This window comes from Comamonas resistens, assembly GCF_030064165.1.
Lineage (GTDB): Bacteria > Pseudomonadota > Gammaproteobacteria > Burkholderiales > Burkholderiaceae_C > Comamonas > Comamonas resistens.
On record NZ_CP125947.1, the window covers coordinates 5060668 to 5117512 of the forward strand.

The 56845-nt window shown below is 61.2% G+C and carries 53 protein-coding genes and 1 pseudogene; 31 read left to right on the forward strand and 23 right to left on the reverse strand.

Annotated features, from left to right (window positions below):
- Positions 1-225 precede the first annotated feature (225 nt).
- The 5 genes from QMY55_RS23655 to QMY55_RS23675 form a co-directional block, all read right to left on the reverse strand.
- The gene (locus tag QMY55_RS23655; RefSeq protein WP_283486519.1) at positions 226-1005 is read right to left on the reverse strand and encodes an abortive infection protein; all 780 of its coding nucleotides are present in this window, start codon (positions 1003-1005) and stop codon (positions 226-228) included.
- A 20-nt stretch (positions 1006-1025) separates the two neighbouring features.
- Complete coding sequence (locus QMY55_RS23660) at positions 1026-2408, reverse strand: aminopeptidase P N-terminal domain-containing protein (RefSeq protein WP_283486520.1); 1383 nt, start codon at positions 2406-2408, stop codon at positions 1026-1028.
- Between the two features lie 68 nt (positions 2409-2476).
- On the reverse strand, positions 2477-3283 hold the full coding sequence (locus QMY55_RS23665) for a sulfite exporter TauE/SafE family protein (RefSeq protein WP_283486521.1): 807 nt from the start codon (positions 3281-3283) through the stop codon (positions 2477-2479).
- A 159-nt stretch (positions 3284-3442) separates the two neighbouring features.
- A complete protein-coding gene (locus QMY55_RS23670) occupies positions 3443-4483 on the reverse strand; it encodes a hypothetical protein (RefSeq protein ID WP_283486522.1) in 1041 nt (346 codons plus the stop codon).
- On the reverse strand, positions 4480-5208 hold the full coding sequence (locus tag QMY55_RS23675; protein ID WP_283486523.1) for a nucleotidyltransferase family protein: 729 nt from the start codon (positions 5206-5208) through the stop codon (positions 4480-4482). Before QMY55_RS23675 ends, QMY55_RS23670 begins: the two co-directional genes overlap by 4 nt.
- A gap of 311 nt (positions 5209-5519) precedes the next feature.
- Between QMY55_RS23675 and tkt the strand changes: the two genes are divergently transcribed.
- The 3 genes from tkt to QMY55_RS23690 all read left to right on the forward strand — a co-directional run bounded on the left by tkt (position 5520) and on the right by QMY55_RS23690 (position 10486).
- Positions 5520-7565: a transketolase gene (gene tkt, locus QMY55_RS23680; protein ID WP_283486524.1), complete on the forward strand. Its 2046-nt coding sequence runs from the start codon at positions 5520-5522 to the stop codon at positions 7563-7565.
- A 140-nt stretch (positions 7566-7705) separates the two neighbouring features.
- The gene (gene gap / locus QMY55_RS23685) at positions 7706-8704 is read left to right on the forward strand and encodes a type I glyceraldehyde-3-phosphate dehydrogenase (RefSeq protein WP_283486525.1); all 999 of its coding nucleotides are present in this window, start codon (positions 7706-7708) and stop codon (positions 8702-8704) included.
- Between the two features lie 279 nt (positions 8705-8983).
- Complete coding sequence (locus QMY55_RS23690) at positions 8984-10486, forward strand: rhomboid family intramembrane serine protease (protein ID WP_283486526.1); 1503 nt, start codon at positions 8984-8986, stop codon at positions 10484-10486.
- A gap of 2 nt (positions 10487-10488) precedes the next feature.
- Here the strand turns inward: QMY55_RS23690 and QMY55_RS23695 are convergent, their stop codons facing one another.
- Entirely contained in the window at positions 10489-11826 is a 1338-nt protein-coding gene (locus QMY55_RS23695; protein WP_283486527.1) for a hypothetical protein, read from the reverse strand.
- Positions 11827-12111: 285 nt separating this feature from the next.
- Between QMY55_RS23695 and QMY55_RS23700 the strand changes: the two genes are divergently transcribed.
- Positions 12112-12528 (forward strand): OsmC family protein, encoded by a 417-nt coding sequence (locus tag QMY55_RS23700; protein WP_283486528.1) that lies wholly within the window; start codon positions 12112-12114, stop codon positions 12526-12528.
- A 135-nt stretch (positions 12529-12663) separates the two neighbouring features.
- On the opposite strand, the gene QMY55_RS23705 is transcribed toward QMY55_RS23700, so the two are convergent.
- Positions 12664-12945 carry a hypothetical protein gene (locus QMY55_RS23705; RefSeq protein WP_283486529.1) on the reverse strand — a complete coding sequence of 94 codons (282 nt, stop codon included), beginning with the start codon at positions 12943-12945 and terminating at the stop codon, positions 12664-12666.
- Positions 12946-13179: 234 nt separating this feature from the next.
- Here QMY55_RS23705 and QMY55_RS23710 point away from each other — a divergent pair, with 234 nt between their 5' ends.
- A complete protein-coding gene (locus QMY55_RS23710) occupies positions 13180-14112 on the forward strand; it encodes a pirin family protein (protein ID WP_283486530.1) in 933 nt (310 codons plus the stop codon).
- A 319-nt stretch (positions 14113-14431) separates the two neighbouring features.
- Entirely contained in the window at positions 14432-15832 is a 1401-nt protein-coding gene (locus QMY55_RS23715) for an aspartate ammonia-lyase (RefSeq protein WP_283486531.1), read from the forward strand.
- A gap of 139 nt (positions 15833-15971) precedes the next feature.
- Here QMY55_RS23715 and QMY55_RS23720 read toward each other — a convergent pair whose 3' ends face one another.
- On the reverse strand, positions 15972-16547 hold the full coding sequence (locus tag QMY55_RS23720) for a flavin reductase family protein (protein WP_283486532.1): 576 nt from the start codon (positions 16545-16547) through the stop codon (positions 15972-15974).
- Between the two features lie 92 nt (positions 16548-16639).
- On the opposite strand from QMY55_RS23720, the gene QMY55_RS23725 reads away from it, so the two are divergent.
- The 8 genes from QMY55_RS23725 to QMY55_RS23760 all read left to right on the forward strand — a co-directional run bounded on the left by QMY55_RS23725 (position 16640) and on the right by QMY55_RS23760 (position 23700).
- Positions 16640-17023, forward strand: a complete 384-nt coding sequence (locus tag QMY55_RS23725) for a VOC family protein (RefSeq protein ID WP_283486533.1) — start codon at positions 16640-16642, stop codon at positions 17021-17023.
- 214 nt (positions 17024-17237) lie between these two features.
- On the forward strand, positions 17238-17480 hold the full coding sequence (locus QMY55_RS23730) for a hypothetical protein (RefSeq protein ID WP_283486534.1): 243 nt from the start codon (positions 17238-17240) through the stop codon (positions 17478-17480).
- 70 nt (positions 17481-17550) lie between these two features.
- Positions 17551-18162 carry a class I SAM-dependent methyltransferase gene (locus QMY55_RS23735; protein ID WP_283486535.1) on the forward strand — a complete coding sequence of 204 codons (612 nt, stop codon included), beginning with the start codon at positions 17551-17553 and terminating at the stop codon, positions 18160-18162.
- 399 nt (positions 18163-18561) lie between these two features.
- The gene (locus QMY55_RS23740) at positions 18562-19299 is read left to right on the forward strand and encodes a hypothetical protein (RefSeq protein ID WP_283486536.1); all 738 of its coding nucleotides are present in this window, start codon (positions 18562-18564) and stop codon (positions 19297-19299) included.
- Between the two features lie 69 nt (positions 19300-19368).
- Positions 19369-20217, forward strand: a complete 849-nt coding sequence (locus QMY55_RS23745; RefSeq protein ID WP_407650571.1) for a tRNA-uridine aminocarboxypropyltransferase — start codon at positions 19369-19371, stop codon at positions 20215-20217.
- Between the two features lie 170 nt (positions 20218-20387).
- Positions 20388-21353 carry a transporter substrate-binding domain-containing protein gene (locus QMY55_RS23750; protein ID WP_283486537.1) on the forward strand — a complete coding sequence of 322 codons (966 nt, stop codon included), beginning with the start codon at positions 20388-20390 and terminating at the stop codon, positions 21351-21353.
- A 51-nt stretch (positions 21354-21404) separates the two neighbouring features.
- A complete protein-coding gene (locus QMY55_RS23755) occupies positions 21405-22184 on the forward strand; it encodes a sterol desaturase family protein (RefSeq protein ID WP_283486538.1) in 780 nt (259 codons plus the stop codon).
- Between the two features lie 424 nt (positions 22185-22608).
- Complete coding sequence (locus tag QMY55_RS23760; RefSeq protein ID WP_283486539.1) at positions 22609-23700, forward strand: acyltransferase family protein; 1092 nt, start codon at positions 22609-22611, stop codon at positions 23698-23700.
- A gap of 265 nt (positions 23701-23965) precedes the next feature.
- Here QMY55_RS23760 and QMY55_RS23765 read toward each other — a convergent pair whose 3' ends face one another.
- A complete protein-coding gene (locus QMY55_RS23765) occupies positions 23966-24628 on the reverse strand; it encodes a DUF924 family protein (protein ID WP_283486540.1) in 663 nt (220 codons plus the stop codon).
- A 368-nt stretch (positions 24629-24996) separates the two neighbouring features.
- Between QMY55_RS23765 and QMY55_RS23770 the strand changes: the two genes are divergently transcribed.
- Positions 24997-25497 (forward strand): DUF1439 domain-containing protein, encoded by a 501-nt coding sequence (locus tag QMY55_RS23770; RefSeq protein ID WP_283486541.1) that lies wholly within the window; start codon positions 24997-24999, stop codon positions 25495-25497.
- A 66-nt stretch (positions 25498-25563) separates the two neighbouring features.
- On the opposite strand, the gene QMY55_RS23775 is transcribed toward QMY55_RS23770, so the two are convergent.
- Entirely contained in the window at positions 25564-26382 is an 819-nt protein-coding gene (locus QMY55_RS23775) for a substrate-binding domain-containing protein (RefSeq protein WP_283486542.1), read from the reverse strand.
- Between the two features lie 163 nt (positions 26383-26545).
- Between QMY55_RS23775 and QMY55_RS23780 the strand changes: the two genes are divergently transcribed.
- A complete protein-coding gene (locus tag QMY55_RS23780) occupies positions 26546-27427 on the forward strand; it encodes a LysR family transcriptional regulator (RefSeq protein ID WP_283486543.1) in 882 nt (293 codons plus the stop codon).
- 17 nt (positions 27428-27444) lie between these two features.
- Here the strand turns inward: QMY55_RS23780 and QMY55_RS23785 are convergent, their stop codons facing one another.
- The gene (locus tag QMY55_RS23785) at positions 27445-28488 is read right to left on the reverse strand and encodes a Bug family tripartite tricarboxylate transporter substrate binding protein (RefSeq protein ID WP_283486544.1); all 1044 of its coding nucleotides are present in this window, start codon (positions 28486-28488) and stop codon (positions 27445-27447) included.
- A gap of 236 nt (positions 28489-28724) precedes the next feature.
- Between QMY55_RS23785 and QMY55_RS23790 the strand changes: the two genes are divergently transcribed.
- The 3 genes from QMY55_RS23790 to QMY55_RS23800 all read left to right on the forward strand — a co-directional run bounded on the left by QMY55_RS23790 (position 28725) and on the right by QMY55_RS23800 (position 31554).
- Complete coding sequence (locus QMY55_RS23790) at positions 28725-29447, forward strand: glutathione binding-like protein (RefSeq protein WP_283486545.1); 723 nt, start codon at positions 28725-28727, stop codon at positions 29445-29447.
- A 410-nt stretch (positions 29448-29857) separates the two neighbouring features.
- Positions 29858-30910 (forward strand): pirin family protein, encoded by a 1053-nt coding sequence (locus QMY55_RS23795; protein WP_283486546.1) that lies wholly within the window; start codon positions 29858-29860, stop codon positions 30908-30910.
- Between the two features lie 158 nt (positions 30911-31068).
- Positions 31069-31554 carry an FKBP-type peptidyl-prolyl cis-trans isomerase gene (locus tag QMY55_RS23800; protein WP_034350897.1) on the forward strand — a complete coding sequence of 162 codons (486 nt, stop codon included), beginning with the start codon at positions 31069-31071 and terminating at the stop codon, positions 31552-31554.
- A gap of 143 nt (positions 31555-31697) precedes the next feature.
- On the opposite strand, the gene QMY55_RS23805 is transcribed toward QMY55_RS23800, so the two are convergent.
- Positions 31698-32615, reverse strand: a complete 918-nt coding sequence (locus QMY55_RS23805) for a phosphoribosylaminoimidazolesuccinocarboxamide synthase (protein WP_283486547.1) — start codon at positions 32613-32615, stop codon at positions 31698-31700.
- A gap of 443 nt (positions 32616-33058) precedes the next feature.
- Here QMY55_RS23805 and hpf point away from each other — a divergent pair, with 443 nt between their 5' ends.
- From hpf to hprK, 3 genes are all read left to right on the forward strand, one after another.
- Positions 33059-33418, forward strand: coding sequence for a ribosome hibernation-promoting factor, HPF/YfiA family (gene hpf / locus QMY55_RS23810; RefSeq protein WP_283486548.1), 360 nt, complete (start codon positions 33059-33061; stop codon positions 33416-33418).
- Positions 33419-33574: 156 nt separating this feature from the next.
- Positions 33575-34048: a PTS sugar transporter subunit IIA gene (locus QMY55_RS23815; RefSeq protein WP_283486549.1), complete on the forward strand. Its 474-nt coding sequence runs from the start codon at positions 33575-33577 to the stop codon at positions 34046-34048.
- A 119-nt stretch (positions 34049-34167) separates the two neighbouring features.
- Positions 34168-35127: an HPr(Ser) kinase/phosphatase gene (gene hprK / locus QMY55_RS23820; protein WP_283486550.1), complete on the forward strand. Its 960-nt coding sequence runs from the start codon at positions 34168-34170 to the stop codon at positions 35125-35127.
- On the opposite strand, the gene QMY55_RS23825 is transcribed toward hprK, so the two are convergent.
- From QMY55_RS23825 to fur, 3 genes are all read right to left on the reverse strand, one after another.
- The gene (locus QMY55_RS23825) at positions 35124-36344 is read right to left on the reverse strand and encodes a DUF1501 domain-containing protein (protein ID WP_283486551.1); all 1221 of its coding nucleotides are present in this window, start codon (positions 36342-36344) and stop codon (positions 35124-35126) included. The two genes, hprK and QMY55_RS23825, sit on opposite strands and share 4 nt — an antisense overlap.
- Before the next feature lie 10 nt (positions 36345-36354).
- The gene (locus QMY55_RS23830; RefSeq protein ID WP_283486552.1) at positions 36355-37944 is read right to left on the reverse strand and encodes a DUF1800 domain-containing protein; all 1590 of its coding nucleotides are present in this window, start codon (positions 37942-37944) and stop codon (positions 36355-36357) included.
- 147 nt (positions 37945-38091) lie between these two features.
- Positions 38092-38517, reverse strand: a complete 426-nt coding sequence (gene fur, locus QMY55_RS23835; protein WP_283486553.1) for a ferric iron uptake transcriptional regulator — start codon at positions 38515-38517, stop codon at positions 38092-38094.
- Between the two features lie 150 nt (positions 38518-38667).
- Between fur and QMY55_RS23840 the strand changes: the two genes are divergently transcribed.
- From QMY55_RS23840 to QMY55_RS23865, 6 genes are all read left to right on the forward strand, one after another.
- The gene (locus QMY55_RS23840) at positions 38668-39213 is read left to right on the forward strand and encodes an outer membrane protein assembly factor BamE (protein ID WP_283486554.1); all 546 of its coding nucleotides are present in this window, start codon (positions 38668-38670) and stop codon (positions 39211-39213) included.
- A gap of 126 nt (positions 39214-39339) precedes the next feature.
- Positions 39340-40170 (forward strand): 4-hydroxy-tetrahydrodipicolinate reductase, encoded by an 831-nt coding sequence (gene dapB, locus QMY55_RS23845; RefSeq protein WP_283486555.1) that lies wholly within the window; start codon positions 39340-39342, stop codon positions 40168-40170.
- A 57-nt stretch (positions 40171-40227) separates the two neighbouring features.
- Entirely contained in the window at positions 40228-40902 is a 675-nt protein-coding gene (locus QMY55_RS23850; RefSeq protein WP_283486556.1) for a MotA/TolQ/ExbB proton channel family protein, read from the forward strand.
- 12 nt (positions 40903-40914) lie between these two features.
- Positions 40915-41358 (forward strand): ExbD/TolR family protein, encoded by a 444-nt coding sequence (locus QMY55_RS23855; RefSeq protein WP_283486557.1) that lies wholly within the window; start codon positions 40915-40917, stop codon positions 41356-41358.
- 325 nt (positions 41359-41683) lie between these two features.
- Positions 41684-42061, forward strand: a complete 378-nt coding sequence (locus QMY55_RS23860) for an HPF/RaiA family ribosome-associated protein (protein ID WP_283486558.1) — start codon at positions 41684-41686, stop codon at positions 42059-42061.
- A 646-nt stretch (positions 42062-42707) separates the two neighbouring features.
- Positions 42708-44063, forward strand: coding sequence for an IS5 family transposase (locus QMY55_RS23865; RefSeq protein ID WP_283486559.1), 1356 nt, complete (start codon positions 42708-42710; stop codon positions 44061-44063).
- 188 nt (positions 44064-44251) lie between these two features.
- On the opposite strand, the gene QMY55_RS23870 is transcribed toward QMY55_RS23865, so the two are convergent.
- The 4 genes and pseudogenes from QMY55_RS23870 to QMY55_RS23885 form a co-directional block, all read right to left on the reverse strand.
- Complete coding sequence (locus tag QMY55_RS23870; RefSeq protein WP_283486560.1) at positions 44252-44992, reverse strand: DUF4435 domain-containing protein; 741 nt, start codon at positions 44990-44992, stop codon at positions 44252-44254.
- 1 nt (position 44993) lies between these two features.
- Positions 44994-46181 carry an AAA family ATPase gene (locus QMY55_RS23875; protein WP_283486561.1) on the reverse strand — a complete coding sequence of 396 codons (1188 nt, stop codon included), beginning with the start codon at positions 46179-46181 and terminating at the stop codon, positions 44994-44996.
- Positions 46182-46220: 39 nt separating this feature from the next.
- Positions 46221-48024 (reverse strand): annotated as a pseudogene (locus tag QMY55_RS23880) (DEAD/DEAH box helicase).
- A gap of 308 nt (positions 48025-48332) precedes the next feature.
- Positions 48333-49340, reverse strand: a complete 1008-nt coding sequence (locus tag QMY55_RS23885) for a zinc-dependent alcohol dehydrogenase family protein (RefSeq protein ID WP_283486562.1) — start codon at positions 49338-49340, stop codon at positions 48333-48335.
- Positions 49341-49508: 168 nt separating this feature from the next.
- Between QMY55_RS23885 and QMY55_RS23890 the strand changes: the two genes are divergently transcribed.
- Positions 49509-49913, forward strand: a complete 405-nt coding sequence (locus QMY55_RS23890) for a winged helix-turn-helix transcriptional regulator (protein ID WP_283486563.1) — start codon at positions 49509-49511, stop codon at positions 49911-49913.
- A gap of 108 nt (positions 49914-50021) precedes the next feature.
- Here the strand turns inward: QMY55_RS23890 and ycaC are convergent, their stop codons facing one another.
- The 3 genes from ycaC to QMY55_RS23905 all read right to left on the reverse strand — a co-directional run bounded on the left by ycaC (position 50022) and on the right by QMY55_RS23905 (position 52444).
- Positions 50022-50651, reverse strand: a complete 630-nt coding sequence (ycaC, locus tag QMY55_RS23895) for an isochorismate family cysteine hydrolase YcaC (protein WP_283486564.1) — start codon at positions 50649-50651, stop codon at positions 50022-50024.
- A gap of 33 nt (positions 50652-50684) precedes the next feature.
- The gene (locus QMY55_RS23900; protein WP_283486565.1) at positions 50685-51380 is read right to left on the reverse strand and encodes an isochorismatase family protein; all 696 of its coding nucleotides are present in this window, start codon (positions 51378-51380) and stop codon (positions 50685-50687) included.
- A 128-nt stretch (positions 51381-51508) separates the two neighbouring features.
- Positions 51509-52444, reverse strand: coding sequence for a pirin family protein (locus QMY55_RS23905; RefSeq protein WP_283486566.1), 936 nt, complete (start codon positions 52442-52444; stop codon positions 51509-51511).
- Positions 52445-52577: 133 nt separating this feature from the next.
- Here QMY55_RS23905 and QMY55_RS23910 point away from each other — a divergent pair, with 133 nt between their 5' ends.
- A complete protein-coding gene (locus QMY55_RS23910) occupies positions 52578-53489 on the forward strand; it encodes a LysR family transcriptional regulator (RefSeq protein WP_283486567.1) in 912 nt (303 codons plus the stop codon).
- A gap of 68 nt (positions 53490-53557) precedes the next feature.
- On the opposite strand, the gene QMY55_RS23915 is transcribed toward QMY55_RS23910, so the two are convergent.
- Entirely contained in the window at positions 53558-54043 is a 486-nt protein-coding gene (locus QMY55_RS23915) for a glutathione peroxidase (RefSeq protein WP_283486568.1), read from the reverse strand.
- A 212-nt stretch (positions 54044-54255) separates the two neighbouring features.
- Between QMY55_RS23915 and QMY55_RS23920 the strand changes: the two genes are divergently transcribed.
- Positions 54256-56778, forward strand: coding sequence for a penicillin-binding protein 1A (locus tag QMY55_RS23920; RefSeq protein WP_407650574.1), 2523 nt, complete (start codon positions 54256-54258; stop codon positions 56776-56778).
- Positions 56779-56845 lie beyond the last annotated feature (67 nt).

Sequence of the window (56845 nt, forward strand, 5' to 3'; positions counted from 1 at the left end):
AACATCGCGGCCGCCCGCCGCCGTACCCCTCAAACAGTAGCTGCTTACGCAGCCCTGGCTTGATACTTCTAGGAAATACTTATTAAAACCAATGTAGTGCACACGTTATTAGCTACCAATACAGGAGCACCTACAGAGAGAAACAGCGGCTGTCCAGGCCCTCTGGTGCACTGCATCAAGCAAGGCGTTGAAACAGTTTTACCCGGCGGGTTCTAATGCGCGGCGTCACACCAGACCGTGGGACAGCAGATAGGCCACCACATGGGCCAGGATGGCAACCTCCAGCCCATAGCGCCAGAACAGCTGCCCCGCCAGCAGGCCGTAGACGATCTCGCACAGCAGCAGCTGCGCCAGCACGGTGCTGGGCAAGGTCGCCGACAAGGACCAGGCCAGATACACAGGCGCCGTGCCCGCAAGCAGGGCCGTCAGCACCACCGCCGACCAGCCTATCAACCAGCCCGGACGGCTCTGCGCCTGCCCGAACAACCGCCACAGCAGCCACATCACCAGCGACATGACGCCATAGCGCAGCAGCAATTCGCTGGTAATGCCGCCATACAGCAGCTTGGGCAGCAGCGGCAGGCTGTACACAGGGTCCACCACCGAAAGGCTCTCGGGCCAGAACATGACCAGCGTCACCAGCCAGGCCGCGCCGATGATGCCGCCCGCCAGACCCGGCAGGCTCAGAAAGCGGATGCCGCGCCAGGGCGAGCGGCCCTGCAGCGCAATATTGATCAGCGCAGACCCCAGCCCCACACGCCATCCCAGCGTCACGCCAATGGTCACCGCCAGCGCCAGCAGCAGAGCCAGCCCCAGCGCCACCACCCAGCGCACCATGGGAAAAGAAAAGACGGCCGCCAACCGCATCAGCCATTCGGTCTGCACCGAAAACGCCAGCGACATCACACCCGGCATGCCCAGCAACCACAACACCAGACCCAGGCACCAACCCTGACTGGCGCGAACAGGCCTGAGATTTCGCGTCGGGTCGGGTGATGCGTTCATGGGCAGGCTGTCCCCACCGCTCAACCGCGCATCAGCGCTTCGATCTCGTCGGCCTTCACAGGCACGCCACGGGTGATGAGTTCGCAGCCGGTTGCGGTGACGATGGCGTCATCTTCGATACGGATGCCGATGTTGTGGAATTGCTCGGGCACGCCCGCCGCGGGGCGTACATAGATGCCCGGCTCGATGGTCGTGCACATTCCCGGCTGCAGGATGCGGCTGGGACGGTTGGCAATGGTTTCGCCCGAGATCGGATCCTTGCGCTCGCTGACCACACCCAGCTCGCTGGGCTCCACATAGCTGCCGCAGTCATGCACATCCATGCCCAGCCAGTGGCCGGTGCGATGCATATAGAACTGGAAGTAGGCACGCGACTCGATCACATCCTGGGCCGTGCCGTACTTGGTGCGATCCAGCAGTCCCAGGTCCAGCATGCCCTGCGCCAGCACGGCCACGGTGGCGTCATGCGGGTCGTTGAAACGGTTGCCGGCCCTGGTCACGGCAATCGCCGCCTCCTGGCTGGCCAGCACCAGATCGTACAGCGCGCGTTGCGGGCCGGTGAACTTGCCATCGGCCGGGAAGGTGCGCGTGATGTCGCTGGCATAGCCATCGAGTTCGCAGCCCGCGTCGATCAGCACCAGCTCGCCGGGCCGCACCGGAGCCTTGTCGGCCTGATAGTGGAGCACGCAGGCGTTGGCGCCGGCGGCCACGATGGAGCCATAGGCCACATATTGCGAGCCATGCTGGCGAAATTCATGCAGCAACTCGGCGTCCAGATGGTATTCGCGCACCTCTTGGCCATTGCGGATCATGCGGGCCGAGCGCTGCATGGCGCGCACATGGGCCTGGGCGCTGATCTGGGCGGCGCGGCGCATGATGTCCTGCTCATGGGCGTCCTTGACCAGCCGCATCTCGTCGAGCAGCGCGCAGGCGTCGCCCTGCTGCGTGGGGCAGAGCACGCCATAGCGCGAGCGGGCGCGCACCTGGCCCAGCCAGCCTTCGACCTGCTCGGCCAGGCCCTTGTGGGTGGCAAACGGGAACCAGACACGCTCACGGTTTTCCAGCAGGCGCGGCAGGCGGGTGTTGATCTCATCGCTGGAATAGGCCTTGTCCACGCCCAGCTTGCTCAAGGCCGCATCCGGCCCGAGGCGGATACCGGTCCAGACCTCGCGCTCGATATCCTTGGGCTGGCAGAACAGCACGCTGCGGCCATCGCTGGTCAGCACCAGACAGGCGTTGGGCTCGGAAAAGCCCGTGAGGTAGTAGAAATAGCTGTCGTGGCGATACAGATACTCGGTATCGCGGTTGCGGTGCAGCTCGGGAGCCGTGGGGATGATGGCGACACCGCCGTCGCCCAACTGGGCGGCCAAGCGTGCGCGGCGTTGGGCGTAAACAGAAGTCATGCTGCTATCGTACTGCTGGATGCACGGCCTCGCAGGGCTGTGTCATCGCGGCAGTCAGCAATCACAGGCTAAGTACGGATTGCCGAGGAAGCCAGGGCCATGGTGTCGTCCGGCACCACGGGACCGGGCTGGCCGGCCCTGAAGCCCGACCACAGCAGGCTCAACCCCGACAGCACCAGCAAGCCGCAGACCAGCCACTCGACCAGCTTCCTGGGCAGGGCTGGCGGATGCCTGGCACTCCACCAGGTCACACCCGTCACCACCGGGAAGGCCAGGGCCGTCCAGCCAAAGACGGCCCAGTTCAGCTGCCCCTCCGCCGCCACCATCACGGCGCGCAGCACCGAGCAGGTGACGAACATGGCGAACAGGCAGTGACGCACCAGCATGCGGTCCATGGGCTGGCGGTAGAGGTGATAGACCATGGGTGGGCCGGGCGTGGCAAACAACCCGCCCAGCAGGCCCGATGACACGCCGGCAAACCACAGTGCGCCCGGACCCGAGGGCTGCGCCAGTGCCTTCTTCTGCGTCAGCAGCAGAAGAGCGCACAGCACGATCACCACACCCAGCAACATGCGCAGGCCGCTCAGCGCATTGCCGCTGAGCCAGTGCAGCAAAAACACGCCGGCGATCACCCCCAGCACGCTGCTGATAAGCATGGGTTTGAGCAAGCTCCAGTCGGCCTCAAAGCGGTAGGCCCGCATATAGCTGACGCCGTTGACGATGGACAGCAGACAGGCCACGTTGGCTGCATCGGCGATATCCATCAGATGGGTGGCACCGGCCACGCCGACAAAGATCAGACCAAAGGCGAAGCCTGTGAGGTTCTGGCAAAAGCTGGCCAGAGCGACCAGCGCCACAAAGAAAACAAGCTGCATGCTCTCACCCGATGACGGCCACAAGAGAAAGTGTGGATTGGCACCCGGTTGCGCCAGTCAGAAAAACAAAAAGCATAGCAGATGCTTGCCATGGCAAGCATCCAGGCAAGCCACAAACAGCTCCCGAATCAATAGCTGGCAACGCCTGATGAACAAGCGTCAGAACGCATTTTTTGCATCAACTACCTTGATCTGCTGCGCTGACCATTCCAGCAGTTGCTGACGTTGTTCGTGCCAGCCTTGGGGCGCGAAATCAGGCCAGTGGGCCAGCTGCTTGCGCGTGTCTACATTCCACAGCCAGCTCTGACCTTCACCCACCACCATCAGCCGTCCATTCACGCAATGCAGATGCTGAGCGCGAGGCAGGTCAGGCATGGGCCAGACCTGTCCGCTGTGACCTTCATCGGGTCTGGGCACGTGAATATCGAAAATCACCACGCCCGGTGCGTACATGCAGTCGGCAAATCCATCGTCATCCCAGTTGCCCACGTTCCAGATGGCGATGCGGGCATCGTCCAGCCACACACAGGGCTGGTTCCAACCCTCGCCCTGCGCAATGCGGCGGCGCGTGGGGCCATCTTCGGATTCCCAGCGGTTGCCATCGAGCCAGGCCGGCACAGACCACACGGTGGGAATGCCCACGGGCGCCCAGACCCAGCCATCGTCCAGCAGCCATTGCTGCGAAGGGCTGGGCAGCAAACGCCCGTGAAAATAGTCCAGATAGTGCGGCTGCCCGAACTCCAGTCCATCGCGCTCGGTCAGGTTCTCGCCCGTGGCGCAATCCATCGCGTCAAGCCGGTTCCAGTCCGTGCGATGAAGCAACACATCGCGCCCCTGATGCCGGGTGAAGGCGATGGAAAACGGTACTGTTCTGGGGTGATAGTCACCACCAAAAAGCTGTGCGGCAGGCTCGCCCGTACGCAAGTTCACCAGCACGCCAAACATGCCGCCATCATCGGCAATCACCGCATGGTCGCCACTGAGCGCGCAATGCACTTTGAAACCATGAGGCCAGTAAGGCGTGGGAGCCGTGGGCTCGGGCAGCTCCAGCTTTGCCAATTGCCGGCTCCGGCCACTGTCCAGATCCAGACCATGCAAGGCGCCATCTTCTGTCAGCAGCAGCAACTGCCCCCAGCTGGCCTGCGCGGTGCAGGCATGGACGATGGGCGAGTCTGGCCAGTCAATGCTGCGCAGGCTCATGCGGATTCGGTTTGATTGAGCTGGGCCAGCCGCTCGGGCGTGCCCACATCAACCCAGCGGCCGGTGTAAAGCGACGCGCCCACCAGACCATCGGCCATGGCACGGCGCAGCAGCGGGGCCAGCGGCGCGCGCAGGCCTTGGGGGTTTCCGGGCTCGACCTCAAACCAGGGCTGCGCAAACAGCTCTTTTTTCAATAGCGCAATAGTGCTATAGGTGTAGCGTGGTCGCTCATCATCAGCGGGCAGGTCCAGTGCCTTGCCATCGGCAAGGCCGAAGTCGCCACGCGGGTTGTGTGCGGGATTGGGCACCAGCCATAGATGGGCCAGTTCCTTGCTTTGGGCAAAGGCCTGCGCAGCCTCGGCAGGAAAGTGGAAGTCCGGCGCATAGACATCACCTGCGGCCAGCCAGAACACCTGGCCAAGCTGCGGCAATGCACGGCTGATGCCGCCTGCGGTCTCGAAGGCCTGCGCAGGCTCTTGCGAGTATGAAAGCGATAGCTGCTGACGCTTTTGCGCATTGGGCTCTAGCGCAAAAACACTGCCAAAGTACGTGGGAATCTGTTCGCCCAGCCAGCCGGTATTGATGACCGCGTGCTCAACACCTGCCGCTATCAGCGACTGCAGATGGTGCTGCAGCAGCGGCACACCCTGCACCTTGAGCAAGGGCTTGGGCGTGATATCGGTCAGCGGCCGCATGCGCTCGCCACGGCCTGCAGCCAGGAGCATTGCAAAAACTTGCCCCCCCTGAGTGGCTGCGCCGCTTCCCCCCAGGGGGTCGACACCCTCGCTGTGGGACGGCGCGGCCGGCCTAGGCCCTTGCTCGGTGTCCCTGGCTTGGGGCGCGTCCTGAGTTGGAGCCACCAGCGATGACACAGCGGGTTTTGTAGAGTCTTGGGAAGTCATGAAAAATGGAATTGAACGGCCGGTTTCTGGGGTTGCACTGTAGAGCATTGACCCGCACTGCACCTGCGAAAATTTCCCCTCCTTTAAAATGATGGGCTTCCCCCGAATAACACCCTCCTTTACGGAGCGCCCTGATGGCCAACACTCAACAAATGGCGAATGCGATCCGCGCACTCGCAATGGATGCCGTTCAACAAGCCAACTCCGGTCACCCCGGCGCCCCCATGGGCATGGCCGATATGGCCGTGGCACTGTGGAGCCGCCACCTCCAGCACAACCCCGTGAACCCTCACTGGGCCAACCGTGACCGTTTCATCCTGTCGAACGGCCATGGCTCCATGCTGATTTATTCGCTGCTGCATCTCAGCGGCTACAACCTGCCCATCGAAGAGCTGAAGAACTTCCGCCAGCTGCACAGCAAGACTGCCGGCCACCCCGAAGTGGGCGTGACTCCCGGCGTGGAAACCACCACCGGCCCTCTGGGCCAGGGCATCACCAATGCCGTGGGCTTTGCCCTGGCCGAAAAGCTGCTGGCCGCCGAGTTCAACCAGCCCAAGCACGAGATCGTGGATCACCACACCTTCGTGTTCATGGGTGACGGCTGCCTGATGGAAGGCATCTCGCATGAAGCCGCCGCACTGGCTGGCGCCTGGAAGCTGAACAAGCTGATCGCCCTGTGGGACGACAACGGCATCTCCATCGACGGCCAGGTCGCTCCCTGGTTCGGCGACAACACGCCTGCCCGTTTTGAAGCCTATGGCTGGAACGTGATCCGCGATGTGGACGGCCACAACGTGGACGCCGTGGACAAGGCCATCGCTGCCGCCAAGAAGAGCGCCGACAAGCCCACGCTGATCTGCTGCAAGACCCACATCGGCAAGGGCTCGCCCAACCGTCAGGACACTTCCAAGGCCCATGGCGAGCCTCTGGGCGCCGAAGAAATCGCGCTGACCCGCGCGGCTCTGGGCTGGACTTATGGTCCCTTCGAAATCCCCGCCGATGTCTACACCGACTGGGATGCCAAGGACCAGGGCGCCAAGGCCGAAGCCGCATGGAACGACAAGTTCGCAGCCTACGCCAAGGCCTTCCCCGAGCAAGCCGCCGACTTCACACGCCGCATGGCTGGCGAGCTGCCAACCAACTTCGGTGAAATCGCCGCCAAGATCGCTTCCGACGCCCATGACGCAGGCGCCACCGTGGCCAGCCGCAAGGCCAGCCAGCTGGCTCTGGAAGGCCTGACGGCAGCCCTGCCCGAGCTGCTGGGCGGCTCCGCCGACCTGACAGGCTCCAACCTGACCAACACCAAGTCCACTCCCGCTTTCCGCGTGGACGCCAAGGGTGCCGTGGTCAAGACCGAAGACGGCAAGATCGGCCGCCACATCAACTACGGTGTGCGCGAGTTCGGCATGGCCGCCATCATGAACGGCGTGGCGCTGCATGGCGGTTTCATCCCCTACGGCGGCACCTTCCTGACCTTCTCCGACTACAGCCGCAACGCCATCCGCATGGCGGCCCTGATGAAGCAGCGCGTGATCCACGTCTTCACGCACGACTCCATCGGCCTGGGCGAAGACGGCCCCACCCACCAGTCCATCGAGCACGCCGCTTCGCTGCGCCTGATCCCCGGTCTGGACGTGTGGCGCCCCGCCGACACCACGGAAACCGCCGTGGCCTGGACCGTGGCCCTGAGCCAGAAGAACAAGCCCACAGCCATGCTGCTGAGCCGCCAGAACCTGGCTTACTCGCCCAAGTCCGAAGACGCGCTGGACAATATCGCCAACGGCGCCTATGTGCTGAGCGAGCCCAAGGACATCGGTTTCAAGAAGAAGGCCCAGGCCGTCATCATCGCCACCGGCTCCGAAGTGCAACTGGCCATGGCCGCGCAGAAGCTGCTGGCCGAGCGCAAGATCGCCGTGCGCGTGGTCTCCATGCCCAGCACCACGACCTTCGACAAGCAGGATATGAAGTACAAGAAGGCCGTGCTGCCCGCAGGCCTGCCCCGCGTGGCCGTGGAAATGGGTGTGACCGACTTCTGGTGGAAGTACGGTTGCGACGCCGTGGTCGGCATCGACACCTACGGCGAGTCCGCTCCCGCAGGCGTGCTGTTCAAGCACTTCGGCTTCACCGCCGAGAACGTGGCCGACACCGTGCAGGTCGCTCTGCAGAACGCTGCCAAGTAAGCAAAAGGGGCCTAGTGCCCCTTTTTTCCAGCTGAAATGTGCGCTATTGCCGCCATCAGCCATCCGGACGAAGCCTCAGGCTTTGGAGTCCGGGCACAATTTGTACCGGTTTTTCATTACTCACTATTGACGAGGCAACTATGACGATCAAGGTAGGCATCAACGGTTTTGGCCGCATCGGCCGCAACGTGCTGCGCTCCGCAGTGCAAAACTTCTCCGACATCGAAATCGTCGGCATCAACGACCTGCTGGAGCCCGACTACCTGGCTTACATGCTGAAGTACGACAGCGTGCACGGCCGTTTTGACGGCGAAGTTTCCGTCGAAGGCAACACCCTGGTCGTCAACGGCAAGAAGATCCGCCTGACGCAAGAGCGCGACCCCGCCAACCTGAAGTGGAACGAAGTCGGCGCCGACGTGGTGATCGAATCCACCGGTCTGTTCCTGACCAAGGAAACCGCCCAGAAGCACATCGACGCCGGCGCCAAGAAGGTCATCCTGTCCGCTCCTTCCAAGGACGACACCCCCATGTTCGTGTTCGGCGTGAACCATGGCACCTACAAGGGTGAAGCCATCATCTCCAACGCGTCTTGCACCACCAACTGCCTGGCTCCCGTGGCCAAGGTGCTCAACGACAAGTGGGGCATCAAGCGCGGCCTGATGACCACCGTGCACGCAGCGACCGCCACGCAAAAGACCGTGGACGGCCCTTCGAACAAGGACTGGCGCGGCGGCCGCGGCATTCTGGAAAACATCATCCCCTCCAGCACTGGCGCTGCCAAGGCCGTGGGCGTGGTGATCCCCGAGCTGAACAAGAAGCTGACCGGCATGTCCTTCCGCGTGCCCACTTCCGACGTGTCCGTGGTCGACCTGACCGTGGAACTGAACAGCGAAGCCAGCTACGAAGAAATCTGCGCCGAAATGAAGGCCCAGTCCCAAGGCGCCCTGAAGGGCGTGCTGGGCTACACCGAAGACAAGGTGGTGGCCACCGACTTCCGCGGTGAAACCTGCACTTCCGTGTTCGACGCCGAAGCCGGTATCGCCCTGGACAAGACCTTTGTGAAGGTCGTGTCCTGGTACGACAACGAATGGGGCTACTCCAACAAGTGCCTGGAAATGGTGCGCGTGGTGGCCAAGTAATCCTCGCGGATTACAAGCCAAAACCGGCTCTGGCGCTTATCTGATAAGCGCCAATAGCTATCAAAAAGCCAGCATCGGCAACGATGCTGGCTTTTTTGTTGCGCGTCCCTCAGTACGCGTCAAAGGCAGAAAACGGAGGCTGCGCTACAGTCGGCAACAATTTCATGGCTTACACCAATCAGGTTCAGGCAAGAGCTTCGCCTCAGGGCTGCAGTCCTTGGTGCATCCCTGTTTGCCTAGGTCCTCAACTTCTCGTGCGTCGATTTTTGCCGCCCATTCATGTTTCTTGCCATTCCTCTTGAGAACAAGCCTTCATGGCGCAGCCCGCCCTGGATGACGGTGCTGCTCATCGTCATCAACTGCCTGATCTTCTGGGGCTGGCAAGCACCCGAGGAAAAAGTGGTGGAGCGCGCGGCGCAGGTCTATGCCAAGACGGATCTGCCAGCCATCGAGCTGCCGCCGTTTCTGGCTCACCTCAAGGAGCAGTCCGCACAGGACAACGCCCGTTATGAGCGCAGCGTGCTACAGGCTGCAGCAGCGCTGTACAAGCAAAAGGCTTATGGGCAGCTCTATGCGCTGATGTGGCAGGAAAAGAGGTTTCGCCAGCGCCTGCTGACTGGTCAGATCATCACGACCAGCCACCCCCGACATGCCGAGTGGCAGACCGCACGCAAGCAGTTTGCGCCACTGGAGCCACGCAGCAGTTTTACCGAACGCTGGTCCATGAGCTATGAGCCGGGCGCGGGCTGGCAGCCGTTGCAGGCCTTCACCTCCATCTTTCTGCACGGCAGCACCAGCCATCTGCTGGGCAATATGGTGTTTCTGTTCCTGTTCGGCTTCACGCTGGAACTCGCCCTGGGCTCCTTCACCTATCTGGCTTTTTACGTGGTCGGCGGTGTGGGGGCGTCGCTGTTTGCGCTGATGTTCTATGCCGGCATGGGCGGCTACGGCCTGGGGGCCTCGGGCGCGATTTCAGCGCTGATGGCCATGTATGCGGTGATGTACCGCATGCGGCGCATACGCTTTTTCTACATGCTGCTGTTCTACTTCAACTACGCCACCTGGCCGGCCCTGGTCATGCTGCCGGTGTGGATGGGGGTGGAGCTGCTCCAGCACCTGTGGGGCGGCAAGCAGGTGGCCTATATGGCTCACTTTGGTGGCCTGCTGACGGGGGCCGTGCTGATGTGGGTCTATATGCGCTTGCAGACGGTGGAGGCTCCCGTCAACGAAGAGGAACTGGCCAGGGCCGCCGCAAAGCCGCTGACCGATGCCGTGGCCCGTGCGCAGCGCCTTACTGACGCCCTGGATTTCGGCCGTGCGGCGCCAGCCTGGCGGGAGGCCGCGCGGCTGGCCCCCAGGGACCCTGCCATTCTGAAGGCCTGGTTCGAAAGCGCCCGTCATCACCCTGGCGGTGAGGACTTTCATGGCGCGGCGCGACTGATCTTCAAGCTGCCCGCCACCACCGATGCCGAGCGGCAGCTGCAGCTCTCCAGCTACCGCAGCTACCGCCAGCGCGCCAAGCCCGGCATGCGCATCAGCGCAGACACCATGCATGGCCTGGTGCGCAGCTTTGTGCGCATAGGCGCCCTGCCAGAAGCCGAGAAGCTGTGCCAGTCTCTGCAGCAGGCTTCGGACCATCCGCACTGGCCCGCGACCTTGTTGCTGCTGGTCAATGGCATGGCCCAGTCCGGTCAGACACAGCAGGCCCGGGCCTGGCTGCCGGCATTGCAGCAAATAGCACCGCAGGACCCGGTGACCCGCTGGCTGGCCCTGCAAAGTTGAAATTACGCGCCTGCCCCGCCGCCAGGCTTTGCACCCAGCTGTTCCAGCTCGTCACGCAACACCCATTCCACCTCCCGGGTAGAGGCATGCTCGGGAAAGAGCTGCTTCATGCGCATATAGACATGGACGCCTTGCATGGGCTGGTCCAGGCCTTGCTTGTAGGCTCGCACCACCAGCTCCAGCATGGACGGAACCAGTGCACTGCCTGCAAAGCGCTTTTCAAAGTTCTTGCCCAGAATCAGCACATATTTGGGCTTGCCTGCCTGCCATGCCTGCTGCGCCAGCTCGTGGCTGGCCTGGGCCGAGGCCAGCTGAAAATCCGGCTTGCGCTTGACGCAGCTGACCCAGGCCTCCAGTGCCTCGCTGGCTCGCTGCTGGGCCATCAGCATCGGAATGAAGCTCTGTCCAAGATCGGCCAGCGCATCGCCCTTCTCGGTAAGCTTGAGCACGCGGAAATAGCGGCGCTGATCGGGCAGGCTCTCCTGGTCCTCACGCCACCATTCACGCGCCTGATTCACGGCCTCGTCCATCCTGTTGTCCTGCACCAGCCGGGCGATTGCGGTGTCCCGGCGCTTGGACTCCTGCTCCCTGGGGTCCATCTGAATCGTGGCCACACCCTCGGGGGCCTGCACAGGGTCGATATCCAATGCCGCATGGTGCTGGTACATGACATAGCCAATCATGGCTGCCATGACCCAGGTGAAGTAAATCAACGCAAAACACACCAGGGGCAAAACCACTGCAGGCTTGCCGACCTTGAGCAGCATTTCCACCACCATGGGTGAGCCCTGCTGCAGCAGAAACAGGAAAAAGCACAGCAGCAAATAGGATTTGCCGATACCGAAAATCGTGGCCAGCAGCTCAAAGGGATTGATGGCCGAACTCAGACTATGGGTATTGATCAATACCATCCAGGTCGCCGGAATCAGGAATGCCACGATCAGATTGGCAATCACGCCCAGCGTCAAACTGCTGCTCGCCAGAAAACCGATCAACAGGCCAAAGACAAACAGCACGCCAAAGAATTTCCACGGCAGCCATTTCCAGCCGGGGTCCTCCTGGTCGCGGCGGAAATCAGAGCTGTGGGTAATGCCGCGCGAAGCGAATGCAGACACCTTGAATGCATAGCGGCTGACGGCCAGCATCAAACCCAGCCCCACCGCAATCGCGCCGAGCAGGCCAAATGTCAGGCCATAGCTGCATACAGACAGCACCAGAGCAAAAATCAGCGGCTCGGTCTGCAGCGGAAAGAGAAAGAAACTGTTGATCTTCTGCCAGAAAGGTGGGATTTTCCATTCAGAGGAATCTTGCGCCTGTCTGGCTCCGCGTATGGAATTCAATGCTTTCTCCCCGCTCTTTTTTCTCAAAGGTTGCGCCATACGCCTGCCGGCCCAGTCCCTCAATACCGCAGACATGGCTTTGCCCGAATTCTGAATCACGGGCCTGCCGGAATTTTCGGCAATCACCGTGAATCATCACGGTTTATGGATTTTCACGGCCATGGCCCCGGCAGATATTTCGATATTGCGCCAGAGCAACCCAAAGCCATCTGCCGCATTACCTTGGCAGACTGCGGACAAGCATGCAGCACGTAAAGTGTTCGCTGTTTGATGGAGATAAAACCAATGATTCATAACGCGCACGCAAAAAGCGGCGACCAGCCCTACCGCGTCACCCTGACCGATGAGCAAGGCCATACCTGGCATGCCGATGAACCCGTGGCCGACGGCGGTGCCGATACCGCACCAACACCCATGCAGCTCGTGCTCTCGGGCCTGGGAGCCTGCACAGCCATCACATTGCAGATGTATGCAGCTCGCAAGCAATGGCCGCTGAGCTACGTGGAGGTAGATCTCAGGCTCAACGCCGAAGGCAAGCCAGCCGACGGCAACCAGATCACGCGCAGCATTACGCTGCATGGCGCTCTGGATGAGGAACAGCGCCAGCGCCTGCTGCAGATTGCCAATGCCTGCCCCGTGCACAAGCTGCTGGAGGGCAAGGTTTCCATTCCCACTGCCTTGGCTGAAACCGAGCAGGCATGAAAATGGCCCCCACGCTTCCTCGCTTCGCGTAGTGCGCAGCCCCCCGAGGGGGGGTTTTCACCTTGGGGCGGCCCGGCGATGAAAAAAGCCCTGCAATCACTTGCAGGGCTTTGCTCATCGGCGCATGTAATCCGATTACACAGAGACTTCCAGCGCCCCTACTTCCACATAGTGCTCAAACTCGCGTTTGGCCAGATAGGCGGTCTCTGGCTGCTGGTCTTTGGGGTCCAGCCAGGACAGCACATAGCTGGCGATGGCGGTATCCACCTTCATCGCCGTGCCGACCGGAATTTCCTCGGAAGGGCCGTCGCCCACACGGTGCTCCACCTTGCCGGTCACGCGAGCTTCAAAGTGCTCAGGGTATTGCTGGACTTCGACGGCAGAGATCTGGTTGCCTTGGGTAGTTTGTTCGCTCATCTCTATTCCTCCTGCCAATATTGGGTTCACGGCGCACGACTGGCGCCTGTCGAAGAGCCCCTGGGCGGGCTCGTGCTTTCAAAGTAACCGACTCTGTGCCGAGCCGCTGTCAGCCAGGCGGCTGAATCGCCCTGCGTATGTAACTGCGTGCAAAGCGCTGGCTGATTCTGCCGCCTGATTGCACAAAAACTGCATTTCCCTGCACACTCAAAGCCCTTGCCGTCAGGATTTGTCATGAGTGAATCAAAGAACTTACAACGTCTTCCGACCCGCATTGCCGATGTCGGGGGCATCCCCATTCACCGCGCCATTCCCCAGCGCGCCCTGCGCAAAGTCGGTGCCTGGTGCTTTCTCGACCATGCCGGTCCTGCCGAACCGCCGCCGCCCGGCATGCAGGTAGGCCCTCACCCCCATATCGGGCTGCAGACCTTCACCTGGATGATCCGCGGCGAAGTCCTGCACCGCGACAGCCTGGGCAGCGAACAGATCATTCGCCCCGGCCAGGTCAATCTGATGACCGCCGGTCGCGGCATTGCGCATTCGGAAGAAAGCCAGACCACCCATGTACATGCAGCCCAGCTGTGGATTGCCCTGCCCGACAGTCACCGCCATATCCCGCCACGCTTTCAGCACTACCCCGACCTGCCTGGTGCGCAGATCGGCGACTATCGGGCCACCGTGCTGGCCGGCGAGTCGCTGGGTCTGACCGCACCCGCCGAGGTGCACTCGCCGCTCATGGCAGTGGATCTGCATGCCTCTTCCAATACCGGTACTGCACGCGCCAGCTTTCCCTTGCGGACGGACTTTGAGCACGCCGTCATGAGTCTGTCCGGTCATGTCACGGTAGAGGGCCAGCCCCTGCCCGAGCAGGAGCTGTTTTACCTGCCCGCCGGCATCGAATCCGTGGCGCTGGAGTGCGCGCCGGACAGCCGCTTGCTCATCATTGGCGGGGAACCCATGGACGAGGCCATCCTGCTGTGGTGGAACTTCGTGGCCCGCACCACGGAGGACATGCAACAGGCACGCGCACAGTGGGAGGCGGAAGCTGCCACCGACGCGCCCATGATCGACGGTGCCCCACGTCGTTTTGGCCCGCCCGTGGCATCGCCCCTCAAGCCTTTGCATGCACCTTCGCTGGAAGGCATGGCGCTGCGCGCATCCAAATAAGCGCTCAGCCGAATGAAGACCTCGTTTCTTTTCGCACCAAAATAGTGCGAAAAGAAACAACGCATCAAACCCAGGATGGCGTTTTACGGATTTTTAGAAAGATTTAAACACTTTTAAGAGCATATCCGGCAGACGCAAGCAGCCCACCCAACGTTATGCATGAAACGTTTGGACCCATGCATATCTTGCTTTCATAATTCGGCCCAACGCCCTGGCCACGAGAACGCGACCGCCGCCTTCTCTGTCCGGGGCGTTGCCACGTTTGAGCCATATCAGACCAGACGCGGCCAACCCTTACCGACCTCAAGAAAGCAGATCCATGCGTCAAGAACACGATTTCATCGGCATCAAAACCATTCCTCCCGACGCCTACTGGGGCGTTCATTCCGCACGCGCAGTGGAGAACTTCCCCATCACCGGTCACTCGGTGGCTCACATGCCCGAGCTGATCCGCGCTTTTGCCTTTGTCAAAAAGGCCGCAGCCCAAGCCAATCTGCAGCTGGGCTCCATCAATATCACTCAAGCCACCGCGATTTCCCAAGCCTGTGACGACCTGATCGCCGGCAAGCTGCACGAGCAGTTTGTGGTCGACGTCATTCAGGGCGGCGCTGGCACCTCCACGAATATGAACGCCAATGAGGTGATCGCCAACTGTGCCCTCGAGCACCTGGGATTGCCCAAAGGCAGCTACGACGTGATTCACCCGAATGACCACGTCAATGCCTCGCAGTCCACCAACGACTCCTATCCCACGGCCGTCAAGCTCGCCACCTATGCTGGCATCCAGAAGCTGCTGATCGCCCTGGCCGAGTTGCGCGCTGCATTTGAAGCCAAGGCTGGCGAATTTGCCCACATCCTGAAGATCGGCCGCACACAATTACAAGATGCCGTGCCCATGACGCTGGGCCAGGAATTCGCCGCTTTTGCCGCCATGATCGCCGACGATGAAAAGCGTCTGCGTGAATCCGCCTATCTGATGACCGAGGTGAACATGGGTGGCACCGCCATCGGCACCGGCATCAACGCCCCCGTGGGCTATGCCGATGCCGTGGTCAAGGCGCTGGCTGAAATCTCGGGCGTGCCCGTGGTCAAGGCCGGGGACCTGATCGCGGCTACCGGCGACACCGGTGCTTTTGCCGACATTTCCGGCATCTTGAAGCGTGTGGCCGTCAAACTCTCCAAGATCAGCAACGATCTGCGCCTGCTGTCCTCCGGCCCTCAGGCCGGCGTGGGCGACATCAAGCTGCCCGCGCGCCAGGCGGGCTCTTCCATCATGCCCGGCAAGGTCAACCCCGTGATCCCCGAAGTGATGAACCAGGTCTGCTTTGAAGTGATAGGCAACGACGCCGCTATCACCATGGCCGTGGAAGCCGGTCAGCTGCAGCTCAACGCCTTCGAGCCCCTGATGGCCTGGGCTTTGCACAAGAGCCTGACCCATCTGAGCAACGCCTGCAAGACACTGCAAGTGAACTGCGTGGAAGGCATCGTGGCCAACGAAGCACTGCTGGACGCCCGTATTGCCGAGTCCGTGACGCTGGTGACGGCGCTGAACCCGCTGATCGGCTACGAAAAGGCCGCCAAGATCGCCAAGACCGCGATTGCCAACGGCAAGCAGATTGCCGTGGTGGCCGAAGAGCTGGGCATCATGAGCGCCGCAGACATGAAAAAGCTGCTGGTGGCCGACAAGCTGACCCGGGCCGGTGCGCTGAGCGCCGCCTGATGCACAGGGCCGCTTGCGGCCCGGGCTTTGGCGAGTTTGAGGGCATGTTCTTCACGGGCATGCCCTTTTCCTTTTCGTAAGTATTAAAAAAGATAGCTGTCAGCGCTTTCTCATCAAGCGCTACAGACCAAAAACATACTTACTTCACCGAGATCGATTCACCAATCGCAAAGAACTGGCCGCCCGCCACATAGTGCAGCGTGCGCAGCTCGGCGGGTGCGCTGTCGAATTCCCAGTGACCATCGCGAAACACGCGCTCGTCCGCCCATGCGGCCACCACTTCCGCAATGAAAAGGTCATAGGTCTGCTGGTTGTGCGGCTCGGGAATCAGCTTGCAGACCAGCCAGGCGGCGCAGCCTTCCACCAGCGGCAGATCGAAACCGGGCGCCTCAAACAGCGCCACCTGATGACGAAGCAGTTTGTCGGGCATGGTCATCGCGCTGTCCGTGCCCAGCGCCACCGTCATGGCCGCCTGGCCTGCGGTGGGCAGTTGCAGCGCCAGCAGGCCGCTGCCTTCAACCAGCACGCGGGTGCGCGTGGCTTTGTCGAGCACCACGGTCACCTTGGGCGGCGCAAAATCCAGTGCGCAGGCCCAGGCGGCGGCCATGACGTTGTGCTCGCCCTCATGCCGGGCAGAGACCAGCACCGTGGGTCCGTGGTTGAGCAGGCGATAGGCTTTGTCCAGCGGGACGGGCGTGAAGTGTTCAGGGGACATGGCGAGAAAATGCAGGTGACAGGGAAGCAGGCGTGAAGCCGCTACGATGCATCGCATCTTTACCTGAACCGACAAACCTCAAGGAGAGCACCATGTTTAGCCACATCATGCTGGGTGTGAATGATCTGGAACGCGGCAAGCATTTTTACGATGCGCTGCTGGGCCAGCTGGGCATTGCGCCCGGCATCGCCAATCGCAACCGCTTCTTCTACCGCAGCCCCACGGGTACGTTTGCCATCTCCACCCCCATCAACGGCGAGTCGGCCACTGCGGGCAATGGTGCGACCACAGGTTTTGCCGCGCAATCCATAGAGCAGGTCAATGCCTCGCATGCGGCAGGCGTGGCCGCTGGCGGCGTCTCGATTGAAGACGCACCAGGCTGGCGTGGCGAGGGTCCTGCTGCACTGTATCTGGCCTATCTGCGCGACCCGGACGGCAACAAGATCTGCCTGCTGTACCGTCCGCCCAAGGCCTGAGCGCCAGCGCCTCGCCTGGATCGGCTACCATCATTCATTCAAAAACATGAGCACATAGCGCTTATCCAGAAAGCGCTTTAAGCCGATTTCTTTGAAATCTTATCCCGGCAACCCGGCTGCACTAATCGGACGGACTGCACGCAGATGGAAGCTGCACAGCACAATGCGGGCTGGGCAGCAACTTTGCGGCCCAGGCTTTTAGATTGTTTTTGTCATGACCCAGACCACCAACCCCGCCGAAGAACATCTGTGCGACGCCTGTGCCGGCATTCAGCGCAACTGGCGCAAGGCCCCTGGCCATGCCGAACTGATGCAGCGCGGCAACCGCAAGGAAGAGCGCGGCTCCAGCACCGTGACGGTGACCCGCTATGTCTGCGAGCGCTGCGGCACGGTCTGGGACTATGAGAACAACAAGCAGAACCAGAAGGCGGGCTGGTCCGTCATCGGCCGCGTCTGAGCGCGTATCCCTCTGGCTGTGACGGCGCCTTTGCGGCGCCGTTTTGTTTTTACGGACCCAAGGAAATCAGGTGCAATCCGCAAGCAATGAATGGTTTGATGAAGCCTATTACCAGCGCTTTTACTTTGACAAGAAGACCAGCGTGATCGACCCCGAGCATGCCCGCCGCCTGGGCCTGTTTGTCTGCTCCTATCTGTCCTATCTGCGCGTTCCCGTGCGGCGGGTGCTCGATATGGGCTGCGGCATCGGTCTGTGGCGCGAGGCGGTGGAGCAGCATTTCCCCGGCGTGCATTACCAGGGCGTGGAGTTCAGCCCTTATCTGTGCGAACGCTATGGTTGGGCCCAGGGTTCGGTGGTGGACTGGCAGCCCCAGGATGGCCAGCCTTTCGATCTGGTGATCTGCCAGGGCGTGCTGCCCTATCTGAGCCCTGCCGACCTGAAAAAGGCGCTGGCCAATCTGGGCTCGCTCTCACGCGGCGGCCTGTATATCGAGGCCGTGGCCCGCGAGGACTATGAGCGCGACATTATCGACGAAGACCTGACCGATGCACGCCTGTACCGCCACCGCGCCGAGCTTTACCGCCGCGGCCTGCAGCCCTGCTTCAAGGAACTGGGTGGCGGCGTATGGCTGAGCCGCAAGGCCGAGCTGCCGCTGTTCGAGCTGGAGTGTGTGGGTGGCTAAGAACGTGTTCATGATCTCCTCGCGCCGCGACAGTGACTTTGCGGGATGGGATGCAAGGCGCGATACCGCAGCAATAGCCGCGCTATTGCGAGGATTCGCAACGCCGCAGACCGCCCTCAAAGACACTGTCCCGAAGGGTTGGAGCGCAATCGGGCGATTTCTGCGCGCTGACTCTTGCTTGCACCCCGGTGCAAGCGGCGAGCCATCGCTTCGAACTCATCCCGATTGCGCTCCAACGCGGCGGCGTAGAGATCGTGAACACGTTCTAAAGCCCATCGGCACGCAGACCGCTTGGTGTTTTGCAGGCCTGCCCCTATATTGCGAGGCTTTTCAGAATAAAAAAGGTGAAGTATGCAAAACAGCTGGTTGCCATATAGCGGGCTGAAGATGGGTGCAGTGATGGCAGCAATCGCTGCGGCAGCCCTGATGGCAGGCTGCTCGGATTCCAAGAATGAAGCCCCGGCGCCCGCAACCGCAACGCCGCCTGCAGCAACTCCAGCCGCTGCTGCACCAGAAACCAAGCGTGTGATCGACCAGCTGTTTGACACCGAAACCATAGGCATGAACCTGGCCTATGTGGAAAAGATTGCCGGTCCGGCCATGCGCTCCGAGCAACACCGTCACCAGTTCCGCACGGACGGCTGCGAGGTCACGCTGGTCAGCGACGATGCGGACAAGGTCGTCAACTCCGTGGAAGTGAGCATCACCCCCAGCTGCAATCTGTCGCTGGCGCCTGTGCTGGGCTCCATGGCTGGCGAGCCTGCCACCAAGCTGGCAGAGCTGAGCTTTGGTCGCTTCGAGCAACTGCTGGGCGGCAACTACTACGCCGACTGTCTGACCCTTTGCGGCAACGCTGCAGACCCCGTGGTCTACCTGCAGGCCGAAGGCTCGCGCGCCACGGGCTTTATGGACTTCTCTGTACAGGCCCCCATGGTCGAAGATGCGGTGCTCGATGCCACCAGCGCCTGGCGCGACGCCATGACCAAGGCCGAATCCGAGGACTATGTGCTCGACACCCGCTTCAACTGCGAGCCCCAGCGCTTCAAGGACGTGATTGCACCAGGCCTCAAGAACGCCAAGCCCACGGTCTTCAGCTTCGGTCGCGGCCTGAAGTTCGAGCAAGGCGACTGCAACTAAGCCTCCAGCATTGGTTTTGGCAAAGACGGACAATCCGCGCTCCTGTTCCTGAACTTGCCGCTATCCGCCGTGCCTGCCTCCACGCCTTTGCCTTCGCCTGAGCTGCCCGATTCGCTTGGTGTGCCCATCTTGCTGAGCCAGCTGCAGACCATAGGCTCCGCCCTGGCGCCGCACGCGGTCTCGCGATTGCGCCAGGCGCGGCTGGCGCGCAGCACGCGGCCTTTTCTGGCCCGCGGCGGCCCGCGCGGTGAGCGCTGCGAAGGCTGCCGCCTGCGCCCCACGCATTGCATGTGCCAGTTGCGACCCGAACTGGCCACACGCGCCGGTTTTTGCCTGTTGATGCATGACGCCGAACCGCTCAAGCCCAGTAACACCGGCTGGCTGATCGCCGACGTGGTCAAGCACTGCTTCGCGTACGGCTGGTCACGCACCGAAGTCGACCCTGAACTGCTGGCCTTGCTGAACGACCCGCAGTGGCAGCCCTTTGTGGTATTTCCCGGCGAATACGCAGACCGGCCCGAGCGCGTGGTGCATGCGCTCCATGAGGGCCAGACCGCACTGCAGCCCGACAAGCGGCCGCTGTTCGTACTGCTGGACGCAACCTGGTCCGAGGCGCGCAAGATGTTTCGCAAAAGCCCTTACCTCGACGGTTTCCCGGTGCTGAGCCTGCATCCAGACCAGCTTTCGCGCTATCAGTTGCGCAGATCCAAGCGCGACGATCATTTCTGTACCAGCGAGGTCGCGGCCCTGTGCCTGGAGCTGGTAGGCGACGCCAGCGACACGCGCGCCGGTCAGGTGCTGGAGTCCTATCTGGGTGTGTTCACCGAGCGCTATCTGCAGGCCAAGAACCAGCAAAGCGCCGATGCACAGAGCGAAGCTCACCAGCGGCTGCGCGAGCGGATGGGCGCCACCTCGTGAAACGCGAGGCATGCGTCTGCCGCAGGAATAAGCATTCCACTCAAAGCGATAAGCCAGCAACGACAATGCGGCTCTGGGCCTCACGCGGGACGAGGCCTGTGCCGGACGGGGTTGGTGAATGAGCGCCGATGACCATGGGTCTAGGCGCTTTTTGTTTTCTGGAGTGGGTGATGGGCAAGTCGTTGAAATGGGGTTGGCTGACGGCGGCGCTGGTGTGCGCAGGTTCGGCCATGGCAGCTGGCAAGTCGGGCAAGGTGGATGCCGCCCAGATCGGCGCCAATATCGACACAGCTTTCGACGTCTCCGCCTCTCCCACGCTGCAGCGCTGGCAGGCCGGCGGCACCGTGGTGCTGGGCGTGCGCGAAGCCGCTGTCCCCATGTCCTACGCGATCGGTGCCAACGAGAAGTTCGTCGGCTATCACATGGAGCTGTGCGAGCGCGTGGTGCATGCGATTGCGCCCAGGGCCCAGCTCAAATACATGGTGCTGACACCGCAGAACACCATGCCGCTGATCAACAACGGCACGGCCGACTTCAACTGCGCCAGCATGACCAACAACCTAACGCGCCAGAAGCAGGTGGCCTTCGGCCTGACCACCTATGTCAGCGAGGTGCGCATGGCCGTGCGCGCCGACTCGGACATCACCTCCTTCAAGCAGCTGCAAGGCCGCAATGTGGGCGCCATCACGGGCACGACAGCGGTGCAGATTCTGCGCAAGTACGCCAGCGACAACGATCTGAACTTCAAGACGCTGATGAGCAAGGACCAGTTCGAGAGCTTTCTGCTGCTGGAATCCGGCCGTGTCGATGCCTTTGTGCTGGACGACAACATGCTGGCCGGCGTGATCGGCCAGAGCAAGAATCCCAAGGGCTACAAGATCGTGGGCGAGGTGATTGGTGCCGAGCCGATTGCCATCCAGTTCAGCAAGAACGACCCGCAGATCAAGAAGGCCGTGGACGGCGCCATACTGCAGATGATCCGCTCGGGCGAGCTGCACAAGCTCTACAACAAATGGTTTATGCAGCCGATTCCGCCCAAGAACGTGAACCTGAACCTGCCCATGGGCGAGGTGCTGAAGAAGCAGCTGGCCGCACCCAACGACATACCGCTGGAGCAGTTTGTATTGCCCCAATAAAGCGGAAAAGTCACATCAGCCGATAGACTGCAAGGCAAACCTCAAAGGGGAATGATTGTCGTGCTGGAGTATCTGGTCTATCCGCTGATTGCACTGATGTTTGTGGCGGTCTTCACGCGCGAAGTCATTGCGCCCGCCTCGCGCAATCTCTGCGACCGACGCTGGCTGATCTACAGCAGTGCATTGGGCGCGCTGACGCTGGTCTGCACACTGGCGCTGGGCTGGTTGCTGGAAGAGCGAATCCGCCAGCATGCGCTTTTCGATCTGGGGACACGCTGGAACCCGCTGCTGGTGGGGCTGCTGAGCTTTTTCATCACCAGCTTTGTCTTTTACTGGTGGCACCGCGCCACCCACGCCTCGGATCTGCTGTGGCGCGTGTTCCACCAGCTGCATCACAGCGCGCGTCGCATCGAGGTGCTGACCTCGTTCTACGCCCACCCGCTGGACTCCTGCGCTGCCATGCTGCTGAGCGTGATCTCCAGCTACTGGGTGCTGGGCGCCAGCCCGGCGGCGGCGGCCGTGGCCCTGGGGCTGACGGCGGCCTTCGATCTGTTCACCCATGCCGACCTGCGCACGCCGCGCTGGCTCGGCTATGTGCTTCAGCGCCCGGAAATGCATACCGTGCACCACCGGCATGGCCACCATGCGCAGAACTACGGCCTGCCGCTGTGGGACATGCTGTTCGGCACCTGGACCAACCCGGCCGAGCGGGCACAGAAGCTGGGCTTTGACGAAGACAAGTCCGAGCGCGTGGCCGAGATGCTGCTGTGGCGCGATGTGCATCTGAGCGGCCCGGCCTGTGGCCGCAAAAAATCGCACAGCACCCGCTAAATTGATAGCAAACTGCGTAGATGGTTGTAGCGAAACCCACTGTTTTTGTACTTAATTGTTAAAACAGTTCCGAATCTGCGCCTCAATCCCGCGCATTGCCCCTGCCAGGCTCGGCTCAAGGCTTGGGCTGCCGGAAAAAATCTGTTCAAATCGCCCGCGTCTGCCTGATTTCGCTCGGGCAGCACCCTCGGCTTGGCCCTGACGCCATACAAATGTCGTGACCCCACGGCCCCCATAGTCATCCTGCCAAGCCACTGCATGTCGCGCCCGCCGCGCATGCGTCCAGGCCCTGTGGCCACTGCAAAGCGCTGTTACCAGCTTCTTGCGCAAATTTCTGAATACTCTGGTGGTCGGACGAGCAGTCCGGCTGCTTTGCCCATTGCAAGCCCGGCCCGTGCCCGGGCGAAAGGAAAGGTGTCCGGTTTTGGTGGAGTCCGTGTACAAGCTGCGTTACAACCCTGCGCTCGATGGGTTGCGAGGCGTGGCCATCCTGCTGGTAATCCTCTCGCATGCCCATGCGCCGCTGTTCGATGGCGCGTTCTTCGGCGTCGACCTGTTTTTCGTGCTCAGCGGCTACCTGATCACCTCGCTGCTGCTGATGGAGTATCAGCAGCATGGCAAGCTCGACTACTGGCGCTTTTACCGCCGACGCTTCTTCCGGCTCATGCCTGCGCTGGCGCTCTTCCTCGGCGCCTACTGCATCTTCGCCCCCTTCATCTGGCCGGACCTCACCGATATCTATTCGGACGCCCTGGTCTCCATCCTCTACCTCGCGGACTACGGCATCGCCTTCTTCGACAGCCCCGACACCCTGCTCCATATGTGGTCGCTGTCGGTGGAGGAGCACTTCTACCTGATCTGGCCGCCGCTTCTGGTGCTGCTGCTGCGCAAGACCATGCCCGGCCGTGTCTGGGCACCGCTGCTGGCACTGTGGGTGCTGAGCACGCTGTGGCGCTTTTTCTGGGTGGCACAGGGCCAGCAGTTCTACGAGATCTTCTTTCGCTTCGACACCCGCGCCTCGGGCCTGATTGCCGGCGCCCTGCTGGCCGCACTGATGATCGAAAAGCCCCAGTGGATAGAGCGCCTGCAATCGCTGCGCGGCTACACCATGTGGCTGGTACTGGCCGTACCGCTGATCATGGAACTCAAGTGGGACGACCAGCACGCCATGGTCTGGGGCATCACCGTGGTCGAGTGCGCGGCCATCGTGGTGCTGCTGGCCGTGCAAAAGCCTTCGGGCCTGGTCTATGAAATGCTGACCGCACCGCTGCTGGTGCGCCTGGGCAAGCTGTCCTACGGCATCTACCTCTGGCATTACCCCGTGGTGCGCTATCTGCGTGCCGACTATTCCTGGCAGGTGACCGTGATTGCGGGCCTGCTGATCTCCACAGCGCTGTCCGCCCTGTCCTTCTACACGGTCGAGCGCTGGGCTCTGCGCCGCCGCGATACCAGCCAGCGCCCGGCTCCCCAACCCCGGCAGGAGCCGGGGCTGCGCGAAGCTACGCGCGGGTCTTAGAGCGTGTTCACGACCTTCTCGCGCCGCGACAGCGGCTTTGCGGGAGGGGATGCAAGACGCAATACCGCAGCAATAGCCATGCTATTGCGAGGATTTGCAACGCCGCAGACTGCCCGCAAAGCCACCGTCCCGAAGGGTTGAAGCGAAATCGGGCGATTTCTGCGCGTTGACTCTTGCTTGCACCCCGGTGCAAGCGGCGAGCCACCGCTTCGAACTCATCCCGATTGCGCTTCAACGCGGCTGCGTAGAGATCGTGAACACGCTCTTAAAACCCCGAGCCTGGCTGGGCCAGATATTCCTCCTCCCGGGCCGTATTGACACGGCCCAGGATGGGGTTGCGGTGCGGAAAGCGTCCAAAACGCGCAATCACATCCTGATGACGGTGGGCATAGTCCAGGGTGCCCGCCAGATATTCGCGAGTCTCTGCATCCGGGGCCATCTGCGCCAAGGCCTCGAAAGCCGCCACGCTGCGCTGCTGCATGGCGGGGTCTTCGGCGTGTTCCAGCGGTAGATACATGAACACGCGTACCACTTCGGGCAGCTCCATGTCAGCCCCGCTGTCCAGCGCTTCCAGCGCCAGCGTCAGCGCCTGGGCGTCCCCGGCAAAGCTCTTGGGCGTGTTGCGGTGAATGTTGCGGGTGAACTGATCGAGCAGCAGCACCAGAGCCAGATGTCCCCAGGGTCCCTCGTTCCTCCAATGCTGCAGTGCGCCGCCCAGGGCCGCCTCCACTGCCAGGCCAAAGCGCTCGCGCAGCTGTTCGTCAAAAGCAGGCGATTTGGTGAACCACTGTGCCTTGTGCTGCAGGGCTTCGCCGTTGCTGGGCCGGGCACTGCCTAGCCACTGGGTCAACACCTGATCGGGCAGCGTTGCATCCGCAACAACCGCGCTCAGCGCCTGAAGATAGGAGGGGTTTGCATTGTCAGTCATGCAAGCATTGTGACTTCAGGACCCTGCCAACCAGGGCAGGCCAACCTTGGCCGCAGGCAAAGTTGTCAGCCCGGCTTCAGCCATGTCAACGAATTGACGCTCCGGACGTTAGAAAACGCCGTCCCCAGATGCCGGATTGGTACGGAAACCTGGAACTTCAATCATCCACTGGGACTCAGGGGATTAGAGTCAGGAGAGAAAATGACTGACTCAAAAAACATAGCGCCATGCGCTGATGTTTCAACAGGTTTCAAGGCATCGGGTTTATTTGTTTGCGGAGTCAGGCTGTTGTGATGAATAGGCGCTCATGGTTGGTATTGGCAGTGGTCGGCGCAGGCTTGGCCGCCACAGGTTGTTCTGGCAAATCCATGCCCAGCAGCGTAAGCGTGAGCCAGCAAAAGCTGCAGGAAATGGTCTCCTCCCGCTTTCCCCGACAGTTCCCCGTCGCAGGGCTGCTGCATCTCAATCTGAGTGCCCCGCAACTGCTCATGGTGCCCGAGCGCAATGCCATCAATGCCCAGATTCCGGCCGAGCTCAGCGGCAAGGTGCTCAAGGAAAAATACAGCGGCCTGCTCAATGTGGATTTTTCCCTGCGCTACGAGCCCACGGACCGCACGCTGCGCGCCTATCAGATCAAGGTCAACAGCCTGAGCATGGACGGGCTGGCCCCGGCTCTCAGCGATATGCTGGCCACCTACTCCACGGCTCTGGCGGAGCAGGCCATGGGCCAGGTCGTGCTGTATCAGCTGCAGGACAAGGAGCTGGCCCTGGTCGAAGCCATGGCCATGGAGCCCGGCACCATCACCGTCACGCCGCAAGGCCTGACCGTGCAGCTGCTGCAGAAAACCCCGCAGGACGCCAAGCGCTGAACCGCCGCACCGCCAAAAGCCCGCCAGGCCACAGCCATGCGGGCTTTTTTGTTGTCGAGACCGGACTCAGCGCGGCTTGGCGACAGGCTCCAGCCCCGTGTCGCGAATCGCCTTGGCCGCAGCGGGCGAGGTATAGAACTTGAGCAATTGCTCCAGCCCCTGGGGGTTGGTCGATGTGCTGGCTGTACCGGCCGAAAAGAAGGTGTAGTGCTGTACCGAATCGGGCAGCGTTCCCACATAGCTGACACCCTCGATCGGCAGCAGCTCGCTGACCTGCTGCAGGCCGATTTCCGCCTCGCCGCGCGCAACTATGGTGCCCACACGCTCGGTCACGATCTTCTTGCTCTTGGGCATGACCTGGTCGTGAATGCCCAGCTTCTTGAGCATCTGCGTTTCGTAGTAGGTACCGCTGGCGCTGGCCGAATAGGCAATGCTCTTGGCGTTCAGCAGCACCTGGCGCAGCTTGTCCTCGCTGCTGATGTCGGGGATGGGTGCACCCTTCTTTACCGCCACTCCCACGGCCGAGCGCACCAGGTCGATCTGGGTTCCTGGTACCACCAGGCCCTGGGCCGCGAGCTGGTCCAGCGCACCCCGCGCGAGGATCACCACATCGGCCTTCTCGCCCTGGCTCAGACGGTTGGGAATCGAGGTCGGCGATGCGCCCATGGACGAGCCATAGGCCGACTCGACCGCGATGCCGGTCTGGGCCGTGAACTGGGGTGCCAGCAATTTGTGCGCCGCAGTAAAGCCGCCCGAAGTCATGAGGCGCACAGGTTCCGGTGCCGGCTGCGGCTTCGGGGCCTGCTGGGCACAACCGGCGGCCAGGGCCACGGCGCTGATCAGCAGCGCGCGGCGGGCCGTCAAAAAGGTAAAGGGCTTGTTCATCGCTATGTCTCCGTATTGTTTTAAGTTGAAATGGCTTCAAACCTTTGCGCAGCAAACGCAAACAGCTATGTTTGTCATAGCTTCTCAACGGAGCACATTGTGAAAATCCACGGCCCGTCCGTCCAATACCGTTTGCGTCTGGACTTGATACGAAAATCGTCCTATGGATTTGCGTCGCCTTACCTGTTTTCTGGCCGTGGCCGAGGAACTGAATTTCAGCCGTGCGGCCCAGCGCCTGCATATGAGCCAGCCCCCGCTGAGCCAGCAGATCCGCCTGCTGGAGCAGGAGATGGGGGCGCAGTTGTTCGAGCGCTCACGCCGCGCCGTGGCACTGACGCCTGCAGGCCTGCTGCTGCAGGAAAAAGCGCGGCAGATCGTGGAGCTGCACCAGCAGGCGGGCGAGCTGGTGCGCATGGCGGCCCATGGCCTGGCCGGGCGGCTGCGCATTGCCTTCACGGCATCGGTGCCGCTGTTCGACGAGTTCTCGGCCATGCTGCGCGACTTCCGCAGCCGCCACCCGCAGGTGGAGCTCGATCTGCAGCACATGACCACGGGCGAGCAGATCGCGGCGCTGACGGCCGGGCAGATCGACATCGGCTTTATGCGGCCCTCGCCAGCCTTTCGCATTCCCGTGCCGATCCGCGAACAGACTTTGTGGCGTGACGAGCTGATGCTGGCCATGCCCGCCAGCCAGGCAGCAGCGGTGAATCACCCCATCGCACTGAGCGATCTGGCCGATCAGGCTTTTGTGCTGCATCCGGCCGTGCTCGGTGGCGGTCTGCACGAACATATTCTGGCGCTGTGCAGCGAAGCGGGCTTTGTGCCGCGCATCGCCCAGCCGGCGCGCGAGACCTCGACCATGCTGGCACTGGTGGCCGCCGGGCTGGGCCTGTCCATCGTGCCCAGCGTCTATCAGCGCATCTGCCCGCCCGGCGTGGTGCTGCTGCCGCTGACCGATGCCGCGCGCCACTCGCGCATTGCACTGGTCAGCATGCAGCAGGCGCCATCACCCTGCGTGCAGATGTTCTGGCAGCTGCTGCGCTGAGCAGTCCGTGTCGCGCATCAGTCCGCGCGAATATCGGCAGCCCGGATGACTTCGCCGAGCTGCCGGGTCTCGGCCTGTATGAAGCTGCCGAACTGGGCCGGTGTTCCGCCCATGGGCGTGGCTCCCATATCGGCCAGCGTCTGAGTGACTGCCGGCGTGGTCAGCGCCTTGTTGAGCGCTGCGTTCAGGGCCTGTACCACGGCCTCGGGTGTTCCCTTGGGTGCCACCAGGCCCCACCATACGGTGGCCTGCACATCCACACCCAGGGAGCGCGCAGTAGGCACCTGGGGCAATAGGCGCGAGCCATCCTTGTTGAGCACCGCCAAGGCGCGCAGGCTGCCGCTGCTCACATGGCCCGCCACCTCCAGCGGGTTGATCGCCATGAAGTCCAGACGTCCGCCCAGCAGATCTGTCACGGCGGTGGAGCCACCTTTGTAGGGAACATGCACGCCCTTGAACTGCCCTGCCTTTTCCAGCAAGGCACTGGCCATATGGCCCGAACTGCCCACGCCTGCCGTGCCATAGGACAGGGCGCCGGGCTTGGCCTTGCCCGCGGTGATGAGTTCGGCCAGGCTTTTGTACGGCGATTTGGCGTTGACCACGACGACCAGCGGCGCCTCGCCTATGCGCCCCACCGGAATCAGGTCGGTCGCCGGATCGAAGCTGAGCTTGGAGTACAGCGCCTTGTTGGTGGTCAGCGTATTCGAGGCCGTCAGCAGCGTATAGCCATTGGGCGTGGCGCGTGCCACCGCCGCCATGCCGATATTGGTGCCGCCGCCGGGCTTGTTTTCCACCACGATGGACTGGCCCAGAAACTCCGCCATGGGCGTGGTGACCAGCCTGGTCACGATGTCCACGCCACCGGCTGGCGAATACGGCACGACGACCGTCACGGCACGTTCTGGAAATCCTGCAGCCACTGCAGCACCGCTGACCAGCGCCAGCCCCGCACCCAGTGCGGCAGCGCCCAGTCCCAGCGCTTGCCGCCGAGACAGCAAAGCGCAAGAAGAAACCTCTTCATCCATGAAGAAAGAATGGGGGCTGCGGGGAAGCTGATGCATGTCATGTCTCCGTGATTCACTTCTTATGAAGCACCCAATATCACCCCGTGAAGCGCCGCCCCTGATGAGGGAATCTGCGTACCCGCATCTGCCCCCCATCTCCAATTGGCATCGCTGCCTGCAAGCCCGCATGACAACAGGTAGGATGATCGAGAGCTTTGCGCCGCGGCCTGCCAGCCCACGCCAACTGCCCCTGCGGGGGCCAAGAGATTGCCAACACGCTCCGAAGGAAACTCATGACGCAACCCCAAGTACTCGCCGAATTTTCCGTGACCCGTAAATGGCCTGCGCAGCACCCCGAGCGCATCCAGCTGTACTCGCTGCCCACGCCCAACGGCGTGAAGGTGTCGATTGCGCTGGAGGAAATGCAGCTGCCTTACGAGGCGCATCTGGTCAGCTTCCAGACCAACGACCAGCTCACGCCCGAGTTTGTGGGCACCTTCCCCAACAACAAGATTCCCGCCATCATCGATCCGCAAGGCCCGGGCGGCCTGCCGCTGGCCCTGTTCGAGTCGGGCGCCATCCTGATCTATCTGGCCGAAAAATCCGGCAGCCCCTTGCTGCCTGCAGCACCCGCAGCGCGCTACGAAACGCTGCAGTGGCTGATGTTCCAGATGGGCGGCGTAGGTCCCATGTTTGGCCAGGTAGGCTTCTTCCACAAGTACGGCGGCAAGGACTTCGAGGACAAGCGCCCGCGCGACCGCTACATCAACGAATCCAAACGCCTGCTGGGCGTGCTGGAGCAGCGCATGCTGGGCCGCCCGTGGATCATGGGCGAGCAGTTCACGATTGCCGACATCGCCATCTGGCCCTGGGTGCGCAATATGGTGGAGGAAAGCGGCTACGACGCCGGCGAGCTGGTCGGCTGGAAGAACTTCCCGCAGCTGCAGCGCGTGCTGGCCTCCTTTGTGGCGCGGCCCGGAGTGCAAAAAGGTCTGAACATTCCGCCACGCGGCTGATCAGCAGCGTCCCGAGACGGGCCAACTGTTGCAGAAACGGCTGGCACTGTCCCACCGATGGTGTCTTTCAACGGGCGTGCCTGGCCTTATCTTCTGAGAACGTGTTGACGATCTCCTCGCGCCGCGACAGCGGCTTTGCGGGATGGGATGCAAGGCGCAATACCGCAGCAATAGCCGTGCTATTGCGAGGATTTGCAACGCCGCAGACCGCCCGCAAAGACACTGTCCCGAAGGGTTGGAGCGAAATCGGGCGATTTCTGCGCGCTGTCTCTTGCTTGCACCCCGGTGCAAGCGGCGAGCCATCCGCTTCGAACTCGTCCCGATTGCGCTCCAACGCGGCGGCGTAGAGATCGTCAACACGTTCTGAGAGTCAGGCTTTGCGGATGGCAATAGCCCACAAGGAGATCACCATGACCACGACCCACCCGATTCTGGAAAGCGCCCCTCTGGGCCCACGCTGGCCCTGCCTGGACCCTTTCCTGTTCTGCGCTCACCACGATGACAGCTACCCTGCCAGCGACGGCAAGATGGGCGTGCAGGCCGTGGAGTTCGAAGGCCGCGAAATGGGCAGCGACTTCAGCGCCAAGGATGGCTTTTCCATGTACCACGGCGAGCAGATCCCCGGCTTTCCCGGCCACCCCCATCGCGGCTTCGAGACCGTGACTCTGGTGCGCAAGGGCCGCATCGACCATGCGGATTCGCTGGGCGCGGCCGCACGCTTCGGCGGCGGCGACGTGCAGTGGCTGACGGCCGGCAAGGGCATCCAGCACTCGGAGATGTTTCCTTTGCTCAACAGCGACCAGCCCAATCCGCTGGAGCTGTTCCAGATCTGGCTGAACCTGCCTGCGAGGAACAAGATGGTGGAGCCCCACTTCACCATGTTCTGGAACGAGCAGATTCCGCGCCTGAGCTTCGGCGATGCGGCGGGCAGGAAAACCACTGTTACCGTGGTGGCAGGCTCGCTGGACGGTGCGGACAAGGCCTTGCCGCCGCCGCCCGAATCCTGGGCCTCCCAGGCTGACAGCGATGTGGCCATCTGGACACTGGCGCTGGAACCCGGCGCCCGCTGGACCATGCCCAAGGCTGCAGGTGCCGAAACCCATCGCATGCTCTACTTCTTTGTGGGCCAAAGCATGAGCGTGGATGGCGAAGCCGTGAACGAACATCTGGCCATGCATATAGCCGCGCAGCGCGACCTGGAGCTGGTCAACACCGGCAAGGACACCGTGGAGCTGCTTCTGCTGCAGGGCAAGCCGATCGGCGAAACCGTGGCCCAGTACGGCCCCTTCGTCATGAATACGCAACAGGAAATCATGCAGGCCATGCAGGACTATCGCCGTACCCAGTTCGGCGGCTGGCCCTGGAAGGACAACGACCCTGTGCATGGTGCCGAGAACCGCCGCTTTGCGCGCTACCCCGGCGCGACCGAGGACGACCTGCCCCCGCTGGCCGCTACCGCCTGAAAATGGCACTGTCGGCGGCGGTTGTTCAAACGCTGCCACAATGTGCGCCTGACCGCCACGACCTTTGCGGGCCGTGGCTGCTTTGTTTTGGAGCCGCTCAAACCGCAGCCTGCGATGGGCCTATGGGTATGAGCCGCTCGCGGAATCTCCAGACTGTCATGAACATCACCAAAGACACTGCCGTCACCATCAATTACAAGATTCACGAGCTGCTCGCGGGCGGCGTGGCCGTCAAACTGCTGGACAAGGGCGATGTGGCCTATCTGCACGGCGGCTATGACAACATCTTCGCCAAGGTCGAAGCCGCTCTGGACGGCAAGCAAAAAGGCGATACCGTGACCGTGGACCTGGCCGTGGCAGACGCCTTCGGCGAGCGCGACGAGAGCCTCAAGCGCACCATTCCCAAGGGCGAGTTCCCCGCGGGCGTGAAGGTGGGCGGCCAGCTGCGCGGCACCAACGACCAGGGCCTGCCCCAGATCTACAACGTGGTGAAGATCAAGGGCCCCGTGGTGCTGCTGGACGGCAACCACCCTCTGGCCGGTTTTGCACTGCGCTTCAGCGCGGTGGTCAACGAGGTGCGTGCAGCTTCGGAAGAAGAAATCGCCCACAAGCATGTGCATGGCGGCCACGGCCATCACCATTGAAAACATAGCTGCCAGCGCACACCCTTAAAGGACTTCAGCATTATTTCCAACTGAAATCCTTTGCCAGCGAGCGCAGACAGCTATCAAAACAAAAGGCCCCCGGATTTTTGTCCGGGGGCCTTTTGTTTTCGGGGGTGACTCACTCAGGCCGTCAGGCGATCCAGAGCTTCGCGGTACTTGGCAGCGGTCTTGTCGATCACTTCCTTGGGCAAGCGGGGTGCGGGAGCCTTCTTGTCCCAGGCCTTGCCGTTGACCTGCGCCTGCTCCAGCCAGTCGCGCACGAACTGCTTGTCGTAGCTGGGAGGGTTCTCGCCCTTGGCCAGCGCGTCCTCATAGCCTTCCACGGGCCAGTAGCGCGAGCTGTCGGGAGTCAGCACCTCGTCCATCAGCACCAGGGTGCCGTCTTCGGTCAGGCCGAACTCGAACTTGGTGTCGGCAATGATCATGCCCTTGGTCAGCGCAATTTCAGCTGCTTCCTTGTAGATGCGGATGGCGGTGTCGCGGATCTGGGCAGCGAGCTTCTCGCCCACCATTTCCACTGTGCGCTCGTAGGTGATGTTCTCGTCGTGATCACCCATTTCGGCCTTGGCCGCAGGGGTGTAGATGGGTTCAGGCAGCTTGGCCGCATTGGTCAGGCCGGCGGGCAGCTTCACGCCGCAGACCGATTGCGATTCCTGGTATTCCTTCCAGCCGCTGCCGGCCAGATAGCCGCGCACCACGGCCTCGATCAGCACGGGCTTGAGGCGCTTGACCAGCATGGAGCGGCCTTCGACCTGCTTGACTTCCTCTGGCTTGACCACGGACTCGGGCGCTTCGCCGGTCAGGTGGTTGGGGCAGATATGACCGAGCTTGTCGAACCAGAACAGCGCCATCTGCGTCAGCAGCACGCCCTTGCCGGGGATGGGCTCGCCCATGATCACGTCAAAGGCCGACAGGCGGTCGGAGGCCACCATCAGGATGCGGTCATCGCCCACGGCGTAGTTGTCGCGGACCTTGCCACGTGCAAGCAGGGGCAGCGAGGCAATGTTGGAGGTATGCAGGGCGGAGGGCTGGGTGGTCATATCGAGATAGGGGCTGTCAGGCAATTCAGGCGTGCAGTCGGTCAGCAGGCGCCTGAAAGCCCAAGGGGCTGCCAGCGTCGCAGGCCCGAGAGGCGGCTGCGTAAAAACGCGATTTTAATGGCGCAGGCAGGGGTTTGGACCGTCACGGTCTTTGGCTGCCTGCGGGCGCAGCAATAGAGCTCATGCGGGCGACAAGGCAAGACCTGCCCAGACCACCCAAAGCCGCTCATTGTGGAGCCAAAACGGCCAGCCATCAAACTGGAACACAAGGCCCCTGACTAGCCTGCGCTATCACCGTTTTTTCGTTGCCTTTGCCCCAGCCCGGGCGCATAGTGGGTTCACAGGCAAAGACGAATGCGCATTCCGAACTGCAAGGCTGTGGCACAGCACCAAACCGCTGTAAATCCACAGTGATTTCACCGAAAGCCAAGGAGTGTTTTGTTATGAATTTGACGATTAGCGGTCACCATCTGGAGGTCACTCCCTCGCTGCGCAGTTACGTCATGGCCAAGCTGGACCGCATTCTCAGGCACTTCGATCAGGTCGTGGACGTCAAGGTCCTGCTGACAGTCCACAAGCAAAAGGAAAAAGACAAACGACAACGCGCCGGTTGCACCGTACGCGTAAAAGGGCAAGACTTGTTCGTTGAAACCCAGCACTTCGACCTCTATGCCGCCGTGGATGCACTGGCAGACAAGCTCGACCGTGTGGTGATCCGATACAAGACCCGGCAGCAGGGCGGTCGCTCTGTCGCCAAACGCTTGACTGCAACGGAGGCACAACTGTCAGCGGTGTCAGTTTGATGACAGCGAGGCGCAAGCCAAGCGTTTGCGCCGGTTTGTTGCAAGGCTGTAGCCTTGTTACAACGCCAAAAGCGCCGCCCTACGGGGCGGTTTTTGATGGTGATCAGGGTTTCCCCACGGTTTTCAGCGCTGCGGTGCATAATTGTTGATCACACCATGAATCGCCTAGCTTCTATCCTTCCCGCCGCTCAAGTGCTTGTGAGCGTTGATGTCACCAGCAAGAAACGCGCTTTTGAGGAAGCGGGTTTGCTCTTTGAGAGCTTGCATGGTCTGTCACGTGCCCTGATTACCGATAGCCTGTTCGCGCGCGAGCGCCTGGGCTCCACGGGACTGGGGCACGGAGTTGCCATTCCCCATGGCCGCATCAAAGGCCTGACAGCCCCCATGGCTGCAGTCTTCCAACTGGGCACCCCCATCGGTTTTGACGCCCCGGATGAACAACCCGTCAATCTGCTGATCTTCCTGCTGGTGCCCGAAGCGGCCACCCAAAAGCATCTGGAAATCCTCTCCGAGATTGCCGAGCTGCTCAGCGACAGTCAGTTGCGCGAGCGCCTGAAGTCCTCTTCCGACGCGCAGCAGCTCTACAACATGATTGCCACCTGGCAGTCCTCCGCCGCTCCAGCGGTCTGAGATGACTGAAACCCCGGACACTGGATCAGCGTTCCGGGTCGTTTTTTCCTGCAAGGGCCTTTGCCCGGTGCCTGCGGTGCCGGCCAGAGGCCTTTTCCTTGTGCCACAAGAGGCTCGCCATGAGACCCAGCGCCATCAGTGCCGACGTATTGTTTGAGGCCTTTCGCAACTCCAGCCTGCGCTGGCAATGGGTTGCAGGCCTGGGCGCCTCGGAGCGCCGCTTTGACGAAATGGCCGTGCGCTCGGCCCGCTCGGGCGCCGACCTCGTGGGCTATCTCAACTACATCCACCCTTACCGGCTGCAGGTGCTGGGCGAGCGTGAAATCGCCTATCTGACCAACGCCACCTCCCAGGACTGCCTGCGCCGCATCGCCCGCATCGTGACGCTGGAGCCCCCCGTGCTGGTGCTGGCCGACGGCCAGGAAGCTCCGGACGAGCTGATTTCCATGTGCGAGCGTTCGCACATTCCGCTGTTTGCCACCAAGGAGCAGTCAGCCTTCGTCATCGACGTGCTGCGCGCCTATCTGTCCAAGCATTTCGCCGACCGCCTCACCATGCATGGCGTCTTTATGGACATTCTGGGCATGGGCGTGCTGCTGACGGGCGAGTCTGGCCTGGGCAAGAGCGAGCTGGGGCTGGAGCTGGTCACGCGCGGCAATGGCCTGGTGGCCGACGATGCGGTGGACCTGTACCGCATCAACCAGACCACCATCGAAGGCAAGTGCCCCGAGCTGCTGCAGAACCTGCTTGAGGTGCGCGGCATCGGCCTGCTGGACGTGCGCGCCATCTTTGGCGAGACCGCCGTGCGCCGCAAGATGCGACTCAAGCTCATCGTGCATCTGGTGCGCAAGGAAACCATGGAGCGCGAATACGAGCGCCTGCCGGCCGAGCCGCTGACCCAGGACGTGCTGGGCGTGCCCGTGCGCAAGGTGGTGATCCAGGTGGTGGCGGGCCGAAACATCGCCGTGCTGGTGGAAGCTGCCGTGCGCAACGCCATCCTGCAGCTGCGCGGCATCGACACCTACCAGGAATTCGTGATGCGCCACCGCCGTGCCATGGAAAGCGGCGAGTCGTTCTAGACCAGCTGCAGCTTTCCGGGCGCTGCAGCCGGGAAGACCTGCTGCAGTTGCTGGCGGCTCAGGCCATACATGCGGCCGAACAGCCCGCCGAGCACCGCACGATATTCATTGAGCACCGGATAGTCCCGGTTCTGGAACAGCGTTTTCTCGCTGACCTCCTGCTGCTCGCCCAGCACATTGCCGCCGGCCTGGGCCGACAGGCCGCCGCCCAGAAACCAGTACACCGTGCCATGGCCGTGATCCGTTCCCTTGTTGCCGTTCTCGCGGAAGGTGCGGCCGAACTCGCTGATCACGGCCACTACCGTGTGGCGCCAGGCTTCGGGCTCCATGGTCTGGGCAAACGTGGCCAGCCCCTGGCTCAGATCCGTCAACCGATTGGCCAGATTGCCGCTGGCGCCCCCCTGGTTCACATGGGTGTCCCAGCCGCCCACATCGACAAAACCCAGGTCGTATTGCTCACGCATCAATAGCGCCATGCGCTGGGCCACCAGACTGAAGCCCTTGGCACTGATGGCATCGCGGCCCGCCTTGTCCATTTCTTCCTGGATGCTGCGCTGCACGGCACTTTGCGTGGCAAAGCCCTCGCGCACGGCGGCATCCAGGCTCGTCCCCTGATACATGGAGCTGATGAGCTGGCTGCGCTTGCCATCTGTCGTCGCAAACCGCCCCGAGGTCAGCGCCATATTGGCCACCTGGGCGCTGCCGCGCAGGGACAGCGGCAACTGTGCCGTAAAGGCCATGGGCAGCGTCTGCACATGCGAACGGCTGTCTTTTTGCAACACCTGGGCCAAGCGGTTGAGAAAGCCCGAAGGGTCGCTGCTGCGGCCTTCCAGCGGCTGGCCCAGCTCGATCGAATCCTGCGTTTCAAAGTGACTGCGGGATAAATCATTGCTGCCCGCAAACGGCACAAAGCAGGCCTGCTTTTGCTCGAACAACGGCAGCAGACTACCCTGCAGCGCAGGATGCAGGCCCCATTGCCCGTTCAAGGCCAGGGCGCCATTGGCCTCGCCCGGCCGGGCAATAGCAATCGTGGGTCTGGCCTGGTAGTAAAAGTCGCTGTGCGTAGGTACGAGCAGGCTGTTGCAGTCATAGGCACCGCGCAGGAACACCAGCAAAAAGCGTGGCGAGTTGCTTTGCAGCGGCCCCGCCAGCGCCTTGCGCAGATGAAAGGCCAGCGGCAGCGTCGCACTCAGGCTCAGGAATTGACGTCTTTGCATGCGGCTCTCCTCAACGGAACATCATCTCGGGCGCGGCCAGGAAAAAGCTGTTCCAGTCCGCCGGATTTTTGGCCTGGGCCAGCGTGGCCTGTGTGGACGGGCTCAGCACCGGCAGGCGGGCCCTGACGCTGGCGCGTCCGGCAAGATCGGGGTATGGCGGCTTTTCCAGCGGCGCCTTGGGATCGCTGCGAAACAGCACGGCGCCGCGCGCACCTATCTGCTGGGCCACGGCAAAGCGGCTCATCATCTGGCCGGAACTGGACCAGTCCGACTGCGCCTGCGGATAGCCGTTTGGCGTTTCATAGCCATAAAGCGGCTGGCCCAGCTGGTTGATCCAGCTCTGCACCGGCCCCACATCACTGGCCACGCGCTGGTCATAAGCCAGGCGCACGGCGCCCAGCACATAGTGCATGGGGTCCTTGAAGCGCTGCCCGTACTGCTGGGCCTGCGGATCGCCCAGCAACTGGGCCAGCGTGGCTGCGATATCGCCATGGCTGCGCGCAAAGGCCTGGGCCGTACGCTCCACCAAGGCCGGCTGCGGGTTATCGCCCAGGAAATACACAGCGAGCTTGCGCGCTATGAAATGTGCAGTGGCTGGAGCAGCCACGATGCGGTCCAGCGCCTCATTGAGCTGGGCATAGCCGGTTTTCTGCAAAGGCTTGCCCAGAAAGATCTGGGGCGCGTAGTCATGGCGGTTGGGGTTGAACTCGAAGAAACCCTGGCGCAGATAGTCGCCCTGGCGCTCGGGCCTCAGCCTGGGCGGCGGAGCATCGGCATCACGCGTGGTGAAGCCCACACCCGTCAGCACATGGGCCATGGCCTGCACATCGGCCTGGGTGTAACCACTGCCCACGCCCATGGTGTGCAGCTCCAGCAGCTCGCGCGCATAGTTCTCGTTGATATGTCCTGCTGCATTGCTGGCATTGTCCAGATACAGCTGCATGGCAGGGTGGCGCATGCTGGCGGTCAGCAGATCGCGAAAATTGCCCAGCGCATGGGGGCGTATGGCCTGCTCTTCATAGTCGCCCACCCACAGCCGCACATCGCCTTTGCGGGTGCTGACGTTGAAGTGGTTCATCCAGAACCAGGTCATCTGCTCCTGCAGCTGATGGGGCGAGTACAGAGCGCGCCAGATATGGCGCTGCTGGGCCTCGGTGCTCAGCTGGTTCAGTTGGCTCTGCACCTGCTGGCGCAGTTTGGCGGCCTCGTCGGGGTTCTGCTCGGCGCGAATCTGTTGGCGCAGATCGGCTATCTCGCGCTGAATCTGAGCCATGGGCTTTTGACTGATGCTCAGCGCATCGATGCGCTGCTGCACCTCGGCCGGCATGGGCTGGGTCGAGGCCGTGAGTTGCGCACTCAGCCATCGTTTCAGACCTTGCTGCTGCAACTGGGCCGCTTCATGATCGGTAGCTCCCCAGCTCACGCGGTCCAGCCACTGCTGGCGCTGCAGATCGGTCAAGCGATCCGGCAGCGGGCTGGCCCGCAGCGTCTGCTCTGCCTCGGCACTGAGCCTGGATGGCGCCAGCGGCGCACAGGCCGTCAGCAAGGCCGCACCCAGACAGGCCAGAGCCTCGATACTCAAAACACGCCGCAATTGCATAAGCCACGCCTCCATGAGCACCAAGCATAGGCCGCCGCGCTGAACATCGGCTTAACACAATCGGTGCGCGCGTAACAAGCTCAGTAAAACGTAAAAGGGGCGAGGCACTCAACATGCCTCGCCCCTTGAAATGTCAAACGCTGCGGTTTACTTGGCCGCGCGCGCCACGCATTCCGCGCATTGGCCGTACAGGGCCATGGAGTGATCCTGAATCACCCAGCCCTTGTCCTTGGCGATCAGGTTCTGGCGCTTTTCAATCTCGGCGTCATAGAACTCCTCGACCTTGCCGCAGCTGGTGCAGACCAGATGGTCATGGTGCTGGCCTTCGTTGAGCTCGTAGACGGCCTTGCCGCTTTCGAAGTTGCTGCGGATCAGGATGCCTGCCTGCTCGAACTGCGTGAGCACGCGATAGACCGTGGCCAGACCGATGTCCGAGCGCTCGTCCAGCAGCACGCGAAACACGTCTTCAGCCGTCATGTGGCGCTGTGCGCCGGTCTGAAAGATCTCCAGGATCTTCAAACGCGGCAAGGTGGCTTTGAGGCCTGTGCTTTTCAGTTCATCAATATTTTTCATGTCGGTATCTCTTGGTGGACTCAGGGCACATGCGCAAGGCCTGTCCAGACAGAACCGGGGAGAGCTTTACACCCTGGTGCGAGGGAATCTCCGGGGTCCGACAGAGCCTGCCGCTACAATGAACCTGATCATATCCCTATGCCATTACCCATGCATGTTCAAGCCCGTAGCCGCGCAGGTCTGGCCCTGACGTTGGCAATCGCAGCGGCACTGGCCGGCTGCAACAGTCTCGATGGCGCGGCACACCGTGTCGCCAATACCATCACCCCCTACAAAGTGGAGGTCGTGCAGGGCAACTTCGTCTCCAAGGAGCAGGTCGAAGCGCTGCAGCCCGGCATGAGCCGCCAGCAGATCCGCGACATCCTCGGTACACCGCTGGTCACCAGCGTCTTTCACTCCGACCGCTGGGAATATGTATTCACCATCCAGCGCCCCGGCGTGGAGCCGCAGGTACGCAAGCTGACTGTCTTCTTCAATGGTGACAGCTTTGCCCGTGCCGAAGGTGACGAAATGCCTTCCGAATCCGAATTCGTGGCCAGCCTGCAGGGCATGAAGGGCAAGCCCAAGGTCCCTCAGCTCGAAGCCACCGAGGCGCAACTGGCCAAGTACCCCGCCCGCCAGGCGGATGACGGCGCGGAAGCCACCGTCAACACCGCGCCTGCTGCGGCCAGCTACCCTCCGCTGGAATCCCGCTAAGCGCAGCAGATTCAGCATGAAAACGCGCTGAACCCGGCTTGCGACAAGCGAAGTACGCTCCTTTTTTCGTCGTGACTGTGCGTCTGCCGGTCACTGCACTGTTTTCCCAGATCAAGTGATAGCGCCATGACCGCATCCCCCTCCTCCACACCCCGTCAGCGCGTTGCCGTCGCCGGAGCCTCCGGCCGCATGGGCCACATGCTGATCGAAGCCATCCTGAACAGCAGCGACTGCGAGCTGGCTGCGGCACTGGACCGTGCGGACAGCCCCGCCATCGGCAGCGATCCCTCGGCCTTTCTGGGCAAGCCCAGCGGCCTGAAGATTGAAAGCGACCTGCGCGCAGCGCTGTCCAAGGCCGACTGCCTGATCGACTTCACCCGCCCCGAAGGCACGATGGAACATCTGACCGTGGCTGCCGAGCTGGGCGTGAAGGTCGTCATCGGCACCACCGGTTTTTCCGACGAGCAGAAGGCTCAGATTGCCGAGTTTGCCAAGAAGACCGCCATCATGTTCTCGCCCAATATGAGCGTGGGCGTGAACGTCACCTTCAAGCTGCTGGAGCTGGCCGCCAAGGCCTTGCAGCAAGGCGGCTACGACATCGAAATCATCGAAGCCCACCACAAGCACAAGGTCGACGCCCCTTCGGGCACCGCGCTGAAGATGGGCGAAGTCATCGCCGAAGCCCAGGGCACCCAGCTAGCCGACCGCGCTGTTTACGAACGCTTTGGCCACACCGGCGAGCGCAAGGCCGACACCATCGGCTTTGCCACCGTGCGCGGCGGCGACATCGTGGGCGACCACACCGTGCTGTTCGCCGGCACGGGCGAGCGCATCGAGATCTCGCACAAGTCCAGCAGCCGCGCCGGCTATGCCAATGGCAGCCTGCGCGCCGTGGGCTACCTGGCCGACAAGAAAACCGGCCAGTACGATATGTACGATGTGCTGAACCTGCGCTGATGCGCTGATTGCAAAAGGGCCGCAATGGCCCTTTTTGTTTTTTGAGCGAGGTGGTCAATGTCCGCAGCAACCTGGCAGTGGCTGGCACAGGGCGATAGCGTCACACGCAGCACGGCAGCGGTGATGCTGCTCATGTCCGTGCTCAGCTGGATCGTCATCCTCTACAAGCTCTGGTTCATGGCCAGGGCACGCCGCAGCGTCCCCCGCGCCATGGATGCCTTCTGGCAGATGCCCGACCTGCCCCAGGCCCGGGCCCGTGTACAGGCCCTCGACACCCAAGGCCTGGTGCGCCCCCTGGCGGACGCCGTGGCCGACACCACGGCTCAAGTCCGGGGCACCGCGCAAACCGGCTCTCTGGGCCTGAGCGCAGGCCAGGGCCAGCGCCTCATGCGCCAGCTGCGCGCCGCGCTCGGGGCGTCGGCACGCCAGCTGCAATGGGGCCAGACCTTGCTAGCCACCATCGGCACCACAGCCCCGTTCGTCGGGCTGCTGGGCACCGTCTGGGGCATACACCATGCGCTGGGCACACTGGCCGGCAGTGGCCAGGTCGATATTGCCCAGCTGGCCGGCCCCGTGGGCGAAGCCCTGGTCATGACCGCCGCCGGTCTGGCCGTGGCCCTGCCCGCCGTTCTGGCCTACAACCTGCTGGGCCGTGCGGCCAGCACGCTCGAAGCCCTGCTCGAAGGCTTTGCCCACGACCTGCAGGAACAATTCGGGCAGAACGCCCACTGAGCGGGAGCCGCCATGTCATTCGGACGCATGAGCAGCCGCACCCGCAGCGACGCCCCCATCAACAGCATCAACGTCACCCCCCTGGTGGACGTGATGCTGGTGCTGGTCGTCATCTTCATCCTCGCCGCGCCCATGCTGGCCGCCAGCCTGCGCGTGCAGCTGCCCAAGGCCCAGGCCGCTGCGCCGCAAACCCAGGTCGCCCAAGGCGACATGCTGATGCTGGAGATCAGCCCGCAGGGCGAAATCTGGCTGCAGGGCGCAGCCCGCGATGACGCGGCCGTGCAGCAGCAACTGCAAAGCCTGGGCCAACGCAACCCGCAGGCCGAAGTTCAGCTGCGCGCCGACACCAGCGTGCCCTACGGCCGCGTCGTGCAAATCATGGGCTGGGCCCATGCGGCGGGCCTGACCCGCATCGGCTTTGTCACCGATCCCCAGCCCCAGGCACCTGCACGCTGACAGTGACTGACGGTCGGCACGGCAAAAAATGCGTCCGCACCGACCGCCGCATCCCGCGCAACTTGCGCTGTCTCAAGCGGCTTGCAGATAAGACACCCTCAGAAGCAGATCAGGCTTGGCGCGGCGCCACGGCTGCGCACAATGATCAAAAGCCCCTCGGATCAACTAACGTAACAACTCCTGATGTGCAGGGCCTGATTCTGGCGTTACGATGGTCTGACCCGATCAAGAGTGCGTGACCAACTCTCCTCGGCCACGCGCTTCAGGGTACCCCGACAACTCTTTCGCCGCAGTGGTGCGGCATTTGGTGACTAGGAGGATTTGCATGCAAGTACAGGTTCATGCCGACGATTCCATCCAGGGTGGTGAGTCTCTGGCGCAATGGGCACAGGAGGAGATCAATAGCAAGTTGGCTCGCCTGAAGGAATACGTGGTGCGTGTGGAGGTCTTCCTCACAGGAGTCGATGCCCTCAAATCCACCGGAGGCCCGGGCAAGCGCTGCGTACTGGAAACCCGAGCCACAGGCCGGCCGCCCATCGCTGTCAACGCCGAAGCGGAAAAGGTCAAGGAGGCCTTCAGCGCGGCCATCGACAAGCTCAAGCGTGCTGTGGAAACAGACTTGGGCAAGCTCAAGGACAAGAATCTGCGCGAAAGCGTAAGGGGTGTGGATGACCCCAGTGCGGAGAATGCCGCGACGGCCTGATGGCCTTCGTTAGTACGCTCTAAAAAAATGCCACTCAGATTGCTGGGTGGCATTTTTTATGGGCACTTTGTTTGGATTGCTGCGTTGCTAAAGGTTTTAGCCAAATGTGGCTCTATCGCTTATCTATAAAGCGCGAGTAGCTATCAAAATTATTCTTGTTGCTTGGCTTGCGACAGAGGCCGGGTCTCGCCCCAGCAGGCGAGTTACCTTTCTTGCCCGCACAAGAAACGTAACCCAAAGAATGCGACCCGATTGCCTGCGTCCCTGCGCTTCGCTCCGGGCAAACCTGCGTCACGCAATTCAGGCTGCGGTACGGCAAAACTCACTTCAAGCTTCGCTCTCCGTTCAAACACGTTGCCGTAAATTTGATCACGAAGCATTGGCACTCTTCGGTGCCAATGCCCGCATCCTGAACCGCGTGCCGCAGGCGCAGCCAGACGGGCGGGAGCGGGTACGGACGGCCTACGAAAGTTATGACGAAATTGGCTTCTAGTGTTTACACATCAAGCAACACGATAAGAAGTCCACCCTGAACAACCTGTAAGTCGTTGATCTGACTCGCGGTTCTTCGGATTGATAGGCGCAGGATTTGCAAGGTATGGTTTTGCCAGTACCTGTTTTCTTGCAAATTCCTCCGAGGAGTCCGATGCGCCCGAAGCTTTCCCTGCCCCAGAGCGGCGAGTTGTTCCGCCCGCGCCTGGACGAGCAGATCAATATGCGCCACCCGCTGGTACGCTTGGCTGGCTTGATGGACTGGGAGCAGATCGAGCGGCACTTTGCCAGCCACTTCACCTCGGGCCGTGGCCGCCCGGCGCTGCCACCGCGTCTGGTCGCCGGTTTGCTGTACTTGCAGCACGCCAACGATGCTTCTGACGAGGCAGTTGTGAACACCTGGGTGGAGAACCCGTACTGGCAGTTCTTCTGCGGCGAGACCTACCTGCAAACCGAGTTGCCCATCGATCCCAGCAGCCTGACGCGCTGGCGCCAGCGCATCGGCGAGGAAGGCGTGGAGGTGCTATTGGCGATAACCATCGAGGCCGCTAAGGCCGCAGGGCTGATCAACAAGGCCAGCGTGCAGCGGGTCATCGTGGACACCACCGTCATGCCCAAGGCCGTGGCGCACCCCACCGACAGCCGGCTGCTGGACAAGAGCCGCCAGCACTTGGTCAAGGCGGCCGAAGACAACGGACTACGGCTGCGCCAGAACTACAACCGCGTGGCCCCACGGCTGGCTGCGCAGATCGGGCGCTACGCACACGCTAAGCAGTTCAAGCGCATGCGCCGGGCGGTGCGCACGCTGCGCACCCGTGTCGGCCGCGTGCACCGCGAGGTGGCCCGCCAACTGCATATGCTGCCCGAATCGGCCAAGGCGAAGGTCCAGGACCTATTGCAGCGCACCGGCCGCATCCTGACCCAACGCACCAAGGACAAGAACAAGCTGTACGCCCTGCACGCGCCGGAGGTGGAGTGCATCAGCAAGGGCAAGGCCAGGACACCCTACGAGTTCGGCGTGAAGGTCAGCATTGCCATCACGCTCAAGGAAGGCTTGGTGGTGGGCATGCGCTCCATGCCTGGCAACCCCTACGACGGCCACACCCTGGCCGAGACGCTGGAGCAGGTGGGCATCCTCACCGGCACGGACAGGCCGCCCCCCACGGCCATCGTGGACAAGGGCTACAAGGGCGTGAAGCTTGAAGGGGTACGCATCCTGATGTCAGGCCAAAAGCGAGGCATCACCCGAACGCTCAAGGCCATGATCAAAAGGCGTAGCGCCATCGAGCCGGCCATCGGGCACATGAAGATGGACGGGCGGCTGGGCCGTAATCCGCTCAAGGGAGCGCTGGGCGATGCGCTGCATGCGGTGATGTGCGGCGCCGGGCACAACCTGCGCCTGATCCTGGCCGCGCTGCGGCTTCTATGTGCCCGATTCGAGCTGTCAGTGCAGGAGATCATCACGGCACTGATCGCCGCTGCGGTCCAGCGCCGACCAGCCCGCGGCTGAGAACTGAATTGTTCAGGGCGGACTAAGAAGCTATCCAGCTTCACTTGCTCTTTTTCCCGAAGGTGCAGCAGTAGAGATAGTTTTCTTAAAAAATCTCTTTTCAAGAATCCGTGATAAATACTTTTATAGAGTTTTTCTCCTCTAAGAAAGTAAATTTTATTACTTGATAAATTTTAACATTCACAATTTCAGACAAAAACCTTTTCTACACCAGAATATATTTTCTCAACTAAAGAACCAGGACGACTAACAGCATGCTCCATTATTGAATGATGATTATGCCTAACAGGTCTCCCTTTATAAGAAAGATTTCTAATTGCTAATGCAAAAAGTGACTTCCCTCTTAATTTCACAGAATAATCCCGAAGAATTTCATCATGCAATTCATTAGGAAATATTTCATTGTCATTAAGTCTTATCATTCTGTCAAATTCGTTATCATCATCCAAAACTTGATTAGGGTGAATTTTAAGCTCAGAACAATCTCCATTCAAATTTCTACTCAGCGCTATTGAAAACCATTTCAAAAATCTCTCCAACTCCTTACCAAAGCTTTCTTTCTCGGCATTAGTCATTAAATTCAGAACATTGACGTCTCGAAAAACATCATTTTCTATCGAATAACCATCTGTGAATATCAAATTTCTTGATTGATAGTTAGAAGGTATTCCAGTCAAAACCCATAAATCCTTATCTGCAATAAATGCCACGCTTTTATCTATGAATTCGTCCCTACGATCATAGATAGACAATACATTATCACGCCCTCCTACTGGAAGTAAGGAAATAAATCCATCACCAATATCCTCCACTTTTCTATAAACAATCACATCATCCAAGCCCTCAATAACAACCGTCGGCAAAAATGATTTCTTTATTACGGCAATAGCCTCATCCACTGTTAACTGTGTTTTCCCTGAGCCAACCATTTTATTCTCCATTATCCCCACGATCACTATCTACCGCAACTTCCTTTTCAGGGTATTTGTTGTACACAAATGGGGAATGTGTCGCCACAAGAAACTGGTTGCTTGGATTTTGCTCAGTGAGAATCTTGAAAAATATTCTTTGCCAATCAACATGTAAGCTTAATTCAGGCTCGTCAATAACAAATACAGAATTATTTAGAAAAGCGTTATAACAAATGAACGAAAGCAGTTGCTTTTCCCCTGCTGACATCTGGTCAGAATTAATTGCATTAGCTGCATCTCCAAAATTAAGCCGACCTCCAATTTTAATACCCGTATTGGAAAATATTTTTGAAACTATTTTCTGTACAGCATCCATTGGCCGCATTATTTCCGTTCTTTTATCTTCAATTTCTTCAATTCTTTTTCTAATATCTATCAATAATGCCCTTTCACTTACAGGCCCAATCAATTCATCATCGCCAGATTCATATTTTTTAATATGCTCAATTATCTCTTGGCTTTTATTATTCTGATAACTTGAAGCTTTATCATTTAAGTTCGTATATTGCCTCAACAAAAGCTGAACAATATCTTGGGTAGAAAGTGATGCAACAAACTTATGATCTTTTCTACTAAATTTCTCAGAGAGCGCTACCATTGCCTCTTCAATATCGCTTGAACTTTTTCTTCTTAAGCCAGACCCAAAAATTGAAGAGGCTTTCATTGAAAATCCGCCTTCAATTCGTCTAAATGTCGGAAAAAAAATTGATGACCCTGTATCTCTCAAAAAGGCAGATACATTGTTCATCACACTGTCCAACTCCTCCTGATCAAGCCACTCTTCATGATCATCCCCAAAGAACAGGTCATCATTCAAATTTCTTTGAACAGAGTTTTCACTTAGCTCTCTTTTTTTAAATTCAATTGAATTATCATCAGTCGTTAAACACATAGTCTTAACGCCACGACTTGAAGTCAATTCAATTTTTATGGAATACAGGTCAGTTTCCAGATAAAGTTTTTTAAATAAAACCTCATCCAATGCTTGCGCGATATTTCCGCTGACTACAAACCAAAGCAATTTCAGAAAAGTTGTTTTTCCAGAACCATTTCTTCCGGTAATTATATTAATATCATTATTGAAATTTGCATTTATTAATCCAATTTTCCCATTCAAATTTTCAACATTGAAGTTTTTTATTTTCATCTCTCATCCTTATCAAAAAACCAAATTGGTTAAAGAAAATTACAATAAAATTGCCTTTAAAATTGCCCGCGTCGAGGCCACATAAACCAACCTAGCCTCCAACGCCCCATCCTTCTCAACATCCTTAACCCGGCGCTCTTCCTCCGAAGTAACCACCGCAACCACAGGCCACTCCAACCCCTTGCTCGCATGCATGGTCATGACCTTGATGGAATCGTGTTCGGGTTTGAAGTCGCCAGACTTCTGCCGCACGCGGTAAGGCAGGCCTTTGCGGCGCAAGGCATCGGCGCAGACAAACATTTCGTCCTTATGGCGGCATAGCACCGCCATCTCACCCCAGGCATGGCCCTGGGCATGCTGGTCGGCCAGCAGTTCGGCCACGCGGGCAGCGTTCGGGCAGGGTGGGCAGGTCGATAACGATGGGCTCTGGGCCTTCGCGGCCGCAGCTTAGCGGTTTGAGCAGGGGGATGCCGTCTTCGTCCTTGGCATCCTCGGGTGTGAGCATGTCGCCTGCCACACGGTGGGCCAGTTGCAGTATCTGGCGCGTGTTGCGGTAGTTGATCTTGAGAATGGTGGTACGGCCAGACGCCTGTATGCCCACGCTTTTAAGGCTGAAGTTGCGCTTCTGGCCCCGGTCGTAAATGCTTTGCGCGTCGTCGTAGAGCAGCAGCAGGCTGTTGGTGCTTGGGTCCACCATTTGCGTGACCAGCTTCAGCCATTCGGGTGCGAAGTCATGACCTTCGTCGATAAGCACTGCGTGGTATTGGCCTGCGGGGATGTGTTTGTCATCCACGCCTTTGATGACGCGCAGCACAAACTCTTCCATGGCCTTGCCTACGGGCCATTTGTTGACGTCTTCGGGCAGCAGGTTGTAGGTCACCAGCTGATCGCGGCACCATTTGTGAAAGTGGCGCACATGGACGCGGTCCTGCAGGCCTTTGGTTTCCATGCTTGCGGCCAGTTTCACGCCCAGCGGCTCGTTGTAGCAAAGCACCAGAATCGGCTTGCTGCCCGCAGTCTGGGTCTGTGCCAGATGCTCGGCGCGGTAGCCGAGGATCATGGTCTTGCCCGAGCCTGCCACGCCGTGAATGACGCGGTGGCCGTCGCCCAGGCTGCGCGCCAGTTGCTCCTGCTGCAGGTCCATGACGCGCATGATGTCGGGCAGGTCTTCCTCATCATGCGCCTCGTCGCCAAACAGATTTTGCTGCTGGGGCACGCGAATTTCGGGAAACAGTATCCAGCGTATGCGGTCCAGCTGGGGCAGGCTGATGGCGCGGCCAAAGCTGTGGGGAAACATATTCCATAGCCGCTGCTGAAAGGCCTCGGCGTCAACGGTTTCGACCATTTCATCCTGGCAGATGACCAGATGGCCGGGCAGCGCATCGCCCAGGCCCGCCGCATCAAACTGCTTGCGCGTGATGCGGGTGAAGACCACGCCATGGCCCCAGGGAAAGGCCAGCTTGCCCTGGTGTGGGCCGTCGCCCTGCACCAGTTGCGAATCGCGCTCCAGCGCGTTGATGACCTGAATCGCGCAATGGCGGGCCTGCTGCAGCGGACTGATCACGACCTTGGGCTGACCGGTGCCACTGTCAAGAATCTCGAAATATTCGCGCGTGGCCTTGCGAATGGTTTCCAGATGCCAATCCTTAGTTTCCAGAATCAGCGCACCCCGGCGCGGGTGCACCACCACAAAATCGGGCCGCGTCTGCTTGGGGCCAATCGGCACATCCCACCACAGCAAATAATCGTTTTCAAGTTTCTGCTGCAAACGTTCTGCCAGCCGTTTTTCTCCGCTGGTCATCCGCCCCGCGCAACTGCCGAGCGCGGGTATTAATACCGCCATTGCCTCCACCTTTTACATGTATCTTCTTGTTTCAAGAATGAGGTGTTTATAGCCGATGAACCCTTTCTGAATCTTGCAAAGACGATAAAAGCTGTCGCTCACATTGGCGAGATGCGGGTTTGCATTTATTTGGGGTAGCTCAGGGATTTACTTCCAGAACCTTTATCTCAGATCTCAGGCCTTTTTCTTCCGGCATATGCCAGAAACCGGGCTTCGACCCATTTCTGAAAACAGATCGGGCATGTGATCCACAAAGAATCACATGCCCGATTCGCTTCAAATCAAGACGCAGATAGCGTCATCAGCGATCAATATTCCAGGCAAATCTTGCCGAAATGCCGGGCCGAGCGCTGATGCAGAAAGGCATCGGCCATGCGCTCCAGCGGGTAGCGGCTGTCGATCACGGGCTTCCAGCCAAACAGGTCCAGAGCGCGCACCATGTCCTGCTGCTGTTCGCGGCTGCCGACGATCAGGCCTTTGAGGATTTGCTGCTTGCGCATCAGCTCCAGCGTGGGCACGGCGCCCGCAATGCCGGTGAGCACGCCGATCAGCGCGATATGGCCGCCGGGCGCGCAGGCGCGGATGGACTGGGGCAAGGTACCCGGGCCGCCGACTTCGACCACGATGTCGGCACCGCGCCCGCCGGTGGCGGCCAGCACGGCGTCGCCCCATTCGGGAGTGTCCTTGTAGTTGATGACCACATCGGCCCCCAGGGCCTGGAGCCGCTCGGCCTTGGCCGCGCTGGAGGTGGTGCCGATGACTTTCGCGCCCATGCTTTTGGCCATTTGCAGCGCGAAGATGGAGACGCCGCCCGTGCCCAGCACCAGCACGGTGTCGCCAGCCTGAATACCGCCGTCCACGACCAGGGCGCGCCAGGCAGTCAGGCCCGCGGTGGTCAGCGTGGCGGCTTCGGCGTGGCTCCAGCCCTTGGGAGCATGGGTGAAGCTGGTGGCAGGCAGGGTGATGGATTCACGGGCAAAACCGTCTACACCGTCGCCAGGCACGAGCTGGAAGTCGGTAGGCACGTTGCGGCCCGCAAGCCATTGGGGAAAGAAGGTGGAGACCACCGCATCGCCGACGGCGAATTCGGCCACACCCGCACCGACGGCCATGACCACGCCCGCGCCATCGGCCATGGGGATGCGGCCATCGGCGGCGGCGCCAGGGCGGGAGACCACGCCAAGGTCGTGATAGTTGAGCGAGCTGGCGTGAATGCGCACCTGAATCTGGCCTGCCCCAGGCGCGGCAGCGGCGGGCAGCTCTACCAGTTTCAGGTTGTCCAGGCCGCCGGGGGCGGCAAGTTGCATGGCTTTCATAGCAATCCTTGGTCGTGAAAATGCGAACAGCGGCTATCTTGCAGGCCTACGGCACAATCCACCAGAACCAACATATTTGTGCCGTAGTATTAAAAAGGGAAGTATTGGATAAACAGTGGCTTTGCGGTTAGGCTGCAGGCCCCGGCCCCAGCCAGAAACGGAGCGATGATGAAGCGACTGAACAGCAAAAGCGGCTGCGCCGTGGAGGTGACCCTGTCCGTGATGGGCGGCACCTGGAAGCCCGTCATCCTGTTTCATCTGCTGCCCGGCAAAAAGCGCTTCAGCGAGCTGAGCCGCACGATTGGCGGCATCACCCAGCGCATGCTGACGCTGCAGCTGCGTGAGCTGGAAGACGCAGGCATTGTGCTTCGCACCGTCCATGCCGAGGTGCCGCCGCGCGTGGACTATGAGCTGACCGAGCTGGGCCACAGCCTGCAGCCGGTGCTGATTGCCATGCGCAACTGGGGCGTGCAGTACGCCCGCCGCCATGACGCAGCCGGCGGGCGGCATGACGATGCATGTGCTGCAGCGATGCCCAGCGACGCAGCGGATTCAAAGCAAAAAGTGGCTTGAGCGCTTGCTGATCAAGCGCTACAAGCTATCAAAAGCAGAGAATTTCTTCATAAAAAAGCCCGCAGGCTGCAGCAGCTTGCGGGCTTTTTTGCCTAGGCTCACGGCCGCTTATTTGCCAGCCGTCAGGGTGCTGTAGCTGTTCATCAGGTTGCGGTAGTCGGGGATATGGTTGGAGAACAGCGTACCCAGGCCCTCGATATCGTTGCGCCAGTCACGGTGCAGCTCGCAGGCCGCGCCGAACCAGGTCATGAGCTGGGCGCCTGCCTGCTCCATACGGCTCCAGGCGGCCTGCTGGGTCATGGAGTTGAAGGTGCCCGAGGCGTCGGCGATCACGAACACCTCGAAGCCTTCGGCCAGGGCCGACAGCACGGGGAAGGCCACGCAGACCTCGGTCACCACACCGGCGACGATGAGCTGCTTCTTGCCCGTGGCCTTGACGGCCTTGACGAAGTCTTCGTTGTCCCAGGCGTTGATCTGGCCGGGGCGGGCGATATAGGGCGCCGTGGGGAATTTTGCCTTGAGCTCAGGCACCAGCGGACCGTTGGGGCCGTTCTCGAAGCTGGTGGTCAGAATGGTCGGCAGCTTGAAGTACTCGGCCATGTCGGCCAGCGCCAGCACATTGTTCTTGAACTTGTCGGGGTCGATATCACGCACCAGGGACAGCAGGCCGGTCTGGTGGTCCACCAGCAGCACGGCGGCGTTGTCTTTGTCGAGACGGATATAGGGCTTGTTGCTCATGACGATCTCCTTCAGGGCGGTTGGGGTGAAAAATCAGGCGCGCTGGGAATCCAGCACTTCATGGTTCTGAATCACTTCCTGGGCCTTGGCATAGCTTTCGATCAGCAACTGGTAGTTGGGGAAGATGCCGGTGTAGGCCTTGGCCCATTCGGCGGCGTCCTCGCGGTTCCAGGTCTTTTGCAGCTCTGAGGCCACGGCTGCGGTGTCTATGGGCACCACTCCGGCCTGCAGCATGCGGGCCAGGGTGATTTCCTCGGCCATCTTGGAGTAAGTGCCCGACGCGTCGATGACAGCAAACACTTGGTAACCATCGGCCACGGCAGCAATGGAGGGGAAGGCCATGCAGACGCTGGTGATGGTGCCGGCAATGATGAGCTGCTTCTTGCCGGTGTCCTTCACCGCTTGCACGAATTCGGGGTTGTCCCAGGCGTTGATTTCTCCCTTGCGGGCGATGTACTTCGCATGGGGCGCGTTCTGGTGGATCTCGGGGATCAACGGACCGTTGGGGCCCTGGGGCACCGAGGCCGTGGTGATCACCGGAATCCTGGCCAGCGAAGCGATCTTGGCCAGGGTGCTGGCCAGCATGCGCAAGGTGGTGAACGGCATGTCGTGCACGGTCTGGAACAGGCCGCTTTGGTGGTCGATCAGCAGCATGGCGACGTTGTCGGGGTCGATCACGGGCTTGGCGCCGTTGAAGTTGGCGGGTATGGCGACGGATTGAACGGACATGGGTGCTCCTTGGGCTTCGGAAAGCCTGGTTGATGGAACGGGAGGGAAAGATGCCGACCCGTTTTGTGGGCAGGTCGGCATCGGGATGCGCAGACGCCTGGCGCGACTGCGAATGCCTGGATCAGCGCTTAGTGAGCCGGGCCTGCGGCTCTGGCATGGCGCTCGGCGGGCGGGATGCGCCCGAAGCGGCCGCTGCGGAAGTCGTCCATGGCCTGGGCGATTTCCGCGTCACTGTTCATGACGAAGGGGCCATAGCCGACCACGGGTTCGTCGATAGGCTCGCCCGACAGCCACAGCAGCGTGACGTCGTTGTTGGCCTCCAGGTGCACCGTGTCGGCGGCGCGGTCCATATGCACCAGTTGACCGGCACGGGCTACGTCCGTGCCGTTGATGAGCAGCGTGCCGTGCAGCACCACCAACGCCAGCGTGTGACCGGGCTGGGCCTTGAGCTCGGTGGCGGCCCCGGCCTTGATGCGTACATCCCAGACATTGATGGGCGTGAATGTCCTGGCCGGGCCGCGTGAGGCCGGGCCACGAGAGGCCGGGCCATGGGCCGCTTCAAAGTCACCGGCAATCACGCGCACCGAGCCGGCTCCATCGGGCAGGGCCACTTGCGGAATGCCCGCATTCAGCAACGTCTGGTAGCCGGGCGCGGCCATCTTGTCCTTGGCAGGCAGATTGACCCACAGCTGCACCATCTCGAACGGGCCGCCCGTCCTGGCATAGGCTTCGGAGTGGAACTCCTCGTGCAATATGCCCGAGGCGGCCGTCATCCACTGCACATCGCCGGGGCCTATGGTGCCGCCAGCACCCGTGGAGTCTCGGTGGGCCACCTCGCCTTCGTAGACGATGGTCACGGTCTCGAAGCCGCGGTGCGGGTGCGTGCCTACGCCACGTTGTTCGGTCGTGGGTGTGAACTGATGGGGACCGGCGTGGTCCAGCAGCAAAAAGGGGCTCAGCGCCTTGCCGTGATCGCCATAGCTGAACAGCGAACGCACTGGAAAGCCATTGCCCACCCAGTGAGGGCGTGGGGCTTCGTAGACACCCAGGATTTTCTTGAGCATGGTGATTTCTCCTTGCGACGGGCCTGCAGCTCGTGAAAAACAGAGCAGGCGTTGAACATGGATGAAGTATGAATCTGGAACATCGACTTGAGTAGTCCACAATATTCAGCCTCAGAGTTCCACTTTTGAAACGATGAAACTGCCAGACCTCAACGAGCTCTACTACTTCGCCCAGGTGGTGGAACATGGCGGCTTTGCCGCTGCGGGCCGCGCACTGGGCATTCCCAAATCCAAGCTCAGCCGCCATGTGGCGGCGCTGGAAGAGCGCCTGGGCGCCCAGTTGCTGCTGCGCTCCACACGTAGCTTTGCCGTCACCGAAGTCGGCAAACGCTATTACGAGCATTGCCGCGCCATGCTGACCGAGGCCCAGGCGGCAGAGGAGTCCGTGGCCGTGCTGCATACCGCGCCCTGCGGCCTGGTGCGCCTGAGCTGTCCCGTGGCCCTGCTGTCCACGCGCCTGGGCAGCATGCTGGCGGACTTCATGGCCCAGTATCCCGAGGTTCGGTTGCAGGTTGATGAAACCAACCGCCGCGTGGATGTGGTGGCCGAGGGGCTGGACCTTGCGATACGCGTGCGCCCGCCGCCACTGCAGGACAGCGAGCTGGTGCTGCGCCACCTGGCAGAGCGCCGCCAGTGCCTGGTTGCCGCTCCGGCCCTGATTGCCCGGTACGGCCAGGCCGCCGGTCCCATGGATCTCGGACATTGGCCCAGCCTGGATCTGGGCCCGCCACGGGAAACACATCGCTGGCAGCTCTATGGGCCGGACAATATCCATGCCGAGGTACGCCACAGCCCGCGCTATGTCACCCAGTCCATGCGGGCGCTGCGCGAGGCCGCCATCCAGGGGGTCGGCGTGGTGCAGCTGCCCAGCATGTTTGTGCTCGATGACCTGCGCAGTGGCTCTCTGGTGCAGGTGCTGCCCGGCTGGGAACCCCGGCGCGAGATCATCCATGCGGTCTACGCCTCACGCCGCGGCCAGTTGCCTGCGGTGCGCGCCTTGCTCGACCATCTGGCGCAATCCTTCAGGGCCTTGACCGAGGAATAAGCATCAAAAATGCCTCAAACGCTTTATACACAAGCGCCAGCAGCTATCACTTTGATCAAGGCTGAGGTTCAGGCCAGCGCGGCCTGGATATCCGCAGCCAGTTTTTCAGGCTTGTCCTGGGGTGCATAACGGCGGATGACCTGGCCGTCGCGCCCCACCAGAAACTTGGTGAAGTTCCACTTGATGGACTTGGTGCCCAGCACGCCGGGTGCCTCGGCCGTGAGCCAGCGGTACAACGGGTGCGCACCCTCGCCGTTGACCTCGATCTTGTGCATCAACGGGAAGGTGACACCGAAGTTCAGCTCGCAAAAGCTGGCGATTTCATCGTCCGAGCCTTTTTCCTGGGCCCCGAACTGGTTGCAGGGAAAGCCCAGCACCACCAAGCCCTGGTCGGCGTACTGCTCGTGCAGGGCTTGCAGGCCTTTGTACTGCGGCGTGAAGCCGCAGGCGCTGGCGGTGTTGACGATCAGCAGCACCTTGCCCTGGTACTGCGACAGAGGAACACTGCGCCCCTGGATGTCGGTGGCCTCAAAGTCATAAACGCTGTTTGTCATGCTGCACTCCCGCCAATGCGAAGCTGCAAGCTTAAGGCAGTCAGCAACCTATCTCACAGCTAGAAACAACCCTGCTCAACCACACCACGGAGACAATACCGGGGCTGCGACCATAGAAAAACCGATCTTCGCAAGCAGAGCGCCTGTTTTTTGGGCATTCTTCGCAGTCTTGCCTCTCTGTGGCCCTTGGCGGGCTGCCTTGCAACGTGCGTTTGTCCTTTCAAGAAATCCAAGAAAAATGTGTCACGCAGGCCCGGGCACTGTGGGCGCGCTGGCGCGCCTCGGCGCTGGGCCAGAAAGTGACCGCCTTGCCCTGGTGGCATCGCTGGCCCACCCGCCAGGAATGGCTGCGCGTGCTGGTCGCCCTGCCCGTGCTGTTTCTGCTGTACGTGCTGCTGCTGATTCCGTTCACCCCCAGCATCAGCGACCTGCGCAAGGCCAAGCTGGAGCAGCCCGCGCAGATCATGAGTGCCGACGGCAAGCTGATCGGCGAGTTCAAGCGCAGCAACCGCCAGTGGGTGCCGCTGGAGCAGATCTCGCCTTCCGTCGTCAAGGCCCTGGTCGCCACGGAAGACCATCGCTTCTATCAGCACCATGGCATGGATTTCACGCGCACCATGGGCTCGGTCCTCCATACCCTCCAGGGCAATCCTCAGGGCGGCTCCACCATCACCCAGCAACTGGCGCGCAATCTCTACCCCACTGAAATCGGCCGCGCCCGCAATATCAACCGCAAGCTCAAGGAAGCCATCACGGCCTTCAAGATCGAGGCGCTCTACACCAAGGACGAGATCCTCGAGACCTATCTGAACACCGTGCCCTTTCTCTACAACGCCTACGGTATAGAGATGGCGGCACGCACCTATTTCGACAAGCCGGCCGCCAGGCTCACGGTGCTGGAGAGCGCCACGCTGGTGGGCATGCTCAAGGGCAATGCCTATTACAACCCCGTCATCAACCCGGACCGCGCGCTGGCCCGGCGCAACACCGTGCTGAGCCAGATGGTCAAGCGCGGCGAGCTGAAAGATGACGAGTTCGAGCGCCTGAAAAAGCGCCCCATGCGTCTGGACTTCGAACGCCAGGAGGAGCCTGTAGGCATGGCGCCGCACTTTGCGCAGCAGCTGCGCAAATGGCTGATCACCTGGGCCGACAAGAACGACTACAACATCTACGCCGATGGTCTGGTGGTACGTACCACCATTGATTCACGGCTGCAGAACTGGGCGCAGCAATCGGTGAACCGCCAGATGCGCACGCTGCAGAACATCGCCAACACCAACTGGAGCCACCGTGACGGCTGGAGTGCCGACAACGACCTGGTGTTGCAGCTGGTGCGCGAGACGCCAACCTATCGCAAGCTGGTGCAAACAGGCCCTCAGAGCGCCGAGGAAACCCTCAAGAAACTGCTGGCCGACAAGGCCTTCATGAAACAGCTGCGGGACGACAAGACACGGGTGCAGGCCGGTTTCCTGGCCATGGATCCACGCAACTCCGCCGTGCTGGCCTGGGTGGGCAGCCGCGACTATGCGCTGGATGCATTCGACCATGTTGCCCAGGCGCATCGCCAGCCTGGTTCCACCTTCAAGCCCTTTGTCTATGGCGCTGCGCTGCGGCAAGGCTCCAGGCCTGACGACACGCGCAAGGATGAAGAAGTCGAGATCAAGCTGCCGGGCGGCGAAATCTGGCGCCCCAGCGACGCCGTCGAGCCCACGGGCGTGCCCATGACGCTCAGCGATGCCCTCGCTTATTCCAAGAACACGATTACCGCCGAGCTGATGCAGGAGGTGGGCGTGGACCGGGTCATCAAACTGGCCCGGGCACTGGGCGTGCGCCAGAGTCCGCTGGAAGCCGTGCCCTCGCTGGCCCTGGGCTCCAGCCCCGTCACGCTGCTGGAGATGGTCAACGCCTACGGCAGCATCGCCAATGCCGGCCGCTACACGCCCCCCCAGCTGGTCACCCGCATCGAGAGCGCCGATGGCCAGGTACTGGCCGAATTCACGCCACCCAAACCTGACGAGGCCTGGGATGAGGAGCACAACTACCATTTGCTGGAGATGATGCGCACCGTGATCGACAAGGGCACGGGCCGCGCCATCCGCAAGCAATACGGCATACGTGCCGATGTGGCGGGCAAGACCGGCACCACCCAGGGCAATGCCGACGGCTGGTTCATCCTCATGCATCCGCAGATCGTGGTCGGTGCCTGGGCGGGCTTCAACGACGCACGCATCACCCTCAAGAGCGACCAATGGGGCCAGGGTTCGCGCAGTGCCCTGCCCATGGTGGGGGACTTCATGTCCCGGGCGCTGCACAGCCCCCTGCTCAATGCCAAGGCACGCTTTGCCGAGCCCAATGCCTCGCACTGGTGGAGCAATTTCGTGAGCCGCCTGCGAGACAGGATGCAGCAATGGGGCAGCAATGACAGCGGCAACGATGCTGGAGATCATGAGGGCACTCACCAGCCCCCGGCTGCTCCTCATACCCCCGGCACCGCGCCCTCTGGCCCGGACAACAACGATGCCGACATCACCGAGAGCACACCGGCCCTACCTGCCAGCCCGGCAGGCAGCCGCTCGCCCGCCCCCGACAGCAGCGCACCGGCACCCGATACCGACAGCAGCCCCGGACTGGCGCCTGCCGATCCTCCTCCCGCCCCTAACCCGGCAAACTGGAGCGATATAGGTACGGCGCTGCCGCCAGCCGCGCCCTTGAATGCGCCGCAAGACGCCCAGTAGGCGCGTTTTCAGCCACATGCCTCACTGGGCTGTCGAATAACTGGTCAAATCGCCCCCTGACACCCGC

Excerpts from the sequence above, each read along its gene's own strand:
- QMY55_RS23730 (WP_283486534.1), top strand. The coding sequence starts at position 17,238 with ATGACCCAGACCACCAACCCCGCCGAAGAACATCTGTGCGACGCCTGT.
- QMY55_RS23850 (WP_283486556.1), top strand. The coding sequence starts at position 40,228 with ATGTCCGCAGCAACCTGGCAGTGGCTGGCACAGGGCGATAGCGTCACA.
- QMY55_RS23740 (WP_283486536.1), top strand. The coding sequence starts at position 18,562 with ATGGCAGCAATCGCTGCGGCAGCCCTGATGGCAGGCTGCTCGGATTCC.
- QMY55_RS23765 (WP_283486540.1), bottom strand. The coding sequence starts at position 24,628 with ATGACTGACAATGCAAACCCCTCCTATCTTCAGGCGCTGAGCGCGGTT.
- QMY55_RS23865 (WP_283486559.1), top strand. The coding sequence starts at position 42,708 with ATGCGCCCGAAGCTTTCCCTGCCCCAGAGCGGCGAGTTGTTCCGCCCG.
- QMY55_RS23780 (WP_283486543.1), top strand. The coding sequence starts at position 26,546 with ATGGATTTGCGTCGCCTTACCTGTTTTCTGGCCGTGGCCGAGGAACTG.
- QMY55_RS23905 (WP_283486566.1), bottom strand. The coding sequence starts at position 52,444 with ATGCTCAAGAAAATCCTGGGTGTCTACGAAGCCCCACGCCCTCACTGG.
- QMY55_RS23665 (WP_283486521.1), bottom strand. The coding sequence starts at position 3,283 with ATGCAGCTTGTTTTCTTTGTGGCGCTGGTCGCTCTGGCCAGCTTTTGC.
- QMY55_RS23690 (WP_283486526.1), top strand. The coding sequence starts at position 8,984 with ATGTTTCTTGCCATTCCTCTTGAGAACAAGCCTTCATGGCGCAGCCCG.
- QMY55_RS23750 (WP_283486537.1), top strand. The coding sequence starts at position 20,388 with ATGGGCAAGTCGTTGAAATGGGGTTGGCTGACGGCGGCGCTGGTGTGC.
- QMY55_RS23710 (WP_283486530.1), top strand. The coding sequence starts at position 13,180 with ATGAGTGAATCAAAGAACTTACAACGTCTTCCGACCCGCATTGCCGAT.
- fur (WP_283486553.1), bottom strand. The coding sequence starts at position 38,517 with ATGAAAAATATTGATGAACTGAAAAGCACAGGCCTCAAAGCCACCTTG.
- QMY55_RS23900 (WP_283486565.1), bottom strand. The coding sequence starts at position 51,380 with ATGTCCGTTCAATCCGTCGCCATACCCGCCAACTTCAACGGCGCCAAG.
- QMY55_RS23800 (WP_034350897.1), top strand. The coding sequence starts at position 31,069 with ATGAACATCACCAAAGACACTGCCGTCACCATCAATTACAAGATTCAC.
- dapB (WP_283486555.1), top strand. The coding sequence starts at position 39,340 with ATGACCGCATCCCCCTCCTCCACACCCCGTCAGCGCGTTGCCGTCGCC.
- QMY55_RS23705 (WP_283486529.1), bottom strand. The coding sequence starts at position 12,945 with ATGAGCGAACAAACTACCCAAGGCAACCAGATCTCTGCCGTCGAAGTC.
- QMY55_RS23670 (WP_283486522.1), bottom strand. The coding sequence starts at position 4,483 with ATGAGCCTGCGCAGCATTGACTGGCCAGACTCGCCCATCGTCCATGCC.
- QMY55_RS23700 (WP_283486528.1), top strand. The coding sequence starts at position 12,112 with ATGATTCATAACGCGCACGCAAAAAGCGGCGACCAGCCCTACCGCGTC.
- hprK (WP_283486550.1), top strand. The coding sequence starts at position 34,168 with ATGAGACCCAGCGCCATCAGTGCCGACGTATTGTTTGAGGCCTTTCGC.
- QMY55_RS23910 (WP_283486567.1), top strand. The coding sequence starts at position 52,578 with ATGAAACTGCCAGACCTCAACGAGCTCTACTACTTCGCCCAGGTGGTG.
- QMY55_RS23715 (WP_283486531.1), top strand. The coding sequence starts at position 14,432 with ATGCGTCAAGAACACGATTTCATCGGCATCAAAACCATTCCTCCCGAC.
- QMY55_RS23675 (WP_283486523.1), bottom strand. The coding sequence starts at position 5,208 with ATGCTCCTGGCTGCAGGCCGTGGCGAGCGCATGCGGCCGCTGACCGAT.
- QMY55_RS23840 (WP_283486554.1), top strand. The coding sequence starts at position 38,668 with ATGCATGTTCAAGCCCGTAGCCGCGCAGGTCTGGCCCTGACGTTGGCA.
- QMY55_RS23875 (WP_283486561.1), bottom strand. The coding sequence starts at position 46,181 with ATGAAAATAAAAAACTTCAATGTTGAAAATTTGAATGGGAAAATTGGA.
- QMY55_RS23660 (WP_283486520.1), bottom strand. The coding sequence starts at position 2,408 with ATGACTTCTGTTTACGCCCAACGCCGCGCACGCTTGGCCGCCCAGTTG.
- QMY55_RS23805 (WP_283486547.1), bottom strand. The coding sequence starts at position 32,615 with ATGACCACCCAGCCCTCCGCCCTGCATACCTCCAACATTGCCTCGCTG.
- ycaC (WP_283486564.1), bottom strand. The coding sequence starts at position 50,651 with ATGAGCAACAAGCCCTATATCCGTCTCGACAAAGACAACGCCGCCGTG.
- QMY55_RS23775 (WP_283486542.1), bottom strand. The coding sequence starts at position 26,382 with ATGAACAAGCCCTTTACCTTTTTGACGGCCCGCCGCGCGCTGCTGATC.
- QMY55_RS23790 (WP_283486545.1), top strand. The coding sequence starts at position 28,725 with ATGACGCAACCCCAAGTACTCGCCGAATTTTCCGTGACCCGTAAATGG.
- tkt (WP_283486524.1), top strand. The coding sequence starts at position 5,520 with ATGGCCAACACTCAACAAATGGCGAATGCGATCCGCGCACTCGCAATG.
- QMY55_RS23890 (WP_283486563.1), top strand. The coding sequence starts at position 49,509 with ATGAAGCGACTGAACAGCAAAAGCGGCTGCGCCGTGGAGGTGACCCTG.
- QMY55_RS23770 (WP_283486541.1), top strand. The coding sequence starts at position 24,997 with ATGCCCAGCAGCGTAAGCGTGAGCCAGCAAAAGCTGCAGGAAATGGTC.
- QMY55_RS23885 (WP_283486562.1), bottom strand. The coding sequence starts at position 49,340 with ATGAAAGCCATGCAACTTGCCGCCCCCGGCGGCCTGGACAACCTGAAA.
- QMY55_RS23815 (WP_283486549.1), top strand. The coding sequence starts at position 33,575 with ATGAATCGCCTAGCTTCTATCCTTCCCGCCGCTCAAGTGCTTGTGAGC.
- QMY55_RS23860 (WP_283486558.1), top strand. The coding sequence starts at position 41,684 with ATGCAAGTACAGGTTCATGCCGACGATTCCATCCAGGGTGGTGAGTCT.
- hpf (WP_283486548.1), top strand. The coding sequence starts at position 33,059 with ATGAATTTGACGATTAGCGGTCACCATCTGGAGGTCACTCCCTCGCTG.
- QMY55_RS23720 (WP_283486532.1), bottom strand. The coding sequence starts at position 16,547 with ATGTCCCCTGAACACTTCACGCCCGTCCCGCTGGACAAAGCCTATCGC.
- QMY55_RS23830 (WP_283486552.1), bottom strand. The coding sequence starts at position 37,944 with ATGCAATTGCGGCGTGTTTTGAGTATCGAGGCTCTGGCCTGTCTGGGT.
- QMY55_RS23795 (WP_283486546.1), top strand. The coding sequence starts at position 29,858 with ATGACCACGACCCACCCGATTCTGGAAAGCGCCCCTCTGGGCCCACGC.
- QMY55_RS23785 (WP_283486544.1), bottom strand. The coding sequence starts at position 28,488 with ATGCATCAGCTTCCCCGCAGCCCCCATTCTTTCTTCATGGATGAAGAG.
- QMY55_RS23825 (WP_283486551.1), bottom strand. The coding sequence starts at position 36,344 with ATGCAAAGACGTCAATTCCTGAGCCTGAGTGCGACGCTGCCGCTGGCC.
- QMY55_RS23755 (WP_283486538.1), top strand. The coding sequence starts at position 21,405 with ATGATTGTCGTGCTGGAGTATCTGGTCTATCCGCTGATTGCACTGATG.
- QMY55_RS23655 (WP_283486519.1), bottom strand. The coding sequence starts at position 1,005 with ATGAACGCATCACCCGACCCGACGCGAAATCTCAGGCCTGTTCGCGCC.
- QMY55_RS23915 (WP_283486568.1), bottom strand. The coding sequence starts at position 54,043 with ATGACAAACAGCGTTTATGACTTTGAGGCCACCGACATCCAGGGGCGC.
- gap (WP_283486525.1), top strand. The coding sequence starts at position 7,706 with ATGACGATCAAGGTAGGCATCAACGGTTTTGGCCGCATCGGCCGCAAC.
- QMY55_RS23855 (WP_283486557.1), top strand. The coding sequence starts at position 40,915 with ATGTCATTCGGACGCATGAGCAGCCGCACCCGCAGCGACGCCCCCATC.
- QMY55_RS23870 (WP_283486560.1), bottom strand. The coding sequence starts at position 44,992 with ATGGTTGGCTCAGGGAAAACACAGTTAACAGTGGATGAGGCTATTGCC.
- QMY55_RS23725 (WP_283486533.1), top strand. The coding sequence starts at position 16,640 with ATGTTTAGCCACATCATGCTGGGTGTGAATGATCTGGAACGCGGCAAG.